The 56,766-nt window shown below is 53.3% G+C and carries 56 protein-coding genes, 4 tRNA genes and 1 pseudogene (1 of these 61 only partly in view); 39 read left to right on the top strand and 22 right to left on the bottom strand.

Translation table 11 applies throughout. From position 1 onward, the window contains the following. On the top strand, positions 1–968 hold the 3' portion of the coding sequence (gene dbpA, locus EJE49_RS01390; protein ID WP_124948616.1) for an ATP-dependent RNA helicase DbpA. The gene continues 421 nt to the left of window position 1, outside the view; only the last 968 of its 1,389 coding nucleotides appear in the window; its start codon lies off the left edge, out of view; it ends in the stop codon at positions 966–968. A gap of 165 nt (positions 969–1,133) precedes the next feature. Here dbpA and EJE49_RS01385 read toward each other — a convergent pair whose 3' ends face one another. The 5 genes from EJE49_RS01385 to secB form a co-directional block, all read right to left on the bottom strand. Further along, positions 1,134–2,303 (bottom strand): M48 family metallopeptidase, encoded by a 1,170-nt coding sequence (locus EJE49_RS01385; RefSeq protein ID WP_189941595.1) that lies wholly within the window; start codon positions 2,301–2,303, stop codon positions 1,134–1,136. Beyond that, complete coding sequence (locus EJE49_RS01380) at positions 2,303–3,712, bottom strand: YjgN family protein (RefSeq protein ID WP_124948614.1); 1,410 nt, start codon at positions 3,710–3,712, stop codon at positions 2,303–2,305. Before EJE49_RS01380 ends, EJE49_RS01385 begins: the two co-directional genes overlap by 1 nt. Positions 3,713–3,825: 113 nt before the next feature. Further along, a complete protein-coding gene (locus EJE49_RS01375; protein WP_124948613.1) occupies positions 3,826–4,815 on the bottom strand; it encodes an NAD(P)H-dependent glycerol-3-phosphate dehydrogenase in 990 nt (329 codons plus the stop codon). Next, positions 4,812–5,246: an SH3 domain-containing protein gene (locus EJE49_RS01370; protein WP_124948612.1), complete on the bottom strand. Its 435-nt coding sequence runs from the start codon at positions 5,244–5,246 to the stop codon at positions 4,812–4,814. Before EJE49_RS01370 ends, EJE49_RS01375 begins: the two co-directional genes overlap by 4 nt. A 6-nt stretch (positions 5,247–5,252) precedes the next feature. After that, a complete protein-coding gene (gene secB / locus EJE49_RS01365) occupies positions 5,253–5,708 on the bottom strand; it encodes a protein-export chaperone SecB (RefSeq protein ID WP_124948611.1) in 456 nt (151 codons plus the stop codon). Between the two features lie 75 nt (positions 5,709–5,783). Between secB and EJE49_RS01360 the strand changes: the two genes are divergently transcribed. The 4 genes from EJE49_RS01360 to EJE49_RS01345 are packed head-to-tail and all read left to right on the top strand — an operon-like array spanning position 5,784 to position 9,985. Beyond that, positions 5,784–7,289, top strand: coding sequence for a glycosyltransferase family 39 protein (locus tag EJE49_RS01360; RefSeq protein ID WP_124948610.1), 1,506 nt, complete (start codon positions 5,784–5,786; stop codon positions 7,287–7,289). Positions 7,290–7,300: 11 nt separating this feature from the next. Next, on the top strand, positions 7,301–8,653 hold the full coding sequence (locus tag EJE49_RS01355; protein ID WP_223246686.1) for an FAD-binding oxidoreductase: 1,353 nt from the start codon (positions 7,301–7,303) through the stop codon (positions 8,651–8,653). Then, entirely contained in the window at positions 8,646–9,383 is a 738-nt protein-coding gene (locus tag EJE49_RS01350) for an SDR family oxidoreductase (RefSeq protein ID WP_124948609.1), read from the top strand. Before EJE49_RS01355 ends, EJE49_RS01350 begins: the two co-directional genes overlap by 8 nt. Next, positions 9,380–9,985, top strand: coding sequence for an HAD-IB family hydrolase (locus EJE49_RS01345; protein ID WP_124948608.1), 606 nt, complete (start codon positions 9,380–9,382; stop codon positions 9,983–9,985). Before EJE49_RS01350 ends, EJE49_RS01345 begins: the two co-directional genes overlap by 4 nt. Here the strand turns inward: EJE49_RS01345 and EJE49_RS01340 are convergent. Together EJE49_RS01340 and EJE49_RS14340 are read right to left on the bottom strand one after the other, a co-directional pair. Then, positions 9,944–11,755, bottom strand: a complete 1,812-nt coding sequence (locus EJE49_RS01340; protein ID WP_124948607.1) for a putative bifunctional diguanylate cyclase/phosphodiesterase — start codon at positions 11,753–11,755, stop codon at positions 9,944–9,946. The two genes, EJE49_RS01345 and EJE49_RS01340, sit on opposite strands and share 42 nt — an antisense overlap. A 70-nt stretch (positions 11,756–11,825) precedes the next feature. After that, positions 11,826–13,529: a methyl-accepting chemotaxis protein gene (locus EJE49_RS14340; RefSeq protein WP_275540751.1), complete on the bottom strand. Its 1,704-nt coding sequence runs from the start codon at positions 13,527–13,529 to the stop codon at positions 11,826–11,828. Between the two features lie 256 nt (positions 13,530–13,785). Here EJE49_RS14340 and EJE49_RS01330 point away from each other — a divergent pair, with 256 nt between their 5' ends. The 6 genes from EJE49_RS01330 (at position 13,786) to EJE49_RS01305 (ending at position 20,173) form a co-directional block, all read left to right on the top strand. Beyond that, on the top strand, positions 13,786–14,562 hold the full coding sequence (locus EJE49_RS01330) for an alpha/beta hydrolase (protein WP_223246685.1): 777 nt from the start codon (positions 13,786–13,788) through the stop codon (positions 14,560–14,562). 4 nt (positions 14,563–14,566) lie between these two features. Next, complete coding sequence (locus EJE49_RS01325; RefSeq protein ID WP_124948604.1) at positions 14,567–16,792, top strand: putative bifunctional diguanylate cyclase/phosphodiesterase; 2,226 nt, start codon at positions 14,567–14,569, stop codon at positions 16,790–16,792. A 117-nt stretch (positions 16,793–16,909) separates the two neighbouring features. Continuing rightward, a complete protein-coding gene (locus EJE49_RS01320) occupies positions 16,910–17,245 on the top strand; it encodes a hypothetical protein (RefSeq protein ID WP_124948603.1) in 336 nt (111 codons plus the stop codon). Beyond that, positions 17,246–18,118 carry a decaprenyl-phosphate phosphoribosyltransferase gene (locus tag EJE49_RS01315; protein ID WP_223246684.1) on the top strand — a complete coding sequence of 291 codons (873 nt, stop codon included), beginning with the start codon at positions 17,246–17,248 and terminating at the stop codon, positions 18,116–18,118. Further along, a complete protein-coding gene (locus tag EJE49_RS01310) occupies positions 18,103–19,074 on the top strand; it encodes a lysylphosphatidylglycerol synthase transmembrane domain-containing protein (RefSeq protein WP_223246683.1) in 972 nt (323 codons plus the stop codon). The genes EJE49_RS01315 and EJE49_RS01310 overlap by 16 nt, the downstream gene beginning before the upstream one ends. 16 nt (positions 19,075–19,090) lie before the next feature. Then, positions 19,091–20,173: a calcium:cation antiporter gene (locus EJE49_RS01305; protein WP_124948601.1), complete on the top strand. Its 1,083-nt coding sequence runs from the start codon at positions 19,091–19,093 to the stop codon at positions 20,171–20,173. Between the two features lie 320 nt (positions 20,174–20,493). On the opposite strand, the gene lipA is transcribed toward EJE49_RS01305, so the two are convergent. The 10 genes from lipA to EJE49_RS01255 are packed head-to-tail and all read right to left on the bottom strand — an operon-like array spanning position 20,494 to position 29,807. Then, on the bottom strand, positions 20,494–21,426 hold the full coding sequence (lipA, locus tag EJE49_RS01300; RefSeq protein ID WP_124948600.1) for a lipoyl synthase: 933 nt from the start codon (positions 21,424–21,426) through the stop codon (positions 20,494–20,496). Between the two features lie 6 nt (positions 21,427–21,432). Beyond that, entirely contained in the window at positions 21,433–22,059 is a 627-nt protein-coding gene (gene lipB, locus EJE49_RS01295) for a lipoyl(octanoyl) transferase LipB (protein WP_124948599.1), read from the bottom strand. Next, the gene (locus tag EJE49_RS01290; RefSeq protein ID WP_306308180.1) at positions 22,060–22,338 is read right to left on the bottom strand and encodes a YbeD family protein; all 279 of its coding nucleotides are present in this window, start codon (positions 22,336–22,338) and stop codon (positions 22,060–22,062) included. A gap of 4 nt (positions 22,339–22,342) precedes the next feature. Continuing rightward, positions 22,343–23,473 carry a D-alanyl-D-alanine carboxypeptidase family protein gene (locus EJE49_RS01285; RefSeq protein WP_124948597.1) on the bottom strand — a complete coding sequence of 377 codons (1,131 nt, stop codon included), beginning with the start codon at positions 23,471–23,473 and terminating at the stop codon, positions 22,343–22,345. 38 nt (positions 23,474–23,511) lie between these two features. Then, positions 23,512–24,363 (bottom strand): septal ring lytic transglycosylase RlpA family protein, encoded by an 852-nt coding sequence (locus EJE49_RS01280; protein ID WP_124948596.1) that lies wholly within the window; start codon positions 24,361–24,363, stop codon positions 23,512–23,514. Further along, positions 24,360–25,457 carry a rod shape-determining protein RodA gene (gene rodA / locus EJE49_RS01275; protein WP_124948595.1) on the bottom strand — a complete coding sequence of 366 codons (1,098 nt, stop codon included), beginning with the start codon at positions 25,455–25,457 and terminating at the stop codon, positions 24,360–24,362. The genes EJE49_RS01280 and rodA overlap by 4 nt, the downstream gene beginning before the upstream one ends. Continuing rightward, positions 25,447–27,357 (bottom strand): penicillin-binding protein 2, encoded by a 1,911-nt coding sequence (gene mrdA, locus EJE49_RS01270; RefSeq protein ID WP_124948594.1) that lies wholly within the window; start codon positions 27,355–27,357, stop codon positions 25,447–25,449. The genes rodA and mrdA overlap by 11 nt, the downstream gene beginning before the upstream one ends. Then, positions 27,354–27,872 carry a rod shape-determining protein MreD gene (gene mreD, locus EJE49_RS01265; protein WP_124948593.1) on the bottom strand — a complete coding sequence of 173 codons (519 nt, stop codon included), beginning with the start codon at positions 27,870–27,872 and terminating at the stop codon, positions 27,354–27,356. The genes mrdA and mreD overlap by 4 nt, the downstream gene beginning before the upstream one ends. Then, positions 27,872–28,738 (bottom strand): rod shape-determining protein MreC, encoded by an 867-nt coding sequence (mreC, locus tag EJE49_RS01260; protein ID WP_124948592.1) that lies wholly within the window; start codon positions 28,736–28,738, stop codon positions 27,872–27,874. The genes mreD and mreC overlap by 1 nt, the downstream gene beginning before the upstream one ends. A 25-nt stretch (positions 28,739–28,763) precedes the next feature. Next, a complete protein-coding gene (locus EJE49_RS01255) occupies positions 28,764–29,807 on the bottom strand; it encodes a rod shape-determining protein (protein ID WP_124948591.1) in 1,044 nt (347 codons plus the stop codon). Between the two features lie 120 nt (positions 29,808–29,927). Here EJE49_RS01255 and gatC point away from each other — a divergent pair, with 120 nt between their 5' ends. Genes gatC through gatB form a run of 3 tightly spaced genes read left to right on the top strand, consistent with a single transcriptional unit; the run spans position 29,928 to position 33,157 of the window. Further along, on the top strand, positions 29,928–30,215 hold the full coding sequence (gene gatC / locus EJE49_RS01250; protein WP_124948590.1) for an Asp-tRNA(Asn)/Glu-tRNA(Gln) amidotransferase subunit GatC: 288 nt from the start codon (positions 29,928–29,930) through the stop codon (positions 30,213–30,215). 4 nt (positions 30,216–30,219) lie between these two features. Beyond that, a complete protein-coding gene (gatA, locus tag EJE49_RS01245) occupies positions 30,220–31,674 on the top strand; it encodes an Asp-tRNA(Asn)/Glu-tRNA(Gln) amidotransferase subunit GatA (RefSeq protein ID WP_124948589.1) in 1,455 nt (484 codons plus the stop codon). A 52-nt stretch (positions 31,675–31,726) separates the two neighbouring features. After that, positions 31,727–33,157, top strand: a complete 1,431-nt coding sequence (gatB, locus tag EJE49_RS01240; RefSeq protein WP_124948588.1) for an Asp-tRNA(Asn)/Glu-tRNA(Gln) amidotransferase subunit GatB — start codon at positions 31,727–31,729, stop codon at positions 33,155–33,157. Between the two features lie 30 nt (positions 33,158–33,187). Here the strand turns inward: gatB and EJE49_RS01235 are convergent, their stop codons facing one another. The 3 genes from EJE49_RS01235 to pyrE are packed head-to-tail and all read right to left on the bottom strand — an operon-like array spanning position 33,188 to position 35,122. After that, entirely contained in the window at positions 33,188–33,847 is a 660-nt protein-coding gene (locus EJE49_RS01235; protein WP_124948587.1) for a retropepsin-like aspartic protease family protein, read from the bottom strand. Positions 33,848–33,860: 13 nt separating this feature from the next. After that, positions 33,861–34,478, bottom strand: coding sequence for a DUF4124 domain-containing protein (locus EJE49_RS01230; RefSeq protein ID WP_124948586.1), 618 nt, complete (start codon positions 34,476–34,478; stop codon positions 33,861–33,863). Then, on the bottom strand, positions 34,475–35,122 hold the full coding sequence (gene pyrE / locus EJE49_RS01225) for an orotate phosphoribosyltransferase (RefSeq protein WP_124948585.1): 648 nt from the start codon (positions 35,120–35,122) through the stop codon (positions 34,475–34,477). The genes EJE49_RS01230 and pyrE overlap by 4 nt, the downstream gene beginning before the upstream one ends. Before the next feature lie 24 nt (positions 35,123–35,146). Between pyrE and EJE49_RS01220 the strand changes: the two genes are divergently transcribed. The 8 genes and pseudogenes from EJE49_RS01220 (at position 35,147) to EJE49_RS14465 (ending at position 42,663) form a co-directional block, all read left to right on the top strand. Next, entirely contained in the window at positions 35,147–35,926 is a 780-nt protein-coding gene (locus tag EJE49_RS01220) for an exodeoxyribonuclease III (protein ID WP_124948584.1), read from the top strand. Positions 35,927–35,946: 20 nt separating this feature from the next. Further along, on the top strand, positions 35,947–37,314 hold the full coding sequence (locus EJE49_RS01215) for an AmpG family muropeptide MFS transporter (protein WP_124948583.1): 1,368 nt from the start codon (positions 35,947–35,949) through the stop codon (positions 37,312–37,314). Further along, on the top strand, positions 37,315–37,986 hold the full coding sequence (locus EJE49_RS01210; RefSeq protein ID WP_124948582.1) for a sulfite exporter TauE/SafE family protein: 672 nt from the start codon (positions 37,315–37,317) through the stop codon (positions 37,984–37,986). A gap of 10 nt (positions 37,987–37,996) precedes the next feature. Then, complete coding sequence (rsmB, locus tag EJE49_RS01205; RefSeq protein WP_189941589.1) at positions 37,997–39,274, top strand: 16S rRNA (cytosine(967)-C(5))-methyltransferase RsmB; 1,278 nt, start codon at positions 37,997–37,999, stop codon at positions 39,272–39,274. Next, entirely contained in the window at positions 39,252–39,818 is a 567-nt protein-coding gene (locus EJE49_RS01200; RefSeq protein ID WP_189941587.1) for a DUF4390 domain-containing protein, read from the top strand. Before rsmB ends, EJE49_RS01200 begins: the two co-directional genes overlap by 23 nt. Further along, entirely contained in the window at positions 39,773–41,956 is a 2,184-nt protein-coding gene (locus tag EJE49_RS01195) for a sensor histidine kinase (RefSeq protein ID WP_223246682.1), read from the top strand. Before EJE49_RS01200 ends, EJE49_RS01195 begins: the two co-directional genes overlap by 46 nt. Next, positions 41,953–42,321: pseudogene (locus EJE49_RS14470) on the top strand (response regulator); the annotation flags it as partial. The gene EJE49_RS01195 and the pseudogene EJE49_RS14470, both read left to right, overlap by 4 nt. Next, on the top strand, positions 42,295–42,663 hold the full coding sequence (locus tag EJE49_RS14465) for a helix-turn-helix domain-containing protein (RefSeq protein ID WP_442267843.1): 369 nt from the start codon (positions 42,295–42,297) through the stop codon (positions 42,661–42,663). The pseudogene EJE49_RS14470 and the gene EJE49_RS14465, both read left to right, overlap by 27 nt. A 44-nt stretch (positions 42,664–42,707) precedes the next feature. On the opposite strand, the gene EJE49_RS01185 is transcribed toward EJE49_RS14465, so the two are convergent. Both EJE49_RS01185 and EJE49_RS01180 read right to left on the bottom strand, forming a co-directional pair. Beyond that, entirely contained in the window at positions 42,708–43,163 is a 456-nt protein-coding gene (locus EJE49_RS01185) for an outer membrane lipoprotein (RefSeq protein ID WP_124948578.1), read from the bottom strand. Between the two features lie 60 nt (positions 43,164–43,223). Next, positions 43,224–44,159, bottom strand: a complete 936-nt coding sequence (locus tag EJE49_RS01180; protein ID WP_124948577.1) for a carbohydrate kinase family protein — start codon at positions 44,157–44,159, stop codon at positions 43,224–43,226. Positions 44,160–44,301: 142 nt separating this feature from the next. On the opposite strand from EJE49_RS01180, the gene EJE49_RS01175 reads away from it, so the two are divergent. From EJE49_RS01175 to EJE49_RS01095, 17 genes are all read left to right on the top strand, one after another. Continuing rightward, positions 44,302–45,150 (top strand): zinc dependent phospholipase C family protein, encoded by an 849-nt coding sequence (locus EJE49_RS01175; RefSeq protein ID WP_124948576.1) that lies wholly within the window; start codon positions 44,302–44,304, stop codon positions 45,148–45,150. A 96-nt stretch (positions 45,151–45,246) separates the two neighbouring features. Then, complete coding sequence (locus EJE49_RS01170; RefSeq protein WP_124948575.1) at positions 45,247–46,284, top strand: complex I NDUFA9 subunit family protein; 1,038 nt, start codon at positions 45,247–45,249, stop codon at positions 46,282–46,284. Between the two features lie 8 nt (positions 46,285–46,292). Further along, complete coding sequence (locus EJE49_RS01165) at positions 46,293–47,504, top strand: multifunctional CCA addition/repair protein (protein ID WP_124948574.1); 1,212 nt, start codon at positions 46,293–46,295, stop codon at positions 47,502–47,504. Between the two features lie 35 nt (positions 47,505–47,539). Beyond that, positions 47,540–48,073, top strand: a complete 534-nt coding sequence (gene gmhB, locus EJE49_RS01160) for a D-glycero-beta-D-manno-heptose 1,7-bisphosphate 7-phosphatase (RefSeq protein ID WP_124948573.1) — start codon at positions 47,540–47,542, stop codon at positions 48,071–48,073. Then, the gene (locus EJE49_RS01155) at positions 48,073–48,801 is read left to right on the top strand and encodes a lysophospholipid acyltransferase family protein (protein ID WP_124948796.1); all 729 of its coding nucleotides are present in this window, start codon (positions 48,073–48,075) and stop codon (positions 48,799–48,801) included. Before gmhB ends, EJE49_RS01155 begins: the two co-directional genes overlap by 1 nt. A 73-nt stretch (positions 48,802–48,874) precedes the next feature. After that, positions 48,875–49,498 carry a M48 family metallopeptidase gene (locus EJE49_RS01150; RefSeq protein ID WP_189941585.1) on the top strand — a complete coding sequence of 208 codons (624 nt, stop codon included), beginning with the start codon at positions 48,875–48,877 and terminating at the stop codon, positions 49,496–49,498. A 64-nt stretch (positions 49,499–49,562) separates the two neighbouring features. Then, positions 49,563–51,263, top strand: coding sequence for a tetratricopeptide repeat protein (locus EJE49_RS01145; protein WP_189941583.1), 1,701 nt, complete (start codon positions 49,563–49,565; stop codon positions 51,261–51,263). 2 nt (positions 51,264–51,265) lie between these two features. Further along, a complete protein-coding gene (lolB, locus tag EJE49_RS01140) occupies positions 51,266–51,844 on the top strand; it encodes a lipoprotein insertase outer membrane protein LolB (RefSeq protein ID WP_124948570.1) in 579 nt (192 codons plus the stop codon). Next, entirely contained in the window at positions 51,841–52,692 is an 852-nt protein-coding gene (ispE, locus tag EJE49_RS01135; protein WP_124948569.1) for a 4-(cytidine 5'-diphospho)-2-C-methyl-D-erythritol kinase, read from the top strand. Before lolB ends, ispE begins: the two co-directional genes overlap by 4 nt. A 37-nt stretch (positions 52,693–52,729) precedes the next feature. Then, positions 52,730–52,804, top strand: a tRNA-Gln gene (locus tag EJE49_RS01130). A gap of 117 nt (positions 52,805–52,921) precedes the next feature. After that, a complete protein-coding gene (locus EJE49_RS01125) occupies positions 52,922–53,872 on the top strand; it encodes a ribose-phosphate pyrophosphokinase (protein WP_124948568.1) in 951 nt (316 codons plus the stop codon). Positions 53,873–53,972: 100 nt separating this feature from the next. Then, entirely contained in the window at positions 53,973–54,563 is a 591-nt protein-coding gene (locus EJE49_RS01120) for a 50S ribosomal protein L25/general stress protein Ctc (protein ID WP_124948567.1), read from the top strand. A gap of 12 nt (positions 54,564–54,575) precedes the next feature. Then, entirely contained in the window at positions 54,576–55,151 is a 576-nt protein-coding gene (gene pth, locus EJE49_RS01115) for an aminoacyl-tRNA hydrolase (RefSeq protein ID WP_124948566.1), read from the top strand. 5 nt (positions 55,152–55,156) lie between these two features. Further along, positions 55,157–56,248: a redox-regulated ATPase YchF gene (ychF, locus tag EJE49_RS01110; RefSeq protein ID WP_124948565.1), complete on the top strand. Its 1,092-nt coding sequence runs from the start codon at positions 55,157–55,159 to the stop codon at positions 56,246–56,248. 39 nt (positions 56,249–56,287) lie between these two features. After that, a tRNA-Tyr gene (locus tag EJE49_RS01105) sits at positions 56,288–56,372 on the top strand. An 84-nt stretch (positions 56,373–56,456) separates the two neighbouring features. Next, positions 56,457–56,530: transfer RNA gene (locus tag EJE49_RS01100), tRNA-Gly, on the top strand. A gap of 53 nt (positions 56,531–56,583) precedes the next feature. Next, a tRNA-Thr gene (locus EJE49_RS01095) sits at positions 56,584–56,658 on the top strand. Positions 56,659–56,766: the final 108 nt, after the last annotated feature.

The following is a 56,766-nucleotide window of genomic DNA, read 5'->3' as shown; positions in this document are numbered from 1 at the left end:
GCAGTATTAATCTGGCAACCGTGCAGACGCTGGTGCTGGATGAAGCCGATCGCATGGTCGATATGGGCTTCTATGATGAAATTACCGCCATCGTGCGCGCCTGCCCGAGCCGCCGGCAGACGCTGATGTTCTCGGCAACCTACCCCGATAATATCCGCAAAGCCAGCAAGCTGTTTCTGCGTGATCCGGTTGAAGTCAAAGTGGAGTCGTTGCACGCCGCTACCCATATCGAACAACGTTTTTACGAAGTCGGCTACGACGAGCGCAATGCGGCAGTGGCCAAGCTGCTCAATCATTTTAAACCGGTGTCCACGCTCGCATTCTGCAATACCAAAGCGCAATGCAATGAGCTGGCCGAGGAGTTGCGTGCGCAGGGGTTTTCCGCGCTGGCGCTGCATGGCGATTTGTTACAGCGTGAGCGCGATGAAGTGCTGGTGCTGTTTGCCAACCAGAGCTGCTCCGTGCTGGTAGCGACCGACGTGGCCGCGCGCGGGCTGGATATCCAGACCCTGAGCGCAGTCATTAACGTCGATGTCACCCGTGATGCAGAAGTGCATATCCATCGTATCGGTCGTACCGGACGTGGCGAAGCGCAAGGTCTGGTGCTGAACCTGGCGACGTCGAACGAGCTCAAGTGGGTCAAGCTGATCGAGGATTATCAGGGCAGCCCGGCCAACTGGTTTGATCTGGCTGAACTGACCCCGGCAGACGGCCCGCCGCTACAGGCACCGATGGTCACGCTATTCATGATGGGCGGCAAAAAGGACAAAGTGCGGCCGGGCGATATTCTGGGTGCGTTGACCGGCGATGTGGGCTTGAAAAAAGAGCAGGTGGGCAAAATCAACGTGTTTGAATTCGTTACCTATGTCGCGCTGGATCGGCATATTGTCGATCAGGCATTTGCGCGCCTCAGTTCGGGCAATATCAAGGGGCGCAGCTTCAAGATGCGGTTGATCAAGCTGGTTTGATGTAAAGTTTAAGACATAAAAATGTCTTAAAAAAAGATATGTCTTGTTAGTTGACATTAAATTCATCTTGTTTAGGGAAGGCGAGCTAGAGCATGATGCAGTCTATGCAAAATTTGCATAGACTGCAGAAGTCTTCCCAACGCCCGTGGGCGTGTTTCTGTACCGCTACAGTTTGAATTGCTGCAAGCGTTCTGCGGTCGCCGGGTGGCTGGAGAAATAATCCAGAATGGCTGGATGTTCCGTTTTGTCAGCGGCGATTAATTTGTCGCATTGGGCTTTGCGCTCCGGCGTCAGTGTGGTATTGCCGGCGATGGCGGGCTTTTGCGCGGGTGCGGGTTTGCTGCCCTGTTCTATGCGCAGTAGCGCATCACAGTGGGCGTTGTAGGTAACGCGTTCCATCAGATCCACAAATACATGACGCGGGATATGATGGCTATCCAGATAGGTTAATGCATTGTGGTCGGCTTCGCGTTCAAAATCGCGTGAGTAGGACATGTTGGTTAACACCACCGGTAACGTAGCCAGTGCGCTGGAAGCGGCGGACATGTCGCCGGTCAGCATCGTCACCAGAAAGCCGATGGATGAGCCCTGGATCGCTGAGCGTAGGGCATGCCGGTATTTTACGTGACCGATTTCGTGAGCGAGCACGGCAATCAGTTCATCATCATTGGCAGCGAGCTGAACCATGTCATCAGTAAAGACGATGGTGCCATCGGGCAGGGCAAATGCATTGGCACCCAGATCGCCGCCATCACGAAACACGACCTGTATGTGTAACTGGGCGTTTTCGCGAATAGCGGGGGCGAAATGGTGCAGTATGCGGGTTTGTACAGCGGGTGTCAGCCGGGTTGGCGCGAGGTGGGTTTTGTCCAGCAGTGCCAGTGTTTCGGAGGATGCCAGACTCAAGGCGTTCTGCGGCAACCGGTAGGCAATCGCTTTGCTGGCGGCAGGGACGCCGTACATAACGCCTAGCCAGGTCAAGGCTACCACGCAGACGAGGGTCAGCGCGACAAACTGGATATGGGATTCCAGTTGGTGCGCCAGGGTGTTGAACACGGAAGGGCGGTGCTGGCGCAGTAATTCATCCACTTGCTGGTTGTCCAGCGTTTCAAATTTCTCGCCGCCGGCAAATTCGATAAAGCGCGGGGTATTGCCCAGGCGCGATGAAATTTTGAGTGCAGAGAACGCGGTCTGCAACAGCAGGCTGTTATCAGTCTGATTTATGACGCTGACCAGTCCGTTAGCATCGACCTGCAGCGACACGGCAGCAGGGGCCGATGTTTTGCCATTTAACCAGTAGCCGTGTAGCACCGTCATTTCTGCATTCACATTCATCACCAGCTGATATCGAGATCAAAAATATCGTGCACCCCTTCGGCCAGTGCATGCGATTGTTCTTTTTCGGCGCTGATAAATCCTTCCAGATCGCCGCTGACCAGTAATGACGTGTGTGCAGCCTTGTAGGCGGCCGTGCGCACTTTGGCAAAGGGAATGAATAAGCCCAGCGTGCACAGTATGCCCAGGGTGTTGGTGAACAGCAGCCAGGCGTAACCAGGCGTTGTCCAGTTGGAAGCAAAACGGTGCGTTTGCAATTGCGTGTTATTGAAATGAATGTTGGCCATGGACACCATGAAATAGGCGCCCAGCGACAAGTAAAAGGCCATGTAGGCGATGCCGATCGGGATCAGAGCGCTTAATGACGGTTTGTGCCCCAGACCGGTCATGGTCAGACCGGCATACATTTTGAAATAGACAAACATGGCGATGAAGAAAACGACAGTGCCAGCCAGCAGCATCAGCAGCATTTTGTAGTAGGCTTTTGCGCTGACATCAAAGCTGAACGGGGTGCTGCCATACAGGTGGTTGCTGGTGACGTAGTTAGCCTGTTTCTTCCAGGCAAATGGCAGCAGGATACCCAGTGACAGCATGCCGAGCATGGGCCATAGTATGTAGTATTTGATCGCACCGCCTATAGTGCCAACAAAGCGGAAGTTAATGTTGCGATAGCTGGTATGGCGTGCGTTGAATTTCAGCGAATTGACAATAATCCATGGCATGAACAGCATGAGCAGCAAGCCCAGTACCAGTGAGAGTATGGGTGAAACATGCGCAGACATGGAGTAGGCGATATAGAACGCAACGGCGATCAGGCGGCCTTTCAGGATTTTTAACGGCTGGGCGGTGTACTCGAAGCGGGTGGCATCTAGCGAGGTGTTGCCGTAGAAATACTGTTTGTTACGCACTTTGGCCCAGGCGGAATAGATGCCCAACGTGACGATGCTGAGGAGGATATTGACGATCCAGATTTTGAAGTATTCGAAACCCTTACCGCTAAACTCGAAGGCGATGCGCCGTGGTGGCTGGATGCCTGCGTTAGCATTGCCCTGCACGGTCGTGGGTGGCGCGCTGCTGAATGTGTTTTCGGGAGCGGTTGGTGCAGGGGTGACAGGGTCTGGGCGCGGAGCGGCGGCGGGTGTCAGTGTTAATGCCGCTGCGTCGGTCAGGCTGGCCTCTATCGGGTGTTTGCTCAGGATAATGCCTATGCTGGCCAGGCGGGCAATGTATTTCTCCGCCGTGGTGAAATCGACTTTGGATTTCAGGATGCTTTTCCTGCCTGAACTGAATACCTGTTCAACCTTGTCCTGACCCACCCCGAATAGCTTGGCAAATGCGGCTTTTGCCTGCTCCGGGTCTTGTCCTTCGGCGATACCTGAAAATGCTAAATCGTACAGTCTATGCGGCATGCTGCATCCCCCCTTTGATTTTTATAATTGCGATTCTACACAGGTTTTGTTTGCCGGATTGTTGCGGTTATTTTTATTTCGGCAGCTATGGTTCGCTTGTCGACGGCGCTGTGTTATTGCAGAACTTCGGCTTTGGGTTCGCGATTGAGCAGCGATTCCACCGCGGTTTTAGGTGCCATACCCTGATACAGTATCTGGCATACCGCGTGCACGATGGGCATATCCACGCCGAGTTGCTGTGCCAGTTGATCGACTTCACGCGCCGTGGTGACGCCTTCGGCAATGTGGCCGAGATCGCGCAGGATGGCTTCCAGACTCATGCCGGCGGCCAGGCGTAACCCGACCTGGCGGTTGCGCGACAGATCGGCCATGGCGGTGAGGATGAGATCGCCCATGCCGGTGAGCCCCATAAAGGTTTCGGTTTGGCCGCCCAGGGCATGGCCGAGCCGGGTCATTTCCGCCAGGCTACGCGCAATCAGCGCGGCACGGGCGTTGTAGCCGAAGTGCAGGCCGTCGGAAATGCCGGCGGCGATAGCGATGACATTTTTGACTGCGCCGCCGACCTCGACGCCGATGACATCAGTGCTGGTGTAAACCCGCAAGTGGTGTTCATGCAGCAGGCTGGCGACGCATAATGCGGCAGGGTTCTGGCTGGCCAGAGTAAGTGCAGTGGGCAACCCGGCTGCGACTTCCTGGGCAAAGCTGGGGCCGGACAAGACGCCGCGCGGTGTAGTGGCCGGCAGAGTTTCTTCGGCAACCTGGTGCGGCAATTTCATAGTGCCGGCTTCAAACCCTTTGCATACCCAGATCACCGGGGTGTATGCCACCTGATCGGCAATGCTCTTGAGTATGCTGCGGAACGCACCGCTTGGCGTGGCGACGATGACGACATCGGCTACTGCAACGGTGGCGGCAAGGTCGGCCGATACGGTGAGTTGTTCTGGCAAGGTGACGCCGGGTAAATAGCGGGTATTGGTGTGGCTGGCCTGCATCGCGGCAACCTGTGCCGGGTTGCGTGCCCATAAGGTGACTTCATGGTGTTTGGCAAAACTGACCGCCAATGCGGTTCCCCATGCACCAGCACCGAGTACGGCAATATTCATGCGCCCCACACCTCAGTAAGTTTGATATAGCCGACAGACTGGTCGGGCAGGCGTACCTTGGCCCAGCCGCCGCTGGTGTTCTCCAGCCATTCAAGTATCACCCCTGCGGCCACCTGCGCGCTGATCGGCGCGGTGTCCTGAGCCTGCGTATGAATCTGGGTAGCATTGCGCACGACGATGGTGTGCGTGGATGAAAGTTGCGTGGTTTCGATCCACGCCATGGCGCCACTGCTGTCCCGTACTTTTGCCCAGCCAGCTACGCTGACCACGACTTCCAGCGGATAGCCCTTGCTCAGCACGAACAGTCGGCTAGCTGCTGTTGATGGTGCGTCATACAGGATGGCTGCCGGATTCGCAGTAGAGCGGAAATCCAGCGCCTGTGCCGGCAATGCCGCCAGCAGGAGTATGGACAGAAGTAAGCGTTGCATCATGCCGGCTTAGTGCGTGGTGCCGGCTTCGTTGGCTTGCTGCTGTTGCTGCTGCATGTACATGGCTTCAAAATTAACCGGGTTCAGGATCACCGGCGGGAAACCTGCGCGGGTGGTCAGATCGGAAACAGTCTCACGCAAATACGGGAACACGATATTCGGGCAACCTATGCCTAATACAGCATTCAACTGGTCAGCAGGGATCTGGGCAATGCGGAAGATGCCAGATTGAGCGACTTCAATCAGGAACATGACGTTCTCGCCGATTTTGGCGGTCACGGTAGCGGTGAGGGTAGTTTCGTACACATCTTCAGCGACAGGGGCGCTTTGCGTGGCTAACTGTACGTCGATTTCCGGCGCTTCGCGTTCCAGGAAAATATGCGGTGCGTTAGGCACTTCGACTGAAGCATCTTTGACGTATAGTTTTTCAATGGCAAAAACTGCTTGTGGTTCCTGATCGCTCATGACGGCTCCGTGAGGTTAATTAAAAATCTTATTTTAACCCGAATGCGCAGTATTAGGTTGAGGTAAAATTGCTGCATGAACCTGCAAACCGCTTATCAACGCACACTTTTCCTTACGCTCATTATTAAACTCGCCCTGGCGTTTTTTCTGCCGATGTCGGGGGATGAGGCGTACTTCATCATCTGGGCAAAGCACCTCGATTTTGGTTATTACGATCACCCGCCCATGGTGGGATGGATACTGTATGCGATGCGCTGGTTCGGTGACAGTGAATTGCTGATGCGCCTGCCGGCAGTACTGTTTTCCACGGCGATCGGTATGGGTATCTACCGCCTGCTCAAGCCGCTGGATGTCAATCGGGCGGCGCTGGTGGCGATGATCTTCCTGATTTCGCCGGTCAATATCATGGACGTGCTGATTACCACGGATACGCCGCTGATATTGTTTGTGTTTGTGTCGGTGTATGCGCTGGTACGCGCGTTGCAGCACAATCATCTGGGCTGGTACTTGCTTTCCGGTGCGGCGCTGGGGCTGGCATTTTTGTCCAAGTATTTTGCAGTGCTGCTGGGACTGGCCTATCTGGCGTATTTCCTGTTCACCCCGCAACGCAAACAGCGCTGGCTGGGCTTCCTGCTATTGGTGCTGGCGGCGATGCCGTTCGTCGCCGTGAACGTGTACTGGAATTACACGCACTGCTGGGACAACATCCTGTTTAACCTGTACAACCGCAACGAAGGCGCGCAGTTTTCCTATAAAGAAGTGCTGACTTATCTGGGCACCACGCTGTATCTGATGACGCCGCCTATCGTGTACTACTGGTGGCGGCAACGTGGCGCGGCCAAACCGTTTGTGCAGCCGGAATTCAGGCTGTATGCCTTCGCATTCTGGGTGCCGATCGGATTTTTCCTGCTGCTGTCATTGAAGAAGACCATCGGACTGCATTGGGTGCTGGCGTTTTATCCGTTCTTCTACCTGTTGCTGGCGCTGCATTTGACTTTGCCGCAACTGGTCAAAACTGCGAAATTTATGGCGTGGTTTACTGTCGTGCACCTGCTGATCATCGTCGGCCTGCTCGCGGCACCGGCCTCGGCGTGGCAGCATAGCAAAAAGCTGTATAGCGGCTACGTGTTCCTGATGCATAACGATGAAGTGCTGGCGGCATTGCAGCCGTATGAGCGGGATTTCCTGATGGCGACGGATGGCTATTCCAATTCAGCCATCATTTCCTATCATGCTGGCAAGGAATTCTTTGTCTATGGCCCCGGCTCGCAGCATGCCCGCCAGGATGACATGAATACCGATTTCCGGCAGATGGCGGGGCGCAACATTCTGACCATTGATAAGTCGCCGCCGGAGCTGGCGAAATACACTCCGTATTTCGCCAAAGTCGAGGTGCGCCAGCTGCGAGTGCGCGATGCGGTGTTTTATCTGACCTTGGGCTATGATTTTAATTACGAGGCTTATCGGGACGGCATACTGACGCAAGTGCGTGACCACTATTACCGTATCCCGGATTTTCTGCCACATGCTTCATGTTATTTTTGCGATAAATATTTTGCCGGCGCAAGTTGCCCGCGTTGATTAAGGAAACTGTGAGCACTTCATCCATACCCACTTTAAGCCGCCCGTTGTCAGGGTGGGGACGCTATCCGGTCGAGCTCTGCGAGCAGGTACGGCCCGAGCGTTATCAGGATCTGCGCCCTGTAGCGGAACAGCAGATCGCGCGCGGGCAAGGGCGCAGTTACGGCGACGCCGCGCTGGGCAAGCGGGTGATCCTGACCGAGCGCGTCAACCGTCTGCTGGCATTCGATACTGCCACCGGCATATTGCGTGCCGAAGCTGGCGTGACGCTGGCAGAAATACTGGCGGTGATCGTGCCGCAGGGCTGGTTTCTGCCGGTGACACCGGGCACGCAATTCGTGTCATTGGGCGGTTGCGTCGCGGCGGATGTGCACGGCAAGAATCATCATCATGACGGCGCTTTTAGTCAGCACGTCATCGCAATTGAACTGATCCTGGCAGATGGCAGTCGGGTAACGTGTTCGGCTACGCAAAATGCGGCGCTGTTCTGGGCAACAGTGGGCGGTATGGGCCTGACCGGCGTCATTGGCGAAGTGAGCTTGCAGCTTATTCCAGTCAGCAGTCCGTATGTGCAAGTGCGTCATCACGCGGCGGCTAATCTGGCGGAGACGTTCGCGTTATTTGCTGCCCCTGCGCTTGACGATAAATACAGTGTGGCGTGGATAGATTGCCTGGCCAGCGGCAACGACTTGGGGCGCAGCGTGCTGATGTGCGGTCATCATGCCGCACAGGACGACCTGCCAGTCGCATTGCGCCAACCGGCCAAGCTGAAAAAAGCGCGTGCCATGCCTTTCGATTTGCCGGCGCTGGCGTTGAATCCGTTGAGCGTAAAACTGTTTAATGCGGTTTATTACCGGCAGCAGGGCCACAAGACCGAGCCATTTTTTGCGCATTATTCCGAGTATTTCTACCCGCTGGACAGCATTGCACACTGGAACCGCTTGTACGGCAAGCGCGGTTTTGTGCAGTATCAGTGCGTGATCCCGGACAGCGGTGCATTCGCAGCAGTGACCGCGTTGTTGCAGGCGCTGTCGCAAAGTCGGCGGCCATCGTTCCTGGCGGTACTGAAGCGGCTGGGTGCGCAAAATCAAGGGCTGCTGTCGTTTGCTATGGCGGGTTATACCCTGGCGCTGGACATTCCATTACGTGATGACGGTGTGTTTGCGTTGTTGCGCAGTCTGGATGAAATCGTGTTGCAGCATGGCGGCCGCGTGTATCTGGCGAAAGATGCAGTGCTGACGCCACAGAAATTCCGCATTATGTACCCGCGCCATGCCGAATGGCTGGCGCTCAAGCAGGAGATTGATCCGCTGCAGCGCTTCCAGTCCAGTCTGTCGAGCCGATTGGAGTTAACGCATGGCTAAAACCGTACTCATTCTCGGTGCCACTTCGGCTATCGCCCGTGCCACGGCTGCGGCATTTGCGGCACAGGGCTTTGACCTGTATCTGGCCGGGCGCAATGCCGATGAGCTTGGCCGGATTGCGGCTGATCTTGCCATCCGCTATCAGATCAAAGCTGCCAGCGGCGTGTTTCGCGCCGAAGACCTGGCCAGCCACGCTCAGTTCTTCACTCAGGCGATTGCGGAAATGGGTGAGATGCATGGTGTGGTGCTGGCGCTTGGGCATCTGGGTGACCAACAGGCTGCACGTGATTTTAGCGTGGGTGCAGAAGTGATACTGGTCAATTTCACTGCTGCCGCGTCCATCCTCAGTCACTGTGCCAGTTATCTGGAAGCACGCAAGCAAGGTTTCATCATCGGCATCAGCTCGGTGGCCGGCGATCGTGGTCGGCAGAGCAACTATACTTATGGCGCGGCCAAGGGTGCATTGAGCTTGTATCTGCAAGGTTTGCGCAACCGACTGTTTGCCAGCGGCGTGCGCGTGATCACGGTGAAACCGGGCTTTGTCGATACGGCGATGACCTACGGCATGCCCGGTTTATTTCTGGTGGCCTCGCCGCAATATATCGGTGAACGCATCGCGCAGGCACTGGGGAAATCTGCCGACGTGATTTATCTGCCGTGGTTCTGGCGTTATATCATGCTGATCATCAAATCCATTCCCGAGTTGGTATTTAAACGGCTGAAATTATGAACAAGCCGGTGGTTGCCGCTTTTGATTTTGACGGAACGCTGACCCATCGCGACAGCTTCCTGCCGTTTCTGCGTGCGCTGGCGGGTGACAGGGTGTATGCCCAGCGCATGCTGGGACTTGCGCCGGTATTGCTGGGTTATGGCCTGGGGCTGGTGAAAAACCACCACGCCAAAGCGCGGGTGCTGGCAGCATTTTTAAGCGGGCAGGATGTGCAGCAGATGCAGCAGGTGGCGCAGGAGTTTGCTACGCGGCAACTGCCGGACCGTATTCGTGCCAGCGCCTTGGCGCGCTTGCGCTGGCATCAGCAGCAGGGGCATCGCTGCGTGATTGTCAGTGCTTCGCTGGAGTGTTATTTACGGCCATGGGCACAATCGGTGGGTGTTGACGAGGTGATCGGTTCGCAGCTGGCTATGGCAGGGGGTAGCTATACCGGCCAGCTTGCCGGCGCTAATTGTTACGGTGCCGAGAAAACCCGCCGCTTGCTTGAATTGCTCGGCGAGCGCGATGCGTATACGCTGTACGCCTATGGTGACAGCAAGGGTGATCGGGAACTGCTGGCGTTAGCGGATTTTGCTTATTACCGGCAAATGCCGCAGGTTTGAGCCGGCATTTGTCAGATTGCTTAACCATGTCTCAACGGGTTGCGGGCGACCAAACAGATAGCCCTGATGGATGACCTTGCCATGCTGGTTGAGGAAATCCACCTGGGCCTGGGTTTCTATGCCTTCAGCTACAACCTGTAAATTCAGGTGGCGCGCCACCGAGAGTATGGTTTCCACCAGTACTGCCGCATTGGAATCGGTAGTGACGTCATCGATAAAACTCTTGTCGATTTTCAGTTCCTGAATCGGCAGGCGTTTCAAGTGTGACAGGCTGGAATAGCCGGTACCGAAGTCGTCCATGGAAAAGTGTATGCCCAGTGCTTTCAACTGATGCATTTTGGCAATCGCCTGTTCGATATTGCCTATGACCAGCCCTTCCGTTATTTCCAGTACCAGATGCGAGGCATCCGCGCCAGTGCGGGCTAGCTGCAGCTTGATTTCATCGACAAAATCTGCACGGCGGAAGTGCCGCGGACTGACATTGAGCGAGATGCGCAACGGATAACCCTGAGCTTTGAGCTGGGCCAGTAGCTGGCACACGCTGGCCATCATCCAGCGGTCTATCGCCACAATCAGATCAGACGTTTCTGCCAGTGCGATGAATACCACAGGCACTATCAGTCCGCGCTCGGGGTGTTGCCAGCGTACCAGTGCTTCAGCGCCGACTTGTATGCCGCTGGCATTGACCTGGGGCTGCAGGTACAGACGCAGTTGCTGATGTGCTACAGCCTGATGCAGTTCCTGTTCGAGTTGATAGAGGTGCATGATGGTTTTACCCATTTCCACCTCAAAGAAAATAACCCGGTTGCTATCTGCCGTTTTGGTCTGGCGCATGGCGATTTCGGCGTGATGCAGTACATTGAGCGCGGTGTCATGTGATGCAGCGGTGATCATGCTGATGCCGATACCGGCATCCAGATGGATTAGCCTGTCCTCGACTTCAATACCATTGCGCAGCAGGCCGCGCAGCTTTTCAGCGACGACCATGATCTCGTGGCCGGATGCGGCACGATCAGCGGTCTGGCAGGGCAGCAGCAATGCAAATACGTCTGAATCCAGTCGTGCCAGTACGTCTTCTGTGCGCAATATCCGCTCAAACTGTTCGGCAACGGTCTTGAGGATGGCATCGCCGGTAATCAGGCCATAGGCTTCATTGACGTTTTTAAAACGATCGATATCCAGCAATAACACATAGGCGATTAAATTTTCGCGCACCGCGTTAGCTTGCGCCTGCTCCAGCCGATTGAGAAACAGGGCGCGGTTAGCCAGTCCGGTCAGCGGGTCACGCCAGGACAGGTCTTCTATCCTGGCCTGTGCATGGCGTATGCTGCTGATGTCGGAAAACACGGAAATGTAGTTAATGAGTTTGCCGCTGGCATCTTTGATGGCGCTGATCGTTTGCCATTCGGGAAAAGTTTCGCCGTTCTTACGCCGGTTCCAGATTTCTCCCGCCCACGTACCTTCGCTCAATAGTATCCGCCACACAGACTGATAATGTGCCCGCTCATGCCGGCCCGAACTGAGCAGCCGCGGATTTTTCCCCAGCACATCGAGCTCACTAAAGCCGGTGATACGGCAGAAAGCGGAGTTCACTGCGACGATATTGGCATTGGCGTCGGTGACCATGATGGCTTCAGTTGCGGTGTCGAACACGCGCTCGGCAATTAACTGATTGCGATTAGCCTGATAGTGCTTGGTCTGGTAGCGGTAAATGCTAATCCAGCTCAGCATCAGCAGGCCGAGTAATGTTATGGTCAGATATGTCAGCATGGTGATAACGGGAAATATTCCAGAGGATGACAACAAAATCGTCTGCTACAGATACATCATCAGTGCTTCCTTAGTGTTTTAGTCTGAGTGCCGGAGCGGCGCGTGGCAGTGCTCTGGATTGCGGGCTCTGTCGTTTTGGTACGGGTTTTAGCTGTTTAACAACCAGTCTGCGGTCAAATTTGAACACACTGACTGCCAAGGCCAGTTCATTGGCCTGTTCCGATAGATTTGCAGCGGCCACGGCAGCCTCTTCAACCAGAGCCGAATTCTGCTGGGTAATCCGATCCATTTCATTAATGGCCTGATTGACCTGATCAACGCCGATGCCTTGTTCGCGGCTGGCGGTGCTGATTTCCCGGATGATCTGGGCAACTTTCTGCACGGAATCGACAATCTCGGCTACCGTGGCTTTGGTGTCCGCCACCAGCTTGTTGCCTTCATCCACTTTGCTGGCGGATTCATCTATCAGTACTTTGATTTCCTTGGCGGCTGCCGCCGAGCGTTGTGCCAGTGTGCGCACTTCAGTTGCAACCACGGCAAAGCCTCGCCCCTGTTCGCCAGCGCGGGCCGCTTCGACTGCAGCATTGAGCGCGAGGATATTGGTCTGGAAGGCGATGCCATTGATCAGGCCGATAATGTCGGAAATCTTGTGGGCGGAAGTACTGATGCCGTCCATGGTATGGCCTACCTGACTGACCATCTCCCCGCCTTTGACCGCCACAACCGATGCCGCTTCGGCCAATTTGCTGGCCTGCTGCGCATTGCTGGCATTGCCTTTAACCGTAGAGGCGAACTGCTCCATGCTGGCTGCGGTTTCTTCCAGGCTGGAAGCCTGCGATTCGGTGCGGCTGGACAAATCCATATTACCGGCAGCAATTTCATGTGCACCGCTATTGATAGTGGCCACATTGCTGCGTACATCACCGATGATGGAAACCAGATTGACGTTCATCTGCTCCAGCGCCTGAAGCAACAGTCCGGCATCATCATGCCGGGTAGAGTGAAACTTGACTGTTAGGTCGCCCCCGGCGATAGCGCGAGCAATGTGAGTGGCTTGTGTTAATGGTTGTGCTACCTGATGAATCAGGTATATCCATAGCTGTATGGCGATGGCTACGGCCATCAACGTGGCAGCCAGAGGCCATGTCTGACTTTGACTGCCAAGCAGATTAGGCAGAGCGTAGGCGATTGCGGCAAACAGGATGATCAGCGCGGCACTGACATGTACGCGGGTTGATAATGAGGTAGTGCGCAAGCGGGTAATGGCGCCCGTCAGGCCGGTGCTGACGACTTCGCCGCGATAGACTTTCAGGCCCTGCGCCTGATTGTCGCTGAATTGCTGATAAATGGGTGCAGTGGCCTCGATGACAGCGCGGGCGGGTTTGGTGCGCACCGACATGTAGCCGACTACCTTACCGTTTTCCCGGATCGGAGTAGCGTTGGCCTTGACCCAGTAGAAATTCCCGTTCTTGCAACGGTTCTTGACCAGGCCGGTCCACGGCAAACCTGATTTGAGGGTCTGCCACATATCGGCAAAGGCTTCGCTGGGCATATCCGGATGGCGCAATATATTATGCGGTGAGCCCAGCAGCTCATCCGGGCTATATCCGCTGACTTCGCAAAAATACGGGTTCACATAAGTGATATTGCCGGCAAGATCGGTTTTGGAAACGATGGAGCGTTCGGAATCCAGCTCGTATTCATTATTGGTAACGGGTAAGTTGATGCGCATGGCTAGGCTTTCTAGATACAGGGCTAAATATTTGTATTCCATAATATACAGATATTCTTATCTTAATGTCAAATGCTTTCAAATTCATGGATTTAAGTGTAAGTTTAAGGCTGTAAGATGAATTATTACAGGGTATGTCAGTTCATTAATCTATCGATGGATTTGTGTTTATAATGGTACGCATAATAATCATGATAAATCAGGGGGTGGGATGACCAGGATTAATTGGATACTCAGATGCGTGCCAGTACTTTTGTGCGTATTGCCAATTGTCGCGCAGGCGCGGGTGGTGCAATTTATGCTGCCTTCAAAACTGGTGGTGACGGCGCAATATCATGCCGGGCTTGCGGATAAACCCGCGGTGTTGCTGTTGCATGGTTTTCTGCAGACGCGCGATGCGCCACCGATGAGTACATTAGGGCAGTCGCTGGCGGATGCAGGTTATACTGTTTTAATGCCTACCTTGTCTTTGGGCTATTCCCAGCGAAATCAGAGCCTGGCGTGCGAAGCCATGCACACCCACACCCTGCAAAACGATACTGCAGAATTGGCATTGTGGGTGGACTGGCTGGATAAAAATTCACATGGCCCGATATTCTTGGTTGGGCACAGCAATGGCAGTGCGGTAGTAATGAATTATATTGCACAGCGTCCGGCGAAAAGCATACAGGGTGCCATTTTAACCAGTGTGGTTCCGATCAAAATTGATCCGGTTGAATATCAGCATGCGCTGGAGGATAAAACCCAGTCGTCTGCTGCGGCATTGAAAAAATATCGGATATCTTATTGCCAGCATAGCTATTTATCAAGCGCTGCTGGTTATTTGTCGTATGCCCGATTGAGTGAAAGGACGATGCTGGCAAAGCTGCATAAGGCTAAAAAACCATTTCAGATCATCGTTGGCAGCGCCGATCAGGTTTTTTCACCTGGTTGGGAACGTCAGCTGAAAACGGCATTTCCTTCAACCATAGTCATACCAGGAGCAGGTCATTTTTTTGATGGCGCTTATGAGTTTGCGCTGCTGGATCAGGTGCAGTTGGTTTTGAATCAGTGGCCTAAGCGAAAGGGAACCTGAAGCCATGTTGAACTGGTTTAGATTATTATCTGTTAAAACGTATGCGATCGTTTTTATCCTGTTGCTGGCCACATTGTTTGGGGTATTCAGCGCGGTCACATTGCAGAAAATTAATGTGTTGCGTAACCAGCTCAGTATTCAGCATGAGCAATCAGCCCGGCTGGAAATGGTGCAGGCCGTGCTGCTGCTGAATCAGAAGTTGATGCAAGACAGCCAGAAATTTATAGACTGGAATGAAACCTACCAGCAAATATTCGACCCGAGTTATTACGATTATTGGAAAAAGCGTGTATTTCAAAGCGGTATCCTGCCAGACACGGTGACGGCAGTTGAATTGTTTAATCATGCTGGTTTGCCTGTATCCCGTTCAGCGGGCGAAGTTATGCCCAAACCGCTGATCAATAAAACACGATTGACTGTGAGCAAGCAGGGGGCGCGTGTATACGGGTATTTAACACGACCGATTTATGATGGTTTTAATAAATCGTCACCTTCCGGGTATGCCATGATTCAGTTCGATTTCCTGAAGGCTCTGGCGGATACCATGTCCTTTCATTATATTGATTCGAGTCACCTTGATCTGGACTTGGCGGAAGGTCAGACCGTCGACATTGATCAAATGGTCGGGCATATCCGTTACAAACTGAATGCGAATCCGGAAACCAATCGCTTATTTGCGATGATGTTCAATGAGCGTTACCAGATGGCCGTCATTATGTTCGTGTTGTCAGTGGCACTGTATTTTGCATTGATGCGCTTTGTGGCTCACCCACTGCAGCGGCTGTCGCAGCACATTAATGCACTAAAAGATAATTATGACCACACGCATCTCCCAGAACTGCATCAGAAACTGCCGATACTGGAATTGGAGCATGTGCGTAACTCGCTGAATGATTATCAGCAGCAGCTTGATGATATGCACCGCCGCATCGATGAAAAAAATACCGAATTATGGGGTATGGCACATCGCGATTCGTTGACCGGGGCATACAACCGCCGTTGTTTTGATGAGGATTGCCAATTATGGGTATCGAATTCTTTGCAGGATGATGCAGGCGTAGCTTTGCTGCTGTTCGATTGCGATTATTTTAAAACGATTAACGATACTTACGGGCATCAGGTAGGCGATCAGGTGCTGATAGCAATCGCTAATACGATGCAGTCCTGTCTGCGTGGCAGCGACAAACTCTATCGTATCGGCGGTGATGAATTCGCGGTGATGTTCATGGATACCGACGCGCAGCGCAGTGTCGATGTGGCCCATCGCTGCGTAACGGCAGTTGGGCAATATGATTTCTCCGTATTGGGGATTAAAGATCCTATCCGGATTAGTGTCGGCATTGCACGAAGCGGGGAGCTGGATCAGAATCGCCCGGAAATGCTGCAAAAGCAGGCAGATATGGCCATGTATCATGCCAAGCTGCCCGGATATGGCAAAGTGGTTGTCTATAATGCAGAAATGGAAGCATTGAGTAAGTCGGTGTTTTCCAATCCGTTAACCAATGCCGTATTTAATGCGATACAAACTGGTAATGGCTTGGTAATCCATTATCAGCCTATCATCTGTTTCGAAACGCAGCAGGTTGAATATTACGAAGCGCTGGTGCGACTGCAAATTGCGGATGAACTGGTATTGCCTCACGCCATTTTTCCAGTGGTGCATAGCCGTCATCTGGAAGCAGAATTTGATTTTGCCATCATGCGGCGTATCGCCCAGGACTTGGCCAAGCAGTTAATTCCGCAAGGTACTGGAGTTTCTATCAATATTTCCGGGGTGAGTATTGAACATGCGGATTTTCAGAGCCGGATAGCGCAATTTGAATCTTACCTTCCCTATTACAAACTGGTACTTGAACTTACCGAAACGTCACTGGTGACCCGGTTGCAGCAGGTTTCAACAATCTTGTCCGGGCTGCGTGAGGCGGGGTTTCTGATTGCGCTGGATGATTTTGGCAGCGGTTATTCATCGCTCAGCTATATTGCCAACATGCCGGTTGATATTGTGAAATTCGATTTGTCGATGATACGCAGTCTTGAGCAGGGCGGACGGCAGGGTATGGTGATTGATGGTCTTGCGCGCATCATTGCAGATGCTGGCTATACGCTGGTTGCGGAAGGCATAGAAACAGAACAGTCTCTTGCTACGATACGGCAGATAGGATTTAGTCATGGACAGGGGTTTCTGTTCGGCCGGCCTGAAATCTTGCCTTTAGACATAAAGTTGTCCTGAGTGGCATCAGTGTCATCGCTTATCCGCTAATGCAAGATTGTTATGCTGGTCATTTTCTCCTTGTGTTTTTGGTAATAGGCTTTAGCATATCGAAGTCATCGTTTTGTATCCCTTATTATGAAATTTCAGCATCTCCCAATTGGCGCACGTTTCGAATTTGAAGGTAAGCGGTTTACTAAAACCAGCCCGTTAGTGGCATCCGAGGAAGGTGGCGGCCAGCGTATGATCCCGCGCTATGCAGTGTTACGCGGTTTAGATGAAAATATGGCAAAAACGGCTGACGTTAAGGTATCCGATCTGAATGTAAACGCCGTGCTCGCTGCTTTTACCGAGTTTGAAAGTGCTGCAGTGCAGTTGTTACATGAAGTAGCTGGCATAGGCACTGAACAGCTTGCACACTCGAAAACAGCGCTTGCAGAAGCAGGGCAGAAATTCCGGAATAAGATTGCATAAATGAACATGATATTAAACTTGTGGCGACTGATGCGCCCGCACCAGTGGCTGAAAAACAGTTTCGTGTTCACCGGTTTGCTGTTCGGTCATGCCTGGCATGATGTGCATCTGGTGTATCAGGTGATATTCGCTGCACTCGCCTTTTCGCTGATTTCCAGTGCGGTGTATATCATTAACGACATGGTGGATTGCGAGCAGGATCGTTTGCATCCGGTGAAGTGCTTGCGCCCGCTGGCGGCGCAGCAGTTGGGTATGACCACGGCCGGGATCTTTGCCGCGCTGCTGATAGTGAGCGGTCTGCTGCTGGCGGCATGGGTAGCGGGTACGGTGCTGCTGATCATTGTGCTGTATGCAGTGATGAATCTGGCCTACTCCTTACGCCTGAAACATATCGTGATACTGGATGTGTTCATTATCGCCGCGGGTTTTATGCTGCGCATACTGGCGGGTACGCTGGGTGTGGGCATACCGCCGTCACAATGGCTGCTGTTATGCGGGTTGATGGTGACGCTGTTTCTGGGGTTCGCAAAACGCCGCGCCGAGATCATCGAACTGGCCGAAACTAAAACCGCACACCGTAAAGTGCTGGCGCATTACAGCCCGGTATTACTGGACAAGATGATCGGTATTACCGCGTCGGGGGTGATCATGAGCTACAGTTTGTATACCATGAGCCCGGAGACGGTGCATACCCACGGTACCGGCAACCTGATCTATACCGTGCCCTTTGTGATGTACGGCGTCTTCCGCTATATCTATCTGCTGCATCAGCAACACGGTGGCGGTGATCCGTCGCGTGATGTGGTACGCGACCCGCATCTGTTGCTGGCTGTGTTGGCGTGGGCCATGGCGACGTTTTGGCTGATCCGCTAATGCATGTTCATGCCAATCCGTTGCATGGCTGGCGGCGGCACGCGCTGATACTGGTGGTGATGCTGAGTGTCGCCGGTTATCTCGGTTTTGTATTGTGGAGCGGCTGGGCAGAAGTCACCGCGGCCATCGCGCAAGTCGGCTGGCTGATGACCGGTGTTGCGCTGTTACTGTCTTTACTCAATTATGGCCTGCGTTTTGTGCGCTGGCAGCTGTATCTGGCGCAGTTGGGGCATACGCTGCCCTGGCGCGAACATTTCCGCATTTACATGGCCGGCTTCAGCATGACCATCGTACCTGGCAAGGTGGGCGAAACCATTCGCAGCATCTTTCTGAAAGCACATGGTGTGGATTATGCCAAAAGCGTCGCAGTTTTCTTCAGCGAGCAGGCGTCGAATCTGATCAGCATGGTGATACTGGCTGCATTCGGGGTGTGGGTGTATCCGGCGGCGCAACCCTTCGTGCTGATCCTGAGCGCAGCACTGCTTGTCGGTCTGGTGGTGTTGCAACAGGCTAAATTGCTAGCCATGCTTGATCAGTTCGCCCAGCGCTGGTTGCCCGCTAAACTGGCCAAGGTGTCGCATGCGGCATTCACCACCATAGCGCATGCCGGGCAATGCCTGCGCTTTCCGGTATTGTCGCTGGGGCTTGCGATTGGTGTCGTGGCTTGGGGCGCAGAAGGTGTGGCGCTGTATTTCATGCTGCATAGTCTGGGCAGTGACATCAGCCTGCAAACCACGCTGTTTATCTATGCGTTCTCCATGCTGGTCGGTGCGATCAGTTTTCTGCCGGGTGGCCTTGGGGGTGTCGAGGCGACGATGATAGGCTTGTTAATGCTTAATCAACTCGATCAGGCGCATGCGGTTGCAGTGACTTTGCTTATCCGGTTGACTACGCTGTGGTTCGCCATTGCGCTGGGCGGAATGGCGATGATGCATATTCCGCAGCGCAAAAATTGATATTCAGGGAGTGGAGATGACGTTAGCTAAACAGGTTGGCCGTGAGTGGTTAATGCTGGTTGCCGCAGTGGTCGGCGTAATCGGATTTGCATTTGAACATGCGGCGCTGGAATCGGGGGGCATGGCGCTGTGGGGATTGTTTGCACTGGTGCTGGCGAGTGTCATAGGCTTGGCCTTCCGTATTGCCCATCATGCTGAAGTGTTGGCTGTGCGTTTGGGTGAACCTTTTGGCACGCTGATTTTAACGGTGGCTGCAGTGGCCGTGGAAGTCGTGATTCTCGTGGTGATGATGTCTGGTAGTCACAGCCCGACCTTGGCACGGGATACGGTATTCTCAGCCATCATGCTCGATATCAATGGCATACTGGGCATAGCTGCCATCATTGGCGGAATCAAACATGGTGTCCAGAAATATAATCTGGATGCTGCAAACGCTTATGTTGCCATGCTGTTAACCGCAGTCGGGATCGGTATGTTTATTCCGGATTTTGTGCCGGCGGCGAAATGGGAGGTCTATTCAGTATTTTCAGTGGTGATCATGGCAATACTGTATATCGCTTTTCTACGTTTGCAGACCATCGAGCATCGTGAATTCTTTTCATTTGGTGATGTGGAAGAAGAAGCCCATGACAAAAAAGGCAGTCCAAACTCACTGCATGTGGCTTTGTTGATCGGTTCAGTTATCGCAGTCGGTATTCTGTCCGAGTTACTGGCGGCATTGCTTACCCGTGGTTTGGAAGGTACAGGATTGCCGCTGGCGATTCCTGCTGTCATGGTTGCGCTGGTTTCCGCCAGCCCGGAGCTGATGGCGGCATTGAATGCCGCACGCAGCGATCGTATGCAGACCACTGTTAATATCGCGCTGGGTGCTTCGCTGGCAACAGTTTTGCTGACCTTGCCGGTGATAGAAGGCATTGCCCTGTTTACCGGGGCACGTATCGATATGGCGCTGACCCCGATACAGGCGGGGATGCTGCTGGTGACTTTTCTGGTGACGATGAATAACCTGCACGATGGCGAATCAAACGCCATCGAAGGCATGACGCATTTTGCGTTGTTTGCGGCGTTTGTGATGCTGACGTTGTTGGGGGTAGCGTAATAGGTAGTTTTCTTGAAATTTGAATTTCTGTATGCGATCCAATTCGACCATTTATGGTCTGTTTATTGAATGCTCGCTGAGCAAAGGAAAGCGGACATTAAATTTCAACTATCTAATGGACATTTCCTACTAATTTAAATGCTTCTGCCTTAATTTCTGCGGTATATATTGCGCTACTCATTGGCTTCACTCCCGTCCAGTTCCTAAATCATAATGTGTTCACTGAAGCGGGTGGAATCTATGTTTTTAAGTGACTAATTCGACAATGGCTGCTTCAGATGAATTACGACGTGCATTCATAATTAGCTATGCATAAAATCTCAGGTAGAAATTCCTTGCGCCTGTTGATCGGCATGATAGCTGCTGCGCACCATAGGCCCGCAGGCGGCATGTTTGAAGCCCATGGCTATCGCTTCGGCTTCAAAAACACTGAATTGCTCGGGTGTCACATAGCGGGTTAACGGAATGTGGTGTCCGGACGGCTGTAAATATTGTCCTATAGTCAGCATGTCGACATCATGGGCACGCAGGTCGCGCATGACTGCCAGAACTTCTTCATCGGTTTCACCAAGTCCGACCATGATGCCGGACTTGGTTGGAATGTGCGGATGACGCGCTTTGAAATCTTTGAGCAGTTGCAGTGAGTGGGCGTAATCGGCACCCGGTCGCGCAGCTTTATACAGGCGCGGTACTGTTTCCAGATTGTGGTTCATGACGTCGGGTGGTGCGCTGTCAAAGATGTCGAGGGCAATGTTCAGCCGACCGCGAAAGTCGGGTACCAGTACCTCGATACGGGTGTTGGGTGCTGCTATGCGGACTTGGCTAATGCAGTCTACAAAGTGCTGTGCGCCACCATCGCGTAAATCATCGCGATCTACGCTGGTGATGACAACGTATTTTAGTTTCATCGCGGCGATGGTGTGGGCAAGGTGTGCGGGTTCTTCGGCGTCGGGCGGCAACGGTTTGCCATGGCCGACATCGCAGAACGGGCAGCGCCGTGTGCATAAATCGCCGAGGATCATGAAGGTGGCGGTGCCGTGTTTGAAGCATTCGCCCAGGTTGGGGCAGGAGGCTTCTTCGCAGACGGTGTGCAGTTTTTGCTCGCGCAAAACGGCTTTGAGTGCGGCAACTTCGGGCGAATTGGGCGACTTGGCGCGTATCCAGGACGGCATTTTCAGGCGTTCCTGTGGAACGATTTTGATCGGGATACGGGCGGTTTTGGCTTCGCCTTTATGGAGTTTGATATCGGCCATGATGTTTTAACTATTCTGTGTGAGCGTGATTTGCTGAATTAAATGGGTGCTGAGCGATTCGGCAAGCTGTGCCATCGGCGTGGTAACGCCAAAATCCCGCATTTGTGTGACGGCCATGCCTTGATAGCCGCACGGATTAATGTAGCTGAATGGGCTTAAGTCCATATCAACATTGAGTGCGAGTCCATGATAACTGCATCCGTGTTTAATGCGTAGCCCTAATGCGGCGATTTTTGCATTATCCACGTAAACGCCGGGAGCATTGGTCAGGCGTTGAGCCTGGATGTGGTGCTCAGCCAGCAGGTTGATAATGGTTTGCTCTATGCGCGTCACTAGGTCGCGCACTCCGTAGCCACGGCGTTTAAGATCTATCAGTAGATAGGCCACGATTTGGCCGGGACCGTGGTAAGTGATCTGCCCCCCGCGGTCTATGTTGACCAGCGGGATGTCCGTGATTTGCAACAGGTGTTCCGGCTTGCCGGCCTGGCCTAAGGTATAAACCGGTGGGTGTTCCAGTAGCCAGATTTCGTCAGCGGTGTCCGGGCCACGCCGGGCGGTGAATTCCTGCATGGCAAGCCAGGTGGGCAGGTATTCTACCTGCCCCAGATGGCGCAGTAAGATGTTGCCAGGCAATTACAGCACCACTTTGACCATTTCATGCGCGGTCAGTGCACGATACAGATTATCGAGCTGTTCGCGTGAAGTGGCGCGGATGGTGCAGGTGACGCTTTGGTAATTTCCCGCCTTGCTTGGCCGGCATTCTATGGTGCTGACATCAAAATCCGGCGCATGTTGCAGCACCAGCGAGGTGATGCTCTGCTCAAATTCCGGATGGGTCGCTCCCATAATCTTGATGGGGAAATCGCTGGGATATACGATCAGGCTGTCTTCGGGTTTGATTTCACTCATCATCGGCTCACTTGAATTTCAGCATCAGGCTATCCCAGGTGCGGCCAAAGATGCTGGCAACACCGACATTTTCCAATGCTTGCAATTGATATTGGGCGAGAACTTTGTTGTCCAGAGTCACGCTTAACGTACCCACTACCTGACCTCTGCTGAGCGGTGCCAGCAAAGGCTGACGGGTAGTCAGAGTGGTTTTGATATCTTTATTACGGCCGCGCGGCATGCTCAAATAGATGTCGCGGGTAAAGCCGACTTTAATGCTGCTGTCATGGCCTTTCCATACTTTGAGGGTCGTGACCGGCTGATCTTTGGCGTAGAGTTTGACGCTATCAAAGAATTGGAAGCCATAATTCAGCAGGCGCTGACTCTCTGCTGCGCGCAGGCCATCCGAGGCAGCGCCCAGCACCACGGATAATAGTCTGCGCTGGCCACGATGGGCAGAGGCGATCAGGCAATAGCCGGCACTTTCGGTATGGCCGGTTTTCATGCCGTCGACGGTTGGGTCGCTCCACAGCAGGCGATTGCGGTTAGGCTGGGTGATGTTGTTGTAGCGATATTCCTTGATGGAATACAGCGGATGAAATTCCGGGAAGTCGCGAATGATGGCGGTGGCAATCAGGCTCAGGTCATGTGCCGTAGTGTAATGCTGTGGGTCGGGCAAGCCGGTGGAGGTGACGAAGTGGGTGTGGGTCATGCCCAGTAGCTGGGCTTGCTTGTTCATCATCACCACAAAACCGGGTTCGCTACCGCCAACCGCTTCAGCCAGCGCGATGGTGGCATCGTTACCGGACTGGATGATCATGCCGTGCAGTAATTCATCGACAGTCACCGGTTTATTGGGCTCAATAAACATGCGCGAGCCTTCGGTTTTCCAGGCTTTCTCGGAAACGGGAACAACGTCGGTCAGCTTCAGGCGGCCCTGTTTGATAGCGGCGAAGGTCAAATAAGCACTCATCAGTTTGGTCAGGGATGCGGGCTCGATGCGGCGGTCGCCATCCTGTTGCACCAGAATCTGGCCGTTGTTTACATCCATCAGTAACCAGGCTTTGGCGGCTAATTGCGGTGGTGGAGCGCTCGGTAAATCAATGGCGAGACTTGCGGTGCTGAAACAAAGTAATAGAAAAACGATAAATGATTTCATGTTTAGGTCGGTGAGTAATTGAAAGTGCTACAGGTAATCTATTCCAGGACAACGCGAATGGGTTTTAAGTTCATGCGCGTTTCGATTTCATGGGCGGCTGATTTTGCGCTGTCATCGTCATTATACGGCCCCAATGCAACGCGGTAGCGGTCCGCTTTGTTCATGATTACCAGTGCGGCACTGGCTTTATTGAGTTTGGTGGTGGCTTGCGCCAGCAGTTTTTCGGCATTTTCACGACTGCCAAAGCTGCCTAACTGGAGAAAGATGCCTGTGGATTTGGCGTTGAGATCCTTGCCCTGGCTGATTTCAGCCGGAGTAATGGCGGTGACTTCCACCATGCCGCTGCCGCCTTGTGAGATGCCTAATTTATGGGCAGCAGTATAAGATAAATCAATGATGCGTTTGCTATGGAAGGGGCCTCTGTCATTGATGCGGACGATAACCGATTTGCCGCTGGCCAGGGACTTGACGCGCGCATAACTGGGAATAGGCAGGGTGCGGTGAGCTGCTGTCATGCCGTACATATCATACGTTTCGCCGGATGCTGTGCGTTTACCATTAAAACGGCGGCCATACCAGGAAGCTAACCCCTGTTCCTGATACGATGTCGCTGTAGTGGATGGCGAGTATTCCTGTCCTAAGGCGACATAAGGACGATTGGCGTATTTATGCAAGGTTTCGATTTTGGGTACCGCATCGGGAATAGCATCAATATTGGCTGGCGGGTTGTCGCCAGGGCCATCATCCAGATAATAACCGCCAGGCTTATGATTTCCTGCGATGGTGGCTGGTGCAGGCTCGAGTTTGCCGGGAGCAGGTTGGCGTGCTGGTGGCGTGCTGGCGCAACCAGCAAGGCTTGCAATAATAATTAAGCTTAGTAGTCTGATCATGATTTTAATAGTTTCCGGTGCGTTTTAACGCTCATTAAAATACCAAAACCCAGCATCACTATCACCATAGCGGTACCACCATAACTCATCATCGGTAAGGGTACACCGACAACGGGCAAGATACCAGAGACCATGCCCATGTTGACAAAAGCGTAGGTGAAGAATGCTAAGGTAACACTGCCTGCCATAAGTCGCGCAAACAGGGTCGGTGCATTTGCTGCGATAGTCAGGCCGCGAGCGATGATAGCCAGATAAAGTATCAGTAATAAAATATTGCCCAGTAACCCGAACTCTTCGCCAAATACAGCAAATACAAAATCCGTGGTGTGTTCGGGCAGGAAATCCAGATGGGTCTGGGTGCCTTGCAGCCAGCCTTTGCCGAAGCTGCCGCCAGAACCAATGGCGATGGTGGACTGGATGATATGGTAGCCCGCGCCCAGTGGGTCTGTGGTTGGGTCGAGCAAGGTGAGTACGCGGTTCTTCTGGTAATCATGCAGAAAATGCCAGAGCACCGGCATACTGGCGCCAGCAATGACGACCATGCCGGCCATGATGCGCCAGGGTAATCCGGCGAAAAACAGCACATAAAATCCGGATGCGGAAATCAGCAAGGCCGTGCCCAGGTCGGGTTGACGTGCGACCAGTGCAACCGGTATCACCAGCAGGATAGCGCCGATGCCGTAATCTTTGAGGCGCAGCGTGGCTTCGTGATAGTGAAAGTACCAGGCCAGCATCAGCGGCATGGCGATTTTCATGATTTCCGAGGGCTGGATGCGGGTAACGCCGACATGCAGCCAGCGTCGCGAGCCATTGACCACATCACCAAACAGGGCAACGCCGATCAGCAGCACCACACCAACAGTATAGAGCGGCACTGCCAACGCAAGCAGGTACTGCGGCGGGGTATTGGCGACCATGACCATGACAGTCAGCGCAACCAGCATATTGATGCCGTGTGCCAACAGCCTGGTGTTGTCCTCACCTGCGGCGCTGTATTGCACGAAGAGACTGAGCAGCATCAGCGCAAATAACAGCAGTAGCAGCGGGTAGTCCAGATGCGCGGCAATCTTGATCAGCCAGCGTTTAATCCGCATTGACATTGTCTCCTGCGCTGGTTTCCGGTGCCGCTGTCATGGCTTTGGGCAGCTTGCCCAGCAAGTAGTAATCCATCACCGCACGGGCGATGGGGGCCGCCGATGTGCCGCCGTGGCCGCCGTTCTCTACCAGTACTGCAATGGCAATTCTGGGTGCGTCAGCAGGGGCAAAGGCAATGAATAGTGCATGATCCCGGTGTGCTGCCAGAAGTTTACTGGCATTATACTTTTCATTCTGGCGTATGCCGACCACTTGCGCGGTGCCGGTTTTAGCTGCAATCAGATAAGGGGCCCCGGCGCTGGCGACCGAAGCCGTTCCGCCGGGACGGGTGACGTCGATCATGGCGTTCACTATCGTTTGCAGATGAGCGGGGGTAATGTCGGCGTGGGCGATCACTTGTGGCGCAATAACGTGACGCTGTCCAGTGCGGCTATCGATAATGGCCTGCACGATCTGCGGTCGCAATGTAGTGCCACCGTTGGCCAGCGCTGCTGTGGCAACGGCCAATTGCAACGGCGTGGCCAGGTTGTAGCCTTGACCAATGCCGGCAATTACCGTTTCACCGGGGAACCAGGGCTGTTTGGAATGTTTTGCCTTCCATTCGCGTGACGGCAGTACGCCGGCTAACTCACCATTCATATCGATGCCGGTTTTCTGCCCGAAGCCGAATTGCGATAAATAGCTGTGCATGCGATCTATGCCCAAGTCGTTGGCAAGGCGGTAATAATAGGTATCGCATGATTGCACGATGGAATTGTGCATGTCGACGGTGCCGTGGCCGCTTGGTTTCCAGTCGCGGTAGCGGTGGCTGCTGCCGGGCAGGGAAAAGAAGCCTGGGTCGGAAATGGTATCCGTTGCCGTGCGTATCCCGTAATGCAGTCCGGCCAGCGCCATGAATGGTTTGATAGTCGAGCCTTCCGGATAAGCGCCACGTAAAGCGCGATTGAGCAGAGGTCGGTCAGGGGAGGTGTTAAGGGCATTCCAGTTGGTAGAGTCGATGCCATCGACAAATAAATTGGGATCGAACTCGGGATGGCTGACGAAGGCCAGCACGCCCCCGGTTTTCGGGTCCAGTGCTACGAGTGAGCCGCGATAGCTGCCGAAAGCCTGTTCGGCAATGGCTTGCAATTTGCTGTCGAGATTCAGTACCAGGTTGTCGCCGGAGATCGGGTTGGTGTGCGATAGCGTACGCACTGCATGGCCGCCTGCATCGGTTTCCACCTGTTCCGCACCGGTAGTGCCATGCAACTGGTTTTCGTAGCTTTGTTCGATGCCTACCTTGCCGATGTGATCCGTGCCGCGATAGTTGTCAAAACGCTTATCGGATTGCAATTCTTTCAGATCGGCATCATTGATGCGGCCGATATAGCCGATCAGGTGCGAAGCTGAAACGCCTTGCGGGTATTGGCGGAACAGTCGGGCTTTAACTTCCACACCCGGTAATCTGTAGCGGTTGGCGGCAACGCGGGCAACTTCGTCGTCGGTCAGGTGTGTACGTAATGGCAGGGTTTCGAAATTGCGACTTTCCGCCATGATCTTGGTGAAATTCTTGCGGTTGGCAGGCGTGATTTCAACTAATTTTGCCAGTTCATCTATGGTGGCATCAAGGTCATCAATCTTGCTGGGGGTCAGCTCAAGGGTGTAGGCAGAAAAATTATGGGCCAGGATGACCCCGTTACGATCCAGGATGATGCCGCGGGTGGGCGGGGTCGGGACGATGGAAATGCGGTTGCTTTCGGCGAGCGTGAAATAGCGGTCGTGTTCCAGCACCTGCACGTACACAAAGCGTGCTATCAGCACTAGAAACAGCACAATGACAAATCCGGCAGCAATGACAATGCGCTGCCTGAATCCGGCCAGTTCGGCCCGATAATATTTGATCTCCGCGGGGCGATTCATTGCGCCTCAGCGGTATCGGGGGTGCGCAGGCGGTGGAGCAGAATCCACAAGGGAATCCAGCACAAAGCGCCAGTAAGGATAGCTGCGAAATAGTTCAGCGCATGGAATGTGTCGCCGGCAAAAGTGGCAATCAATACGCTGATTACCTGCTCTACCAATAGCAAGCCAGCAATATGCGAAGCCTGTTGCCAGGGCGGGAAATTAAACATGCGTCGCTGCAACAGCAATAACACAAAAACGCTCATGGTATAGGCGAGCGCGTGCTGACCGAGTATTGTGCCGTCGGTGAGGTCAACCAGCAGCCCTAACCACCATGCTGCCCCCATGCCGATGCGGCCGGGTTGGTAAATGACCCAGTATAAAGTCACCAGTAACAGAAAGTCGGGGCGTAGCCATATCCAGTCGAGTGACCAAGGCAGCAGGTTAAACGCAAAGGCAACCAGCAGGCTGCCAGCAATGACCGGTCCGCGATGGGATAACGGCATGGTCGGGCCTTTAGGATGGGCGAATTGCATTATTTTTTCTCTGTGGGTACAGGTGCGGGGAGGGCACCATCAATGATCAACACTTGGCGGTATCGGTCAACCGCTGCAAGTGGTTTGCATTCTATGTGGGCAAAGGCCCGGCTGCTGCTGAGATCGATTTGCGTCACTTTGGCAACAGCCAGGCCGGATGGGTATACACCGTCTATGCCAGACGTTACCAGCAGGTCGCCAGTGCGCACATCCGTGTTATGCGGCAGATAACGGACCTCTACTGAGCCGTCTATGCCCATGCCGAACATGACCGCGCGTTGCCCGGTTCGCTGGATAATGACCGGAACAGACTGGTCTTTGTTGGTAAGCAGGGTGACTTCGCTGCTGAACGGGTATACCCGTGTAACCTGGCCTAATAAGCCGATTTCGTCGATTACAGCTTGACCGGGTTGGACATTTTGCTGGCTACCGCGATCAATGGTGACCTGGCGTTGATAAGGGTCGCGCGGGATGGCCAGAATTTCAGCCAGTTGCGTGTGCAACGGGGTGGCCTGTTTTGCTCCGAGTAGCGTGCGTAGCCGCTGATTTTCCAGTTCCAGGCTGCGATAGCGTTGCAGGGTAACGCTGTACTGGATAAAGCGCTGGCGCAAAGCATCATTTTCACGTTGCAATTGCGCGTGCTTGACGAAGAACCCGGTGACCCGTTCGTAGGTCAGATTAGGCGTCTGGATAAAGGTCTGTATAGGGAAGAGCAGCGTGTTGACGCCGGCGCGAAATCTGTCCAGGCCATGGAAACGGAGATCCGCAGCGATGATGGCAATGCTGATGAGCGCATAAATTAATAACCGTGCTCCCGCGCTTAAGCCGCGCGGAAACAGGGTCAGGTTCGGGTGGTGCGCAGACATGGTGGGAGATCAGGCGTGCTGGAGATCAGGAGTCTTGGGCAAATACACCGTGGAGCTTGTCCATTTCTTCTAGCGCACGACCGGAACCACGCACTACGCAGGTGAGTGGGTCTTCGGCGACGATGACTGGCAGACCGGTTTCTTCCATCAGCAGGCGATCCAGGTCGCGCAATAAGGCGCCGCCGCCGGTGAGTACCATGCCTTTTTCAGCAATGTCGGAACCGAGTTCGGGCGGTGTTTGCTCCAGTGCGGATTTGACTGCGCTGACGATGTTGTTGAGCGGGTCGGTAAGGGCTTCCAGTATCTCGTTGCTGGAAATGGTAAAGCTGCGCGGGATGCCTTCAGCCAGATTGCGGCCCTTGACTTCCATTTCCTGTACGGCGGACCCTGGGAATGCAGAACCAATGCCCTTTTTGATGGCCTCGGCAGTCGCTTCACCAATCAGCATGCCGTAATTGCGGCGGATGTAGTTGATGATGGCTTCATCGAATTTGTCGCCGCCGACTCGAACCGAGTTGGCATAAACAATGCCGCCCAGTGAAATCACGCCGACTTCCGTGGTGCCACCGCCAATATCTACGACCATGGAGCCGGTCGCTTCAGCAACCGGCAGATCTGCGCCGATCGCCGCAGCCATTGGCTCTTCAATCAGATACACCTGGCGTGCGCCGGCACCAATGGCGGATTCGCGAATCGCACGGCGTTCCACCTGGGTGGAACCGCAGGGCACGCAAATGATAATACGCGGGCTGGGGTGGAACATGCGCGTGTCATGTATTTTCTTGATGAAATACTTGAGCATCTGCTCGGTGATGGTGAAATCGGCGATCACGCCGTCTTTCATCGGGCGGATGGCGGTGATGTTGCCAGGAGTGCGTCCCAGCATCATCTTGGCTTCCAGTCCAACCGCCTGTATGGTTTTCTTGGCGCTGTTGCTGTCCTGGCGGATGGCGACAACGGAAGGTTCGTCCAGCACAATGCCTTTGCCTCGAACGTAGATCAGCGTATTGGCTGTACCTAAGTCAATTGCCAAATCAGTAGAAAAGTAGCCGCGTAGTGATCCAAACATGATATTTTTTTTCGCTAAAGTTGGGAGTTGATCGACTTAATCTAACTTGGGAGTTAGTAGCCTTGAATAAACGTAATATGATACCCTAATAGGCTTGTTTCCTGTGAAGATTTACGCACTATGTCACTTACTCTGCAAGATGTAAAACGTGTCGCAACCCTCGCCCGCATTGCGGTCAACGACGACGAAGCCGTCGCATATCAACAACAGCTCAACGGAATTTTTGGTTTGATTGCCGAAATGCAGGCAGTGGATACGACGGGTGTTGAGCCCATGTCGCATGCCCAGGACCTTAGCCAGCGTTTGCGTGATGACGTAGTAACAGAGGTTGATCAGCATGAAAAGTTCCAGGCCATTGCACCGCAAGTTGCGGCTGGTTTGTATTTAGTTCCGCAAGTGATTGAATGAAAACATGATTAATTCCAGTTTAAAACAGCTTGCCACCCTGCTTGCCGAGAAAAAAATTTCCAGTGTGGAATTGACGCAGACCTATCTGGATCGCATTGCCAGACTCAATCCCGCACTGAATGCTTTTGTTACGCTGAATACAGCCACCAGTCTGGCGGATGCACGCGATGCGGATGCACGTCTTGTTGCCGGTAACGCGGCACCGCTGACAGGTATTCCGGTCGCGCATAAGGATATTTTCTGTGCGGATGGCTGGCGTACCACCTGCGGCTCGAAAATGCTGGAGAATTTTATTGCGCCTTACGATGCGCATGTCATCAGTCAATTCAAAGCGGCGGGTATGGTCAGTCTGGGTAAAACCAACATGGATGAATTTGCCATGGGTTCATCCAATGAGACTTCCTATTACGGTTCGGTCAAAAATCCTTGGGATAAGCAGGCTGTGCCGGGTGGTTCGTCCGGTGGATCTGCTGCTGCAGTGGCGGCACGCCTGGCGCCGGCAGCGACTGGCACCGACACTGGCGGTTCTATCCGCCAGCCGGCCGCATTAACCGGTATTACCGGTCTGAAGCCGACCTATGGTGTGGTGTCGCGCTATGGCATGATCGCCTTTGCGTCGAGTCTGGATCAAGCCGGACCGATGGCGAAGTCGGCAGAAGATTGCGCGTTGCTGATGAACGTGATGGCCGGTTTTGATGAGCGTGATTCAACCAGCCTGGAGCGTCCGTCTGAAGACTATACGCGTGATCTGGATCAACCCTTGGCAGGGTTGCGCATCGGGCTGCCACGCGAATATTTTGCCGAAGGTCTGAGTGCCGATGTGGCTGCAGCGGTCGAAGCTGCATTGCAAGAATATCGCAAGCTGGGTGCGACCACGGTGGATATTTCGCTGCCGAATACCAAATTATCCATACCGGTGTATTACGTGCTTGCGCCGGCTGAGGCATCGACCAATCTGTCGCGGTTTGATGGCGTGCGTTACGGTTATCGTGCACCGGATTACAGCGATCTGACCGATATGTATGAAAAATCCCGTGCCCAGGGTTTTGGCACTGAGGTCAAGCGCCGCATCATGATCGGCACCTACGTGCTGTCGCATGGTTATTACGATGCATATTATATGCAGGCGCAAAAAATTCGCCGCATGATTGCCCAGGATTTTACTGACGCATTCCAGCATTGCGACATTATCATGGGGCCGACTGCACCGAGCACCGCATTTAATTTCGGTGAGAAATCGGATGATCCGGTTGCCATGTATTTATCCGATATTTACACCATCGCCGTCAACCTGGCCGGTTTGCCCGGCATGTCGGTGCCGTGCGGTCTAGGCAGTAACGGACGTCCGGTGGGATTGCAGATGATCGGCAATTATTTTAGCGAAGCCAGAATGCTCGGTGTTGCCCATCAGTATCAGTTGGCGACGGATTGGCATACACGGATGCCCGAGAATATCTAAAACATTTAACCGCAAGCCACAGGCTGGCGGTTAGCACAAAGGTTAAGTCATCATGCAATGGGAAATCGTCGTCGGGTTGGAAGTTCATGCCCAGTTGTCTACCAAGTCTAAAATTTTTTCCGGTTCCAGTACCGCGTTTGGTGCAGCACCGAATACTCAGGCCAGCGCGGTGGATCTCGCGTTGCCGGGGGTGTTGCCGGTACTCAACCGCGGCGCAGTGGAACGGGCAATCATCCTGGGTCTGGCGATTGATGCTCATGTCAGTCGGCGCTCGGTATTTGCGCGTAAAAATTATTTTTACCCGGATTCACCCAAAGGCTATCAAATCAGCCAGATGGAACTGCCTGTCGTTGAAGGCGGCAGTCTGTTGATACAGGTGGGGGATACAGAAAAACTTATCCGCATTACCCGTGCGCACCTGGAAGAGGATGCCGGAAAATCCATGCACGGCGAATTTCACGGTATGACCGGTATCGACTTGAATCGTGCCGGTACGCCCTTGCTGGAAATCGTGTCCGAGCCGGATATGCGCGGTTCAGCAGAGGCGGTTGCCTATGCTAAAACCCTGCACAGTCTGGTGGTGTGGCTGGGGATTTGTGACGGCAACATGCAGGAAGGCAGCTTCCGTTGTGATGCCAACGTGTCGGTGCGGCCGATGGGGAGCACCGAGTTAGGTACACGTTGCGAGATCAAGAACCTCAACTCGTTCCGTTTCCTTGAACGTGCAATCGAATATGAGGCGCGGCGCCATATTGAAATCAATGAGGACGGTGGCACCATCCGTCAGGAAACCCGGCTGTATGACCCGGATCGTGACGAAACCCGTACCATGCGTAGCAAGGAAGATGCGCACGATTATCGTTATTTCCCGGACCCGGATTTGTTGCCGCTGGTGATTTCCGAAGAGTGGATAGAGCGTACCCGCGCGACGATGCCGGAATTGCCGGTAGCGATGCGTGAACGTTTTGTCAGTCAATACGCGATTCCTGCCTATGATGCTGCCGTGCTGACAGCGACCAAGGCGACCGCGACTTATTTTGAGCAGCTGGTCGCGGCGGTTGGTGGTGAGGCCAAGTTATGCGCGAACTGGATCATGGGCGAATTGTCGGCAGCACTTAACCGGCATGAACTGGATATTGCCCATAGCCCGGTCGGTGTGACGCAATTGGCAGCGCTGATCCGTCGCATCGGTGACGGTACCTTGTCCGGCAAGTTGGCCAAGGAAGTCTTCGAGGTGTTGTGGCAGGGTGAAGGTGAAGTGGATGCCATTATCGATGCCCGTGGCTTGAAGCAAGTGTCGGATGTCGGCGTAATCGAAGCCGTTGTTGATCAGATACTGGCCGCGAATCCAACTCAAGTTGCCGAATACCGTGCCGGTAAGGAAAAAATGCTGGGTTATCTGGTCGGGCAGGCGATGAAAGCGATGAAGGGTAAAGCCAATCCGCAACAACTGAATGAGGTGTTGTTGCGTAAACTAGCCTGAGTGATAGGTTATTGAGCGGTGGATAGCCGCTTAATAACGCTGGGTCAGCGTCATCGTGGTGCCGTCGCGGTGCATGCTGGTTTGATTCAGGAAACTCATGCCCAACAGAGCAATTGGCAGTCCACCGCCTTCGATGACGGTTCCTGGCACCATATTCAGGCTAATGCCGCCCACGCGAATGTTGTTGAATACCACCCGATATGCGCCCGTGCTGCCGTTGGCGGTGCTAACTGCGCTACGTGTCCCATTGCGGTAATTCACTCCCAGACGATCGGCTTCTTGCGTGCTGATAGCTACAGATGTTGCGCCGGTATCCACTACGAAATTGACGGTAGTGCCGTTAATCGTGCCTGTGGTGAAAAATTGCCCGCGTCCGTCGGCGTTGAGTGTGGCACTGGCTTTACTGCTGGTGTTGCCTCCACCCGAGTACGACTCCCCCATCGTTAATACGCGCCGTTTACCGTCGATTTCAAACATGGCCGATTGCGCGTCCGCACGCAATAATTTCACACCCTGTGCATTGTCACCGACAGCCATGACGCGCGGTTTACCCGAGTCAATGATGACCATGGCGCGATCCTTGAATAAACCAGTGACGTTCACATTGGTTGCACTATAGGCCAAGCCGCTGAAAGCGCAGGTGAGCAAACTCAGAGCGGCCATGCGGAAGGACAGATGGATTATCGGCATAGTAATATTCCGGTTATTTCGGGCTGGCGGTTTTGCCGGTTAACTCGATGAAGCGAGTTTTGTCGGCATCGAATTTGCTGCGGATGTCAGCCATTTCCTTGCTCTTTTGCGAGAGTATGTCTTCGAGTTCGGTGATGTGTTTGAGATTGGCCGCATATTCGGCAGCCTGCGGTCCTGTGCCTGGTATTTTGCCACCGGATTGTTTTATCAGTTTGGCTTGTTTGTCACGTAATGGCGCCAGACGCAGGTTAGTGCCATCGACTACCAGTTTGGATTGTTCCAAGCTACGATCCCGCGCCAGATCGATTTCGGCAGGTGAGGTATAGGTGTTAAGCAATGCTGAATCGTGGCGCTTCTGTTCGGTTTGCGACTGCTGTTCTTTTGTGATTTTGGCGGCCTCGGCTTCGTTATTGAGGCGTTGCTCCGGGGTCAGCGCTGCCGGCGTTTGCTTGAGAACCGTCCCTCTTTTGCTCATCTCGGTGGTGGCACGGCCAGCGGCTTGTGGCGGCATGGTATCGCCATAGTGGGTGACGCCTTGTGCGTCTTTCCATTTATAAATGTCGGCGTGGGCGACTGTAGCCGTGCTCAGGGCAAGTGCGGCCACTAGCAAAATTTGGTATTTGGTTGTCATGCTTGGCTGGCTCCATAAGTGGCGCGATAGTGTGCTACCGCTGCAGCATATTGTTCCATGTTCTTATCGGTTTGCAAATAGGCAAGCAGATCATTAAGGTTGGCAATGGCGAAAACCGGAATGCCATATTGCTGTTGCACTTCCTGCACTGCTGACAATTCGCCCTGGCCACGTTCCATGCGATCAATGGCGATGATTACGCCGGCAGGTGTTGCGCCCTGGCTGCGGATGAGTTCGACTGATTCACGCACCGAGGTGCCGGCAGAAATGACGTCGTCGATAATCAGTACGCGCCCCTGTAACGGTGCTCCGACGATATTGCCGCCTTCGCCGTGATCTTTGGCTTCCTTGCGGTTAAAGCTGTAAGGGGTGTTGTGACCCAGTCCGGCGAGGGCAATGGCTGTGCTGGCCGCGAGCGGAATGCCTTTATAGGCAGGGCCAAACAGCACATCGAATTCTATTCCGGCAGCAAGGATGGCTTTAGCGTAAAATTCGCCTAGCTGCTTTAATGCCATGCCGTCGGCAAATAAACCGGCGTTAAAGAAATAGGGACTCATGCGCCCCGCTTTGGTTTTGAATTCACCAAAGCGCAGTACGTTCTGGTCTATGGAAAAGCGCAGGAACTGTTGTCTGAAATCGAACATGATAATAAATTTGGGAATCACAAAGTGCGTATTATAACTGCCAATTTGAATGGGATTCGCTCCGCAGCGAGCAAAGGTTTCTTTACCTGGATGTTACGCCAGGATGCCGATTATATCTGCGTGCAGGAATTAAAGGCGCAACAAGCCGATATGCGCTCGGAAATGCTGGCACCGGAAGGTTATAGCGGCTATTTTCATTATGCCGAGAAAAAGGGTTACAGCGGCGTTGGTATCTACAGCAAGCAACCCGCAGATGAGGTGATCGTCGGCCTCGGTATTGCCGATATTGATGCCGAAGGCCGTTATCTGGAAGTGCGTTATGGCAACCTGAGTGTGATCTCACTGTACTTACCATCCGGTTCCAGCGGGGAAGACCGCCAGCAGGTTAAATTTGATTTTCTGGCACGGTTTTACCCGCATCTGGCGGCACTTAAGGCAAGCGGACGTGAAGTCGTGGTGTGTGGCGACTGGAATATCGCGCACAAGGAAATCGATCTGAAAAACTGGAAGTCCAATCAGAAAAATTCAGGCTTCCTGCCGGAAGAGCGGGCGTGGATGACGCAAGTGCTGAATGAGTTGGTATGGGTGGATGTGCATCGCACGCTGTATCCGGATGCGACTGGCGAAGCCTACACCTGGTGGAGTAATCGCGGTCAGGCATGGGCAAATAATGTCGGCTGGCGCATCGATTATCAGCTGGCCACGCCTGCCATCGCCGCCACGGCAACATCGGCAGTCGTATATAAAGAGGAGCGTTTTTCCGATCATTCGCCGTTGATTGTGGATTACGACTTTACTATTTGAGTTCCTGGTTAGAGCGCACTATGCAAACACATCCCTGGTTAGCTGCATTCAAGGTTTATGCCCATCCACGTGTGGTGGGTATGCTGTTTCTGGGGTTTTCCTCGGGACTGCCTTTGCTGCTGGTGTTGGGCACGCTGTCATTCTGGCTGCGCGAAGCCGGGATAGATCGTTCCACTATCGGCCATTTGTCATGGGTGGGGCTGGCCTACGGTTTCAAGTGGGTATGGGCGCCGCTGGTAGATCGACTGTCATTGCCGCTGCTAACTAAATGGTTAGGCCGGCGCAGAGCCTGGCTGCTGCTGTCGCAAGTGGTCATTGTGCTGGCCTTGCTGGGGATGGCCAATACCGATCCTGCTGTTAGTCTGCAGCCGACCATCTTATTTGCGCTGGCGGTGGCGTTTGCATCTGCGACTCAGGATATCGCGATGGATGCGTATCGCATTGAAGCCGTATCGCAGGAGAAGCAGGGAGCAATGGCCGCCACCTATCAGGCCGGCTATCGTATTGCGATGATAACCGCGGGCGCGGGTGTGCTGTGGATCGCCTCGGCTGTGGATACCACGCCGGATATTTATGATTTCAACCCCTGGCACGTGGCTTATCTGGTGATGGCGATGTGTATGGCAGTAGGCATCCTGGCGACCTTGAGCATACGCGAACCGGAACTGGCGCCTAACCTCATTGCGCAACAGGAAGCAAATGAAGTGCATGCCTGGTTGGCAGCAAAAGGACTGAGCGGCAGATCACTGGCAGTGGCGGCGTGGGTGTATAGCGCGGTGCTGAGCCCGTTCATGGATTTTGTGCGCCGCTTCGGTTGGCAGGCGGCACTGATCCTGGCGCTGATTGCGATTTACCGGATCTCGGATGTGGTGATGGGGGTGATGAGTAACCCGTTCTATGTGGACATGGGCTATTCCAAGGATGAAGTAGCGACAGTATCCAAGGTGTTTGGCGTCATTATGACCATAGCCGGTGCCGGATTGGGTGGCGTATTGACCGCAAAAATGGGGGTGATGCGCACCTTGTTTCTGGGGGCGGTGCTGTCCGCGGCGACTAATTTGCTGTTTGTCTGGCTGGCCGGACGCGGTCATGATGTGTCGGCACTGGTGTTTACCGTATCGGCCGATAATCTTTCTGCCGGTATTGCTTCCAGTGCCTTTGTCGCTTATTTGTCGGGGCTGACCAACAGTGCCTATTCGGCGACGCAGTATGCGCTGTTCAGCTCGGTGATGTTGTTATTACCCAAGTTCATTGCCGGTTTCTCCGGTGATTTTGTCGATGCTTATGGCTATGCTGATTTCTTTACCGCAACCGCGTTGATGGGCCTGCCGGTGCTGGTGCTGGTATGGCTGGCCGGGCGGGCGCGATTGCATGTGCTGGACAAGTAGATGCCTGAGTTAAGTATTTTATCGGTGTTTCTGGTTGGCCTGCTCGGTGGCGTGCACTGCGTGGGCATGTGTGGCGGCATTGTGACTGCCTTGTCCTTTGCGACCCCGAATGCCAAACCCGGTTTGCTGATGTTGCTGGGCTACAACGGTGGGCGCTTGCTGAGCTATGCGATTGCAGGCGCGATTGCCGGTGCGGTCGGCGCAAGTACCTTGCTGCTGAATGATTTTCTGCCGGTATCGCGCGGTCTGTACGTGTTTGCCAATGTCATGCTGATATTGCTGGGGCTGTATCTGGCCGGGTTGTCACGTGCGGTGTTGCTTCTGGAAAATCTCGGTGGTAGCGTTTGGGCTAAGCTGCAACCGTTAATGAAGCGCCTGATGCCGGTGCGTAATCCGGCACAGGCCGTGTTGGTAGGCATGGTGTGGGGCTGGCTGCCCTGCGGTCTGGTGTATTCCGTGCTGATTTCAGCCTTGGCGACAGGCAGTGCCGGACATGGCGCTTTACTGATGCTGGCATTTGGTCTGGGAACCTTGCCTAATCTGCTGGCGATGGGATTGCTCGCGAAACAGCTGCAACATTTTACGCGCCAGCCTGCTGTGCGCCTGATCGCCGGTTTGCTGGTAGCCGGGTTTGGCGTGCTCGGACTGGCACGGCTGATAATAAATTTATAGGTATCGCTGAATGAATCAAACCAATTTACAACCTCCTTTGCGCCAATTGCTGAAGCGCGCAGCCATAGCGGTGGATGCTGTCGTCCATAAAGGTCAGAATCTGAACCGGGTATTGGCTGAGCAGCCGGTGCCGGGGCGTGCTACGGTGCAGGATATGTGTTATGCCAGTCTGCGTGAATATGGTGAGTTGGCCGCAATGCGGGATGCGTTGCTGACCAAGCCGCTGACTGACAGGGTGATTGCTACGTTGCTGGTGGTGGCGTTGCGTCAGGTACGCGCCAAGCCTGATGCGACACACATGGTGGTGAACGAAGCGGTGGAAGCGGCGTCTGCCGTACAGCCGTGGGCACGTGGTTTGACTAATGCAGTGTTGCGTAATTATCTGCGGCAGGCTGCGGCATTGACGACGACAGTGATGGCGCAACCGGTGGCGCGCTGGAATTATCCGCAATGGTGGATAGATAAAGTGAGTGCAGCCTACCCGCAGCATTGGCAAGCGGCGTTGACCGCCGGTAATCAGCATCCGCCGATGACGTTACGGGTCAATGTGCAGCACGGAAATGTGGCCGGCTATCTGGAATGGTTACAGGACGAAAATATTGCTGCAAGTCAGGTGGGCGTGTCGGCAGTGCAGCTGGTGCAGCCGATTGCGGTAACCGCGTTGCCTGGTTTTGCCGATGGACGGGTATCGGTGCAGGATGCCGGGGCGCAATTGGCGGGGGTGTTACTGGATGTGCATGATGGTCAGCGCGTGCTGGATGCATGTGCGGCACCGGGTGGCAAAACCGGTCATATTCTGGAGCTGGCTGATGTCAGCCTGACGGCGCTGGACAGCGATGCTGCCCGTTTGCAGCGAGTGGGCGAAAATCTGACTCGACTGGCCCTGCAAGCCCAATTGCTGCAAGGTGACGCCGGTGATCCGGAAAAATGGTGGGATGGTGTGGCCTATGATCGCATTCTGGCGGATGTGCCATGTTCGGCTTCCGGTGTGGTGCGTCGACATCCGGATATAAAATGGTTACGCCGGCCGGATGATATTGCGCAGTTCGCTGCCCAGCAGGCAGTTATTTTGCCAGCACTCTGGCAGTGTTTGGCTACGGGTGGTAAATTGCTTTATGTAACCTGTTCGATTTTCCCCGAAGAGAATCAGCAGCAAATAGATGCGTTTTTAACCCAGCATGAGGATGCGCGCCAACTGCCGCTGGACGGCGATTGGGTGACGCCGGGTCAGTTGTTGCCGAATGATAATCACGACGGTTTTTATTATGCCTTACTTGAAAAAATTTAAATTCTGGCTGGTGCTCTGTCTGTGGGTAGGGCTGAGCATGCCTGTGTTTGCTGCCAGTGACGGAATACAGATCAAAACGGCCGAATTGAAACAGGTCGATGAAATGTATTATTTGAATGCGCAGATGAATGTGAATCTGAGCCCGATGCAGGAGGAGGCGATCAAAAAAGGCGTGTCGCTGTACTTTATCACCGAGTTTGAGTTCAAACGCCGCCGCTGGTATTGGCTGAATGAGGATCTTGCGCGTATTACCCGGGTTACGCGCTTGTCCTATAACGCACTGTTGCGTCAGTATTTTGTTTCCGGCGTCAATGTGCATGCGCGTAGCGTCGACAAGCTCGAAGATGCGTTGATGATACTGGGGGAAATAAATGCCTGGCCGGTGATTTCCCGCAATCAGCTGGACAAGCATGAAACCTATCAGGCGACATTGAGTATGCGGCTGGATACGTCGCAACTACCCAAACCGTTGCAAATTAATGCGATTGCCACCGGTAGATGGGAGCTGGAATCGGCCCCGCTGGTGTGGATAATGAATCCGTGAAATACCTGGTTCTCCTTAGTTTTATTGTCGGTGCAGGGCTGGTTTATTTATTGTCCAGCGCGAGTGCGAATACAGACCTGTTTGCGCATAACTTTCCTTTGCTGCTTGGTGCAACCGGTACGCTGGTGGCAGCGATGCTGGCGCTGGTGGTGTATCAGGTTGTGCAGCTGCGCCGCAAAATGCGTGCCGGGGTATTTGGCACCAAGCTGACGATACGGTTGATGCTGGTGTTCGGGTTGATGGCGCTGTTGCCGGGTGCAGTGGTGTATGCCGTATCGGTGCAGTTTTTATCCAAGAGTATCGAGTCCTGGTTCGATGTGCGGGTGGACACGGCGCTGGGGAGTGGTTTGAATCTGGGGCAGGCAGCGCTGGATAACTTGCAGCGCGAGTTGACGGTGAAGGCAGATTCCATGGCGCAGCGGCTGGCTGAAACCCCGGCCAGTGCGCATGCAGTAGAGCTTAATTTGTTGCGCGAACAATATAATATTCAGGAAGCTACCTTATTTACCGAACGTGGCAAGCTGATTTCCTTTGCGGGAAATGAACGCTCTGGACTTACCCCTACAGCGCCGGATAACAGCATATTGCTGCAAGTTCGCCAGCAGCAGACTTACGCGCGTATTGAGAATGTCGGCGATCGCGGACTGTATATGCGGGTGGTCGTGCCAGTAAATTTATTATCGTTCACGGAAAATATCCGGGTACTGCAATTATTGCAGCCGGTACCGAAAAAGCTGGCTGACGATGCCGAAGCGGTACGTCTGGCTTATCAGGATTATCAGGAACTGTCATTGTCACGTCTGGGATTGAAGCGCCTGTATGGACTGACGCTGACGCTGGCCATGGTGCTGGCGCTGCTGGCGACAGTGGCACTGGCCTTTCTCATCAGTGAACAAATGGCCGCGCCGTTACGCGCTTTGGCCAAGGGAACACGCGCGGTTGCCAAAGGCGATTTCAGCCAGATGCATCCGGTCAACAGCCGGGATGAGCTGGGCATGCTGACGCAATCGTTTAACCGTATGACCCGTCAGTTATCGGAAGCGCGCACCACAGCCGAAGAAAGCCGTGCCCAGATTGAGAAATCCCGTGCCTATCTGGAAACGATACTGGGCAACCTGACGTCCGGGGTGGTGGCATTTGATGAACAGCTGCGGGTGCGCAGTATCAATCCGGCGGCCGCACAGATATTGGGTGTGGATGCGGATGTCTTGCGTGGCATGCAGCCCTATCAGTGGCCTGCCCAGGCACCGCAACTGGCGGATTTTGCGCATGCGATTGCTTCGCAATTCCAGGCGCATCCGGATGCGGATTGGCAGCAGCAGATAGAGTACCGCGGCAATCAGGAGAAACGCATGTTGCTGGCACGGGGTACGCGTCTGCCTAGCGGTATCGATAGCGGTTGCATCCTGGTATTTGATGATATTACCCATTTGGTACGTGCCCAGCGCGATGCAGCATGGGGTGAAGTGGCGCGGCGGCTGGCACACGAAATCAAAAACCCACTGACGCCGATCCAGCTTTCCGCTGAGCGTATCGAGCATAAGTTTGCCAGCAAGCTCAATCCCGCCGATGCCGATACCTTGCGGCGCTCCACGCAGACCATCGTGAATCAGGTGTCGGCGATGAAGGAAATGGTGAATGCGTTTGCTGAATACGCCAAGACGCCGCGTGCGCAGTTGCTGCCAGTGAATCTGAATGCGCTGATCGGCGAGGTGCTGGATTTGTACGGGCATGATGCTGCTATCCATCTGCAGTTGGCCGATTCATTGCCATTAGTGATGGGCGATGCAAAACTGCTAAGACAGATCATCCATAACTTATTACAGAATGCGCAAGATGCGCTGGTCGATATAGCTCAGCCGCATATCGTGATCAGTACGGGTAGTGCAGAACATGAAGTGCAGTTGATCATTACCGATAATGGCTCCGGTTTGCCGGAGCAGGTGATGGAGCGCTTGTTTGAGCCTTATGCGACAACCAAACCGAAAGGGACAGGACTGGGTCTGGCTATCGTGAAAAAAATTATAGAGGAGCATCACGGCATCATCCGCATGGAAAATCGTGCTGAGGGTGGAGTCGCTGTGTGTATTCGTTTACCTGCTGCGGAACAAGCGGGACAAGTGGAGCAAGTGGCATGAGTGGACAGATTTTAGTAGTTGATGATGAAATGGGGATACGTGAGTTGTTGTCCGAGATACTCGCCGATGAAGGTTATGATGTTGCGCTGGCCGAGAATGCTGCCGCAGCACGGGAGTATCGGCAGCGTACGCGGCCGGATCTGGTGTTGCTGGATATCTGGATGCCGGACATGGATGGTATCAGCCTGCTGAAAAGCTGGGTGGCGGGCGGCGAGTTGAACATGCCGGTGGTGATGATGTCGGGGCATGGCACGATAGATACTGCGGTTGAAGCGACACGTATCGGTGCGGTAGGTTTTCTGGAAAAGCCGATTGCTCTTAAAAAGCTACTGGAAACGGTGGCGGATAGTTTAAAGCAGGGGCAGACACGTGCTCCCGTGCTGGCGAATTCGAATGGCGGGGCGTATGAGGAGGTTGTGGCACTTGCACCAGTGCAGGCCAAAACTTTTGACGCTGTGCAAGCTCCGGTTCCCACCGTTGCAGCACATGATCCGGCTGGTTCATTCGCAGCCAGCATCCATGTCGCGCTGGATCTGCCATTGCGTGAAGCACGCGATCTGTTTGAGCGGCATTATTTTGAGCGATTGATAGAACAGACTGCGGGTAACATGAGCCGGCTTGCCGAGCAGGCTGGCGTTGAGCGTACTCATCTGTACCGCAAATTGAAGCAGTTGGGGGTGAAATTACCCAAAAAGCTGGAACATTAAAGTGGCGGTGACGGGGTTATGCGTGTAACCCCGCCCCGGCAGCTTTAGTAAGTAACGCGAGTAGTGCCGCCACCGCTGAGTACGCGTACTCTGTCACCTACCCGGAACTGTTCATCAGCGCCCTGGGTGATCGCAATAGTACGGCCGCTATCAAGCTTGACCGTGACTTCTACGCCGGTTTGCGATGTGACTTTTTCTTCCACAGCCGAACCACCGAGGCCACCAAGTACCGCGCCTAATACTGCGCCTGCAATCTGGCCGTTACCACCACCAATCTGACTGCCGGCAATGCCGCCTACGGCAGCACCCGCAACAGTACCAACAGGGGTTTTGGTGCCTTCAATTTTGACATTGCGTACCGCTACGACAACGCCGGTTTGCACTTCCTGCACGGTACGTGCCTGGCTGCGGCCATAATCGGCGCTGCCCAGGCCGCTGGCACAGCCGCTCAATGCCAGAGTGGCAACCATGGCAAATGCTAAAGGTTTGCTGATGTTCATAGTGATCTCCTGTTAAATATTAAGGCGATAGATGCAAATGCCGCGAGTTAGTTCAGCGCATTAAGCGAAATCATACCCAAATTCGGCTTTAAAAAGTTGCTTGATATCGTTCAGGCTGGGGGCGTGATTTTGACCGCCGCGATGAGCGATTTTGATGGCGCCCAGCAACGAGGCCAGCCGACCAGTAGTTGCCCAGTCCATGCCATTGGCAATGCCGTGCAGCAGGCCGGCACGGTAAGCGTCACCGCATCCGGTAGGGTCCAGTACTTCGCTGGCGCGGGCGCAAGGAATGTCGATAACCTGCCCGTCAGCATAGATGTGGGAGCCGAGCTCACCACGGGTGACGATCAGTGCCTTGACCAGTTGTGCCAGTTCATCCAGGGTTTTGCCGGTGCGGGTCTGCAGTAATTCGGCTTCGTAATCGTTGACGGTCACATAATCAGCGAGTTCTACAAAAGCCATCAGATCATTACCGTCAAACATAGGCATGCCCTGGCCCGGATCGAAAATGAAAGGTGTGCCTGCCTCTTGAAACTCGCGGGCATGTTGCAACATGCCATCACGGCCATCTGGAGAAATAATGCCGATGGTCACATCGCTGGCTTGATTGACATGGTTCAAGTGCGAGAAATTCATCGCGCCAGGATGGAATGCGGTGATCTGGTTGTCGGACAGATCGGTGGTGATGAATGCCTGCGCGGTAAAGCTGTCTTCAACATGACGTATATGCTGGCGACTGATATTCAGTTTGTCCAGATGGGCAGCGTAAGGAGCAAAATCTGCTCCGCACGTGGCCATGATTTGAGGGGTGCTGCCAAGCAGTTTGAGATTGTAAGCGATATTGCCTGCGCAGCCGCCGAATTCACGGCGCATTTCCGGAACGAGAAACGACACATTGAGCATGTGGATTTTCTCCGGAAGGATGTGATTTTTGAAATGGTCATGGAAAACCATGATGGAATCAAACGCTAAAGAACCGCAAATCAGAGCAGACATATTATTAATCGTGAGAGGATAATTTTGCGATTATATCAGTTGCCCGCATGCGTGCCAGTCATGTCGCATCACCCGTGTTTTGTTCATCAAATATTCATCATTTAATCATCATTCTGTCGTAAGCGGGCGATAGTCTGGAGGTATGAAAAAACTGCTGCGTTACGTACTGTGGTGTGTGCCCTTGCTGTTGCAGGCGAACGATGCCAATGCATGGGGTCTGTATACGCATGTGTATTTTGCGCAATGGTTGCTGTGGGGTGTGCCATTGCTAGACAGTGAATTGCGCCGCGCGGTCAGTCGCTATCCTAAATTAGTCATGGCCGGAGCGTGTTTGCCTGACCTGGCCATAATCGGTCGTGTCGTGGGGACGCAGGCATTTGAGCAAACCCATAACTGGCAGGACGCATCGCGTATGTTACAGTCCGCGCAGAATGATGCGGAGCGTGCCATCGCCGTGGGTTATTACAGCCATTTATTCGCAGATGTTGTTGCTCACCATCATTTTGTACCGGCGCATGAACGCTTATGGCTGGATTGGCCGATGTTAGCGCACACTGTCTCGGAATGGGCTATGGATGCACATATAAGCGAGCATTTGCTGGCGACACCAAACCAGTTGTTACGTGCTGGAGAGCTGGATATCGTGCCATTTGTGAGCCGCCATTTTGCGCTGCCCGAGCAGCAGACCAGAAGGGCGGTGCGCGTGCTGGCTCGTGCTGATCAGGGGTTGCGCTGGTGCCGGTTGCCGCAGGGTTTGTATCGTAATGTAATGCGTCTGGATAAGCGGGTGGTGCGTCGTTTTAATTATTTCATCAGTGAAACCAGCTCCCGATTTGCTGAGTTAAACCGGGTGCTGGCAGGCGATTCACCTATCCTGGATGCGAATGGCGGTTGTGCCAAAATGGCGCAGCAGCGTTTGGCGCAATTCAGCGATCATCAAATCAAACGCGGGCAACCGCTGCCGGATGATTGTTTCTACGGTTCTCCTTAACCTGACGTTTTTAGGTTAAAATCCAGAGTTGATTATTGGTGGCACAAAATCCTTGATTTTGCTGCGTGCTTTGTGGATTTAACGTTGGGATCAAGCATGAAATTCAATCGTATCTGTGTGTTGGGCGGCAATGGTTTTGTGGGCTCGGTTATTGTTCAAATGCTGGCTGCACAAGGGCGGCAAGTGCGTGTGTTGACGCGTAATCGCGATCGCGCCAAAGCCTTGACAGTCTTGCCGACAGTAGAAGTCGTGGATGCGGATATTCATGATCAGGTGGAGTTGAACCGCCAGTTTGAAGGCATGGATGCGGTCATTAATCTGGTTGGTGTATTACATGAAACACGTGCCGGTCGGGTGGATAAACCCTCGGCGCGTCGTGGCGATTTCCATGAAAACCATGTTGAGTTACCACGCAAAGTGCTGCATGCCTGTGCTGCGAACGGTATTCAACGCGTGCTGCATATGAGCGCATTGGGCGCTGACCCGACTTCCCAGAGCGCTTACCAGCGTTCCAAAGGCGTGGGCGAGGCATTGATGCGTGAGTCAGCTATGCCTAGCTCGGAGAGCGAGCGCTGGTATCTGGACGGACCTAAATTTGTGCATGGTTATGGCATGCAAACCACCATTTTCCGCCCGTCAGTGGTTTTCGGTCGTGGTGACAGCTTCTTGTCGATGTTCGCCAGTCTGGTCAAACTGTTACCTATCATGCCGCTGGCCAATGCTGGTGCGCGTTTTCAGCCAGTATGGGTAGAAGATGTTGCCAAGGCGTTTGTTGATGCGCTGGATAGTTCGGCAACCTATGGCGCTACTTATGATGTGTGTGGCCCCAAGGTTTATACGTTGCAGGAACTGGTTGAGTTTGTGGCGCATGCGGTCGGCAAAAGCCCACGTATCATTCCGTTGTGCGTAAATTTGTCGTATTTTCAAGCGTGGGCCATGGAATTCATGCCCGGTAAAAAGCTGATGACGCGCGATAATTACTACGCGATGCTGGTGGATAACGTCTGCAACAACCAGCATCCGGCACCGCCTAATTTACAACCGGCACCTTTGGAAGCAATTGCGCCGGAATACCTGAGTGGTGCAACACCACGCGGGCGTTATACCGCATTCCGCCACCACGCTGGCAGGTAATTTCGGAAATGGACGTGTTCGCGGTGGGTGGCGCAGTCCGTGATGGTTTGCTCGGGTTGCCTGTCAAAGACCGCGATTACGTTGTAGTCGGCGCAACCCCTGAGCAGATGGTGGCGCAGGGGTTTTTGCCGGTAGGCAAGGATTTCCCCGTCTTTCTGCATCCGCAATCCCGTGAAGAATATGCGCTGGCAAGAACGGAGCGCAAAACCGCCCCCGGTTACAAAGGCTTTGTGATTCATGCTGATCCCGATGTAACGCTGGAGCAGGATTTGGCGCGTCGTGATTTTACGGTAAATGCCATTGCACAGAGTGTCACCGGTGAATTAATTGATCCTTACCATGGTCAGGCGGATCTGGCTGCGCGGGTCTTTCGTCATGTCAGTGCTGCCTTTGCAGAAGACCCGGTGCGCATCTTGCGTGCCGCAAGATTTATGGCGCGGTTTTCTGATTTTTCCATTGCGCCGGATACCTTGCAGTTAATGCAGCAAATGGTCGCAGCCGGTGAGGTCGATCATCTGGTGCCTGAGCGCGTGTGGCAGGAGCTGGCCAAGGGGTTAATGGAAAAGCATCCTTCACGCATGTTCGCTACCTTGCGCGACTGCGGTGCGTTAGCGCGGATCATGCCTGAGGTTGACCAATTATTCGGTGTGCCACAACCAGCACAGCATCATCCCGAGATTGATACCGGGGTACATGTGATGATGGTGGTGGATTATGCGGCGAATCAGGATTACAGCTTGCCCGTACGTTTTGCTGCCCTTACCCATGATCTGGGTAAAGCGACCACCCCGCCAGAGTTGTGGCCGCGACATCACGGCCATGAAGCGCGAAGCGTGGAATTGACAAAAAAACTGTGTGTGCGTCTGCGTGTGCCGAATGAATGCCGCGATATGGCAGTCATTGCGGCGCGTTACCATGGTGATATACATCGCGCGCAACAATTACGGCCCGACACTATAGTCAAACTGTTTGAAGCCACGGATGCGTTTCGTCGCCCGCAGCGTTTCACCGAGTTGCTGCAGGCATGCGAATCCGATGCGCGCGGCCGTACCGGTTATGAAAATGTGGCATATCCCTCTGCTCCCTATTTGCAGGCAGCTCTGCTCGCTGCGCAGCAGATTGATACTGCAGCTATTGTGGCTGCCAGCACCGAGCCGGACAAGATAGGTTTGAATATCCGCGCGGCGCGTATTCAGGCGGTAAGTCAGTTATCGGTTTAGAACAGAGCTGATTTATCTGGGTTATACTTGTAGTTATGAAACTTATTATTCTCGATCGTGACGGTGTTATTAATTTAGACTCCGATCACTTTATCAAAAGCCCCGAAGAGTGGAAGCCGATTGCAGGAAGTCTGGAAGCAATCGCGCGCCTGAATCAGGCGGGCTATCGTGTCGTGGTGGCGACGAATCAATCTGGAGTGGGGCGTGGTTTGTTTGATATGGCCATGCTAAATGCGATCCACGCAAAAATGCATAAGGCAGTAGGTAGCGTCGGTGGTCGTATCGATGCGGTATTTTATTGCCCGCACGCGGCGGATTCGAAATGTGCTTGCCGTAAACCTCAGGCGGGTATGTATCTGGAAATCGCCGAGCGGTTTGATATGTCCTTGATAGGCGTACCTGTCGTGGGAGATAGCTTGCGCGATTTGCAGGCTGCTGCTGCAGTGGGTGCGGCACCGATACTGGTGCTGACCGGTAAGGGTGAAAAAACGCTGGCAGCTGGTAATCTGCCGGAAGGTACGGATGTTGTGACCGACTTGGCGAGTGCTGTTGATAGGGTATTGAAGTGATGGTAGTGCTGCGTTCCGTGCTGTTTTTGTTGCTGCAATCAGTGTTAACGATAGTTTTCGCTGTATTTGCGTTATTTACCTTTCCTTTCTCGGCGTTCACCCGTTATCGTCTCATTACTGGCTGGAACCGTTCGGTGGTGTGGCTGGCACGTTGGATATGCGGCATACGTTATCAGGTCATCGGCCTGGAAAATCTGCCTGATGAAGCTGCGATTATCATGGCAAAACATCAGTCGGCATGGGAAACCATTGCGCTGCCGATATTATTGCCTCCGATGGCTATCGTGCTGAAGCGGGAGTTGTTACGTATCCCGTTTTTCGGGTGGGGTATGGCCATGCTTTCGCCGATAGCGATTGATCGGGGTGATGGCAGGGCAGCTTTAAAGCAGATTGCCGAGCAGGGTAAGCAACGTCTGGCGGATGGTTTGGGTGTGCTGATTTTCCCGGAGGGTACCCGGGTCGCCTCAGGCGTGGTCGGGAAGTATGGAATTGGTGGCGCATGGCTGGCGACGCATGCCAAGGCGTTGGTTGTGCCTATTGCGCACAATGCCGGCGAAGTATGGCCGAAGAACGCGCTGTTGAAGCATCCCGGGTTGATCACGGTGAGTATTGGGCCTGCGATAGATCCGTCAGGTATGAAGCCGGATGCGCTCAACCAGCGGGTACAGGCGTGGATAGAAGCCGAAATGGCATTGCTGCCGAATTATGCGCAAACCGCAACGAAGTAATGAAGTCCGCCAAATTGTGTTGCACGGGGCGAAACAGTCGTACAACTTAAAACGGAGTTCTGCACGCAGAACATTGGCCATAACCATCAATGCGCAAGGTCTCGTCGTGCATGCGCCTTGGGCAATGGCGCTGTTGCAGATTGAGCGTTTTGTGCTGGACAAGGCGGATTGGGTTGTTGAAAAGCTGGCGGCACATGTTCGTATTGCCCCGGCTGCGCCCATCTGGCAGCATGGAATGGTATTGCGTGTATTGGGAACGGAACTTACTTTGGTAGTGGGGGCTCACATAGGGGCTGTGTCTATGCGGGATTCAGTTCTGTATGCGCCTGAGCTGGCTGCGGATGAGTTGAGTCGCAGGGTGCTGGCATGGTACCGGACTTTGGCAATAGCGCATTTTAATGACCGGTTAGCGCGGTTTGCACCGTTGTTGCCGCGTCAGCCAAACAGTCTGAAATTGAGCAATGCCCGTACGCGCTGGGGTAGCTGTACTCGGGATGGCGTGGTGCGTTTGAATTGGCGTTTGATACAGGCATCGCATGCGGAGATCGATTATGTGCTGGCGCATGAGTTGGCGCATCTGACGCACATGAATCATTCAGCAAGATTCTGGCAGGAGCTGGAGCGTATTTATCCGGATTACCATGTGCCGCATAAATTATTACGCGCACACGGCCATCGCTATCATCAAATTTCGTGATGATGAAAATGAACCTATGTCAGGCAGTTGGTTTCTAATTGATAAATTAACCTGGAATAACATAATGCGCCCGTCTGCTTTTTATATTGCTGTATTGAGTCTTGCCTTGTCGGCAATTACGCCTAGTCTGGCGGCAACGCCAGTAGTCAAAGTGCGTGCTGCAGAAGACAATTTGCCTAAGCAAGTGCTTACTAACCAGATATTGTATCAGTACCTTGTGGCTGAAATTGCAGTGCAGCGTGGAGATGTAGCATTGGCGAGTGAGGCGTATCTGGATTTGGCTAAAACTACGCGTGATCCGCGCCTTGCCAAACGTGCGACCGAGATTGCCTTGTATGCGCGCCAGGCTAAGGCTGCTGAATCTGCGTCCAGGCTTTGGCTGGACCTCGATCCGCAATCAGCCAGTGCTCGTCAGACCGCGACTGCAATATTGCTGGGGGGTGGCAAGCTGGATGACGCTAAGCCATATCTGCAGCAATTGCTGGCAGGCAGTCATGATAATGTCGGGGCTGAGTTCATGCACATTGGTGCAATGCTGGGTGGTCAGGCAGATAAGGCAGCGGGTTTAGCGCTGGTTCAGGAGCTTGCCCAGCCTTACCCGAATTTACCTGAGGCACATTTGGCGGTTGCGCAAGCGGCAGCGAGAGCCGGTAAGTTTGACTTGGCATTGGCTGAATTGGATATAGTGCATAAACTCAAGCCTGGCTGGGAAACGGCGGCGCTGTTGCGTGTTGAAGTGCTTAGTCGCGATGGCAGGCCAGATGGCATATTGTATGCGCAGGACTACCTCAAGCGTTATCCCGAGGCGAAAGAATTACGATTGGGCTACGCGCGTGTATTGCTAAATCAAAATCGTTTGCAGGAGTCGCGAGAGCAGTTCAGGATTCTGGCGAAAGCAGTGCCAACCAGTCCGGAAATGCAGCTGGCAATAGGGCTTATTTCGTTGCAGTTGAATGAACTGGATGCCGCAGATGCAGCATTTAAGGCGGCGCTACAACTGAACTATGTGGATCCGGGTTCCGTGCAAATTTACCTGGGGCAAGTCGCGGAAGCGCGAGGGCGTGATGACGAGGCTGCCACTTGGTATCGTGCCGTTACGACAGGTCCGCAATACTTGCTGGCACAAGTCAAATACGCGACACTCCTCGCGAAAAAAGGCAAACTGACCGAAGCGCGTACTTACTTGCATGATGTTAAGGTTGATAATGATGCGGATCGTGTGCGCCTGATACAGGCAGAAGCTGAGTTGTTGCGCGCAGCGAAAGACGATACGGCGGTGTATGCCTTATTGGGCGAAGCCTTGGCCACCCGGCCGGATTCGGTGGAGCTGTTGTATGACCATGCGATGGCTGCAGAGAAGTTGAATCATCTAGATGTGCTGGAGCAGGATTTGCGTCATGTGCTGAAATTGCAACCAGATCATGCCCATGCTTTGAATGCGTTAGGGTATACCTTGGCAGATCATAATATACGCTTGAATGAGGCGCAGGATTTGTTAGGTCGTGCGCTGAAATTAGCGCCGAATGATCCGTTTATACTTGACAGCATGGGTTGGGCCCAATATCGATTGGGTAAGCTGGATGCTGCAGTTGATTATTTGCAGAGGGCATTCGCAGCGCGACCAGATCCGGAAATAGCTGCGCATTTGGGTGAGGTTCTGTGGGTGCAAGGCAAGCACACAGAAGCGCGTCAATTGTGGCAGTCATCATTAACCGCCAGCCCAAAAAATCAGGCTTTGCTTGAAGTGCTGACGAAGTTCAAATAACGATGCTACGATGGTTAATATTGGCATTGGCAATATCAGGTGTGACGGGTTGTGCGAGTGTGCCTCCGCCAGTTGTGGTCACGGGGCTAAATCAAGCCAGGCAGGAGCGGTTTGAACTGGATGGCCGGATAGCAGTGCATTACCGCAATGATTCCTCAACTGCCTTGATCCATTGGCAGCACCGACCTGATGTAGATCATCTAGTGCTGTCATCCCCGTTGGGGCAGACGCTGACTGCACTTACCCGTGACGAGCAGGGGGTAAGCCTGATCGACAGCGCACAGAAAACGCATCATGCTGAGAATGTCGAAAGTCTGACTGAGCAATTGCTGGGCTGGAAATTGCCGCTGGAAAATTTATCTTACTGGATAGTGGGTAATGCGGTGCCAGGCCAGGCTTATCAAATGCAGCAGGATGCTGCACATGGTATTGCGCAGTTAACCCAGTCTGGCTGGGTGGTGACGTATAGTCGCTGGCAGCAAGTGGATGGTGTAAATCTGCCTAATAAACTGACCCTGGCCGGACAAGGAGTAGAAGTACGTCTAGTCATCGGGGAATGGAAGATAGTGGGTTTGGAATGAATGAATTGAATTGTCCTGCACCTGCTAAGTTAAATCTGTTTCTGCATATAATTGGTCGTCGTGCTGATGGATACCATTTGCTGGAAACCGTATTCCGTTTTGTAGATTATGGCGACCAGGTGAAGTTGCGCTTGCGTGATGATGGGCGCGTTGTGCGCGTAAAAGCGCTGGATGGCGTGCCGGAAGAACAGGATTTATGTGTTCGTGCGGCGCGGCTATTGCAGCAGGCCAGTGGTACATCGCTGGGCGTCGAGATTGAACTGCACAAAGTCTTGCCTATGGGGGGTGGATTGGGTGGTGGAAGCTCGGATGCCGCAAGTATATTGTTGGGGCTGAATCGGTTGTGGCAGCTAAATTGGCCGCGCGAACGTTTGCAAATCTTGGGGCTGCAGCTTGGGGCAGATGTGCCCGTCTTTATCTATGGACAGAGTGCGTTTGCGCAAGGAATAGGGGAGCAGTTGCAGGCGGTTTCACTCAAACCGGCCTGGTATTTAGTGCTGATTCCACCTGTGCATGTATCCACGCCAAAGATTTTTGCGCATCAACAATTGACAAGAGATAGTAAAACCATCACAATAACGGACTTTTCCAAGGCTGAAAAATTAACAGACCTGACGAGAAATGATTTGCAAACTGTAGTATGCGTGGAATATCCGGTAGTGGCAGATTATTTGGCTTGGTTAAGTCAATTTGCGCCAGCAAGAATGACCGGATCGGGAGCGTGTGTATTCGCAGAGTTCGCTGATGAAAGCGAAGTGCGAAAAGTATTTGCTTTGCTTCCACAAGAGATGCACGGGTTTGTGGCGCAAGGAATGGATAAGCATCCGCTCTATGAATTAGCGAAGTAAGCTGCGTTAAGCAGCTTGCATTAGCGTCAGTAACAACAGGGGAGTCGCCAAGTGGTAAGGCATCGGATTTTGATTCCGACATTCGCAGGTTCGATCCCTGCCTCCCCTGCCAAATTAAGTAGCTAGCTCAATACTAAAATAAAAGCGTGTAATGTGTCGTTACACGCTTTTATTTTTTGTGTTTGAACTAAAGTTTGTCTTCTGTATTTAAGGTTTTGCGGGGTGAGTTGTGGCCTACGATAGCTTGATGGTGTTTACCGGGAATGCCAATCCGAAGTTAGCTGAGGATGTGGTGCGTCATCTGAATATCCACCTGGGACGCGCAACGGTTGCACGCTTCTCTGATGGAGAGGTGATGGTAGAGTTATTGGAGCATGTGCGCGGTAAAGACGTATTCGTGCTGCAATCAACTTGCGTACCGACCAATGATAGCTTGATGGAGATTATGGTGATGGTTGACGCGTTGCGTCGCGCATCTGCAGGTCGTATTACTGCGGCCATTCCGTATTTTGGTTATGCTCGACAAGATCGTCGTCCGCGTTCTGCGCGGGTTGCTATTACCGCCAAGGTAGTGGCAAACATGCTGACCGGTGCTGGCATAGACCGTTTGTTGACGATGGATTTGCATGCAGACCAGATTCAAGGCTTCTTCGATATTCCTGTTGATAATATTTATGCGTCGCCGATCTTGTTGGGTGATGTGTGGAAACAATCCTACCCTGATCTGATTGTGGTATCGCCGGATGTGGGCGGTGTGGTGCGCGCGCGGGCGCTTGCCAAACGCCTGGAGTCTGACCTTGCCATTATCGACAAACGTCGTCCTAAGCCAAACGTGGCTAAGGTGATGAATATCATCGGTGATGTTGACGGGCGTACCTGCATCATCATGGATGACATGGTGGATACGGCAAACACACTGTGTGAAGCGGCGCAGGCGTTGAAGGATCGTGGTGCAAAACGTGTTTTGGCTTATTGCACGCACGGGGTGTTGTCCGGTACGGCTGTGCAGCGTATTAATCAGTCGGCGATAGATGAGCTGGTGGTTACGGATACGATACCGTTACGCGATGATGCGAAAGCCAGTCCGCGCATACGTCAATTGTCGGTAGCGGAGCTGCTGGCGGAAACGATGCGTCGTATCAGTAATGAAGACTCGGTGAGTTCGTTGTTTATGGAATGATTTCGGTGGGTGCGCAAGCGCCCATCATGTGTTCATCGCCTGGTCGCGGGGATGAATTAACCTCGGGTTGCATATGCAGCCCTTTTAACTGGAGTAGAAAATGGAAGTAATCGCTCAAAAACGTGACGTACAGGGTAAGGGTGCGAGCCGCCGCCTGCGTCGCAGTGGCAAAACCCCTGGTGTTATTTACGGTGGCGATAAGCCTGCGGTAAATATTGAACTGGATCATAACGCACTTTATCATGCTTTGAAGCGTGAATCATTTCATGCATCTGTATTAAGCCTGAGTGTGGATGGCGTTAAAGAAGCTGTGTTGTTGCGTGATTTCGTCATGCACCCATTCCGTGTTGAAGTTCAGCACGTGGATTTCCAGCGTGTAGACAAAACGCATAAAATTCACGTCAGCATACCATTGCACTTCATCAATGAAGATGTTGCGCCGGGTGTGAAACTGTCAGGCGGTAACGTTAGTCATATCATGACTGAGTTGGATGTCTCTTGCCTGGTGGATAACCTGCCTGAGTTTATTGAAGTGGATTTATCCGCTCTGGCAGCGGGTCACTCAATTCACGTATCTGAATTGAAATTGCCGGCTGGTGTGGAAGCTGTTGCGGCGCATAAGGGTGAAGATCCTGCTGTTGCAACTATTGTTGTGCCACGTGGCGCGGCAACGGAAGAAACGGCTGCGTAAATACTCCATCCCATGACGGCTATACGGCTTATAGTGGGGTTGGGTAATCCCGGGCGTGATTATGCCCGGACGCGTCATAATGCGGGATTCTGGTGGGTAACACAATGTGCGGAGCAAATGCATATTGTGTTGAAGCCGGAATCCCGTTTTTTTGGTGTGGCGGGTCGCGATATGAGCGGTGCCGAAATTAATCTGTTGATGCCGCAAACGTTTATGAATTTAAGCGGTAAGGCAGTAGCTGCACTGACACGGTTTTATAAGATTGCACCTGAAGAAATTCTGGTGGTGCATGATGAACTGGATTTGTCGCCAGGCGTAGCCCGCTTAAAACAGGGTGGTGGCCATGGCGGTCATAATGGATTGAAAGATATTGCGGTGCAGCTAGGCTCGCCGCAATTCTGGCGGCTGCGAATAGGAATCGGTCATCCCGGTCATAAAAACGAAGTCGCGAATTATGTGCTGAATCCGCCGCGAGCGGATGAGGCAGATTTGATCGAATCAGCGATCATACAAAGTCTGGTGCTTCTGCCAGAGATATTGCGCGGCGACTTTGCGGCCGCGATGCTAAAACTGCACACAAAAGCGTAACTATTATGAGTCTTAAATGTGGCATCGTTGGTTTGCCCAACGTCGGAAAATCTACTTTGTTTAATGCGCTGACCCGTGCGGGTATAGCTGCTGAAAACTATCCTTTTTGTACCATAGAGCCAAATACGGGTGTGGTGGAAGTTCCAGATCCTCGTATGGATGCGCTGGCGAAGATAGTCAACCCTGAACGCACCTTGCCAGCCATAGTGGAGTTTGTTGATATAGCAGGGTTAGTGGCTGGGGCATCAAAAGGCGAGGGATTGGGAAATCAATTCCTGGCAAATATCCGTGAAACGGATGCGATTACGCATGTGGTGCGCTGTTTCCAGGATGATAACGTAGTGCACGTTGCCGGCAAGGTGGATCCTATATCGGATATCGAAACGATACAGACGGAACTGGCATTGGCGGATTTGTCGACATTGGAAAAAGCGGTAGTCCGGTTCCAGAAAACAGCGCGATCCGGTGATAAAGAGGCAGTGAAGATTGTGGCCTTGATAGAGTTGGTGCGCGCTCATCTGGACACTGGCAAGCCGGTGTACGCGATGGATCTGGATACTGAGCAAATGGAATTGCTAAAACCGTTGTGTTTGCTTACCGCAAAACCGGTGTTGTATGCTGCAAACGTCGATGATTCAGGGTTTGAAAATAATCCTTTGCTGGATCGTGTTCGTGCATTTGCAGAAGCGGAAGGAGCGCCAGTCGTTGTCGTATGTGCGGCTCTGGAAGCCGAGATGGTGGATATGGATGAAGAGGATAAAGCCATATTTCTGGCTGACCTGGGTCAGTCAGAGCCGGGCCTGAATCGTTTGATTCAGGCTGCATACAGCCTGCTTGGCCTGGAAACCTATTTTACCGCCGGCGTAAAAGAGGTAAGGGCCTGGACGGTTCATAAAGGCAGCACGGCTCCTCAGGCGGCGGGTGTGATTCATACTGATTTTGAGCGTGGTTTCATTCGTGCCGAAGTGATTGGCTATGAGGATTTTGTTGCCTGCAAGGGTGAGCAAGGTGCAAAAGAAGCTGGGAAAATGCGATTGGAAGGTAAAGAATACATCGTTAAAGATGGCGATGTAATGCATTTTCGATTTAATGTTTGACAAAATTCAAGTCGTGTAAGATAATGCTTGGCTTGTTTAGGAGGGGTTCCCGAGCGGTCAAAGGGATCAGACTGTAAATCTGACGGCTCAGCCTTCGAAGGTTCGAATCCTTCCCCCTCCACCAGAATTAGTAGTGCGTGATGTATAGATGAGTGTGATGTTACGGATAGCGTCAGCTTGAATCCTGAATGCATCGTCGGCAATATCTGCGGGTGTAGCTCAATGGTAGAGCAGAAGTTTTCCAAACTTACGACGAGGGTTCGATCCCCTTCACCCGCTCCAGTTACTTTGCTCTATATGGGCTTTGTTAGTTTAGTAGTTTAAGTAAGTCGTACGCCCATGTAGCTCAGTGGTAGAGCACTCCCTTGGTAAGGGAGAGGCCACGTGTTCAATCCACGTCATGGGCACCAATTATTGATATTTTGTAGTCATCGTTAGGCTGAGAGGATATACATCATGGCAAAAGGCAAGTTTGAACGGACCAAGCCGCACGTTAACGTAGGTACGATTGGCCACGT

The sequence above is a fragment of the Sulfuriferula thiophila genome, from assembly GCF_003864975.1.
Classification (GTDB): Bacteria; Pseudomonadota; Gammaproteobacteria; order Burkholderiales; family Sulfuriferulaceae; genus Sulfuriferula; species Sulfuriferula thiophila.
This window is presented reverse-complemented; position numbering and strand designations above follow the sequence as displayed.

Excerpts from the sequence above, each read along its gene's own strand:
- mreD (WP_124948593.1), bottom strand. The coding sequence starts at position 27,872 with ATGCAATTCGCCCATCCTAAAGGCCCGACCATGCCGTTATCCCATCGC.
- gatA (WP_124948589.1), top strand. The coding sequence starts at position 30,220 with ATGATTAATTCCAGTTTAAAACAGCTTGCCACCCTGCTTGCCGAGAAA.
- EJE49_RS01195 (WP_223246682.1), top strand. The coding sequence starts at position 39,773 with ATGGGAGCTGGAATCGGCCCCGCTGGTGTGGATAATGAATCCGTGAAA.
- ychF (WP_124948565.1), top strand. The coding sequence starts at position 55,157 with ATGAGTCTTAAATGTGGCATCGTTGGTTTGCCCAACGTCGGAAAATCT.
- pth (WP_124948566.1), top strand. The coding sequence starts at position 54,576 with ATGACGGCTATACGGCTTATAGTGGGGTTGGGTAATCCCGGGCGTGAT.
- rsmB (WP_189941589.1), top strand. The coding sequence starts at position 37,997 with ATGAATCAAACCAATTTACAACCTCCTTTGCGCCAATTGCTGAAGCGC.
- gatC (WP_124948590.1), top strand. The coding sequence starts at position 29,928 with ATGTCACTTACTCTGCAAGATGTAAAACGTGTCGCAACCCTCGCCCGC.
- mrdA (WP_124948594.1), bottom strand. The coding sequence starts at position 27,357 with ATGAATCGCCCCGCGGAGATCAAATATTATCGGGCCGAACTGGCCGGA.
- secB (WP_124948611.1), bottom strand. The coding sequence starts at position 5,708 with ATGAGCGATCAGGAACCACAAGCAGTTTTTGCCATTGAAAAACTATAC.
- EJE49_RS01360 (WP_124948610.1), top strand. The coding sequence starts at position 5,784 with ATGAACCTGCAAACCGCTTATCAACGCACACTTTTCCTTACGCTCATT.
- lipA (WP_124948600.1), bottom strand. The coding sequence starts at position 21,426 with ATGGCCGATATCAAACTCCATAAAGGCGAAGCCAAAACCGCCCGTATC.
- EJE49_RS01200 (WP_189941587.1), top strand. The coding sequence starts at position 39,252 with ATGCCTTACTTGAAAAAATTTAAATTCTGGCTGGTGCTCTGTCTGTGG.
- EJE49_RS01215 (WP_124948583.1), top strand. The coding sequence starts at position 35,947 with ATGCAAACACATCCCTGGTTAGCTGCATTCAAGGTTTATGCCCATCCA.
- EJE49_RS01370 (WP_124948612.1), bottom strand. The coding sequence starts at position 5,246 with ATGATGCAACGCTTACTTCTGTCCATACTCCTGCTGGCGGCATTGCCG.
- rodA (WP_124948595.1), bottom strand. The coding sequence starts at position 25,457 with ATGCGGATTAAACGCTGGCTGATCAAGATTGCCGCGCATCTGGACTAC.
- EJE49_RS01285 (WP_124948597.1), bottom strand. The coding sequence starts at position 23,473 with ATGAAATCATTTATCGTTTTTCTATTACTTTGTTTCAGCACCGCAAGT.
- EJE49_RS01145 (WP_189941583.1), top strand. The coding sequence starts at position 49,563 with ATGCGCCCGTCTGCTTTTTATATTGCTGTATTGAGTCTTGCCTTGTCG.
- mreC (WP_124948592.1), bottom strand. The coding sequence starts at position 28,738 with ATGTCTGCGCACCACCCGAACCTGACCCTGTTTCCGCGCGGCTTAAGC.
- EJE49_RS01345 (WP_124948608.1), top strand. The coding sequence starts at position 9,380 with ATGAACAAGCCGGTGGTTGCCGCTTTTGATTTTGACGGAACGCTGACC.
- EJE49_RS01330 (WP_223246685.1), top strand. The coding sequence starts at position 13,786 with ATGCTGCCTTCAAAACTGGTGGTGACGGCGCAATATCATGCCGGGCTT.
- EJE49_RS01230 (WP_124948586.1), bottom strand. The coding sequence starts at position 34,478 with ATGACAACCAAATACCAAATTTTGCTAGTGGCCGCACTTGCCCTGAGC.
- EJE49_RS01350 (WP_124948609.1), top strand. The coding sequence starts at position 8,646 with ATGGCTAAAACCGTACTCATTCTCGGTGCCACTTCGGCTATCGCCCGT.
- EJE49_RS01305 (WP_124948601.1), top strand. The coding sequence starts at position 19,091 with ATGACGTTAGCTAAACAGGTTGGCCGTGAGTGGTTAATGCTGGTTGCC.
- EJE49_RS01375 (WP_124948613.1), bottom strand. The coding sequence starts at position 4,815 with ATGAATATTGCCGTACTCGGTGCTGGTGCATGGGGAACCGCATTGGCG.
- EJE49_RS01320 (WP_124948603.1), top strand. The coding sequence starts at position 16,910 with ATGAAATTTCAGCATCTCCCAATTGGCGCACGTTTCGAATTTGAAGGT.
- gatB (WP_124948588.1), top strand. The coding sequence starts at position 31,727 with ATGCAATGGGAAATCGTCGTCGGGTTGGAAGTTCATGCCCAGTTGTCT.
- EJE49_RS01315 (WP_223246684.1), top strand. The coding sequence starts at position 17,246 with ATGAACATGATATTAAACTTGTGGCGACTGATGCGCCCGCACCAGTGG.
- pyrE (WP_124948585.1), bottom strand. The coding sequence starts at position 35,122 with ATGTTCGATTTCAGACAACAGTTCCTGCGCTTTTCCATAGACCAGAAC.
- EJE49_RS01175 (WP_124948576.1), top strand. The coding sequence starts at position 44,302 with ATGAAAAAACTGCTGCGTTACGTACTGTGGTGTGTGCCCTTGCTGTTG.
- EJE49_RS01170 (WP_124948575.1), top strand. The coding sequence starts at position 45,247 with ATGAAATTCAATCGTATCTGTGTGTTGGGCGGCAATGGTTTTGTGGGC.
- EJE49_RS01280 (WP_124948596.1), bottom strand. The coding sequence starts at position 24,363 with ATGATCAGACTACTAAGCTTAATTATTATTGCAAGCCTTGCTGGTTGC.
- EJE49_RS01255 (WP_124948591.1), bottom strand. The coding sequence starts at position 29,807 with ATGTTTGGATCACTACGCGGCTACTTTTCTACTGATTTGGCAATTGAC.
- EJE49_RS01340 (WP_124948607.1), bottom strand. The coding sequence starts at position 11,755 with ATGCTGACATATCTGACCATAACATTACTCGGCCTGCTGATGCTGAGC.
- EJE49_RS01165 (WP_124948574.1), top strand. The coding sequence starts at position 46,293 with ATGGACGTGTTCGCGGTGGGTGGCGCAGTCCGTGATGGTTTGCTCGGG.
- EJE49_RS01235 (WP_124948587.1), bottom strand. The coding sequence starts at position 33,847 with ATGCCGATAATCCATCTGTCCTTCCGCATGGCCGCTCTGAGTTTGCTC.
- EJE49_RS01325 (WP_124948604.1), top strand. The coding sequence starts at position 14,567 with ATGTTGAACTGGTTTAGATTATTATCTGTTAAAACGTATGCGATCGTT.
- EJE49_RS01380 (WP_124948614.1), bottom strand. The coding sequence starts at position 3,712 with ATGCCGCATAGACTGTACGATTTAGCATTTTCAGGTATCGCCGAAGGA.
- EJE49_RS14340 (WP_275540751.1), bottom strand. The coding sequence starts at position 13,529 with ATGGAATACAAATATTTAGCCCTGTATCTAGAAAGCCTAGCCATGCGC.
- EJE49_RS01120 (WP_124948567.1), top strand. The coding sequence starts at position 53,973 with ATGGAAGTAATCGCTCAAAAACGTGACGTACAGGGTAAGGGTGCGAGC.
- EJE49_RS01155 (WP_124948796.1), top strand. The coding sequence starts at position 48,073 with ATGGTAGTGCTGCGTTCCGTGCTGTTTTTGTTGCTGCAATCAGTGTTA.
- gmhB (WP_124948573.1), top strand. The coding sequence starts at position 47,540 with ATGAAACTTATTATTCTCGATCGTGACGGTGTTATTAATTTAGACTCC.
- EJE49_RS01210 (WP_124948582.1), top strand. The coding sequence starts at position 37,315 with ATGCCTGAGTTAAGTATTTTATCGGTGTTTCTGGTTGGCCTGCTCGGT.
- EJE49_RS01385 (WP_189941595.1), bottom strand. The coding sequence starts at position 2,303 with ATGAATGTGAATGCAGAAATGACGGTGCTACACGGCTACTGGTTAAAT.
- lolB (WP_124948570.1), top strand. The coding sequence starts at position 51,266 with ATGCTACGATGGTTAATATTGGCATTGGCAATATCAGGTGTGACGGGT.
- EJE49_RS01290 (WP_306308180.1), bottom strand. The coding sequence starts at position 22,338 with ATGATGAGTGAAATCAAACCCGAAGACAGCCTGATCGTATATCCCAGC.
- EJE49_RS01185 (WP_124948578.1), bottom strand. The coding sequence starts at position 43,163 with ATGAACATCAGCAAACCTTTAGCATTTGCCATGGTTGCCACTCTGGCA.
- ispE (WP_124948569.1), top strand. The coding sequence starts at position 51,841 with ATGAATGAATTGAATTGTCCTGCACCTGCTAAGTTAAATCTGTTTCTG.
- EJE49_RS01180 (WP_124948577.1), bottom strand. The coding sequence starts at position 44,159 with ATGTCTGCTCTGATTTGCGGTTCTTTAGCGTTTGATTCCATCATGGTT.